Source organism: Pseudomonas sp. R2-7-07 (assembly GCF_003852355.1).
GTDB lineage: Bacteria > Pseudomonadota > Gammaproteobacteria > Pseudomonadales > Pseudomonadaceae > Aquipseudomonas.
Genome location: NZ_CP027759.1, coordinates 3,040,498 through 3,096,063, shown reverse-complemented (window position 1 = coordinate 3,096,063; position 55,566 = coordinate 3,040,498). Strand labels below are relative to the sequence as shown.

54 protein-coding genes, 1 tRNA gene and 4 pseudogenes (1 of these 59 only partly in view) are annotated in these 55,566 nt (G+C 60.7%); 23 read left to right on the top strand and 36 right to left on the bottom strand.

Features of this window, described 5'->3' with window-relative positions:
- Positions 1 to 243: 243 nt before the first annotated feature.
- The 3 genes and pseudogenes from C4J86_RS14090 to C4J86_RS14080 all read left to right on the top strand — a co-directional run.
- A pseudogene (locus C4J86_RS14090) lies at positions 244 to 390 on the top strand (transposase domain-containing protein); the annotation flags it as partial.
- Positions 391 to 444: 54 nt separating this feature from the next.
- Positions 445 to 882: a GNAT family N-acetyltransferase gene (locus C4J86_RS14085; protein WP_124370839.1), complete on the top strand. Its 438-nt coding sequence runs from the start codon at positions 445 to 447 to the stop codon at positions 880 to 882.
- 263 nt (positions 883 to 1,145) lie between these two features.
- Positions 1,146 to 2,267 (top strand): SMP-30/gluconolactonase/LRE family protein, encoded by a 1,122-nt coding sequence (locus tag C4J86_RS14080; protein ID WP_124370838.1) that lies wholly within the window; start codon positions 1,146 to 1,148, stop codon positions 2,265 to 2,267.
- Positions 2,268 to 2,305: 38 nt separating this feature from the next.
- On the opposite strand, the gene C4J86_RS14075 is transcribed toward C4J86_RS14080, so the two are convergent.
- The 5 genes from C4J86_RS14075 to C4J86_RS14055 are packed head-to-tail and all read right to left on the bottom strand — an operon-like array spanning position 2,306 to position 8,367.
- Complete coding sequence (locus C4J86_RS14075; protein ID WP_124370837.1) at positions 2,306 to 3,244, bottom strand: LysR family transcriptional regulator; 939 nt, start codon at positions 3,242 to 3,244, stop codon at positions 2,306 to 2,308.
- 51 nt (positions 3,245 to 3,295) lie between these two features.
- On the bottom strand, positions 3,296 to 4,246 hold the full coding sequence (locus C4J86_RS14070) for an aldo/keto reductase (RefSeq protein ID WP_124367184.1): 951 nt from the start codon (positions 4,244 to 4,246) through the stop codon (positions 3,296 to 3,298).
- 30 nt (positions 4,247 to 4,276) lie between these two features.
- Positions 4,277 to 5,731, bottom strand: coding sequence for an efflux transporter outer membrane subunit (locus C4J86_RS14065; RefSeq protein ID WP_124367183.1), 1,455 nt, complete (start codon positions 5,729 to 5,731; stop codon positions 4,277 to 4,279).
- Between the two features lie 18 nt (positions 5,732 to 5,749).
- Entirely contained in the window at positions 5,750 to 7,249 is a 1,500-nt protein-coding gene (locus C4J86_RS14060) for a DHA2 family efflux MFS transporter permease subunit (RefSeq protein ID WP_124370836.1), read from the bottom strand.
- Positions 7,246 to 8,367 (bottom strand): HlyD family secretion protein, encoded by a 1,122-nt coding sequence (locus C4J86_RS14055; RefSeq protein ID WP_124367181.1) that lies wholly within the window; start codon positions 8,365 to 8,367, stop codon positions 7,246 to 7,248. The genes C4J86_RS14060 and C4J86_RS14055 overlap by 4 nt, the downstream gene beginning before the upstream one ends.
- Before the next feature lie 250 nt (positions 8,368 to 8,617).
- On the opposite strand from C4J86_RS14055, the gene C4J86_RS14050 reads away from it, so the two are divergent.
- From C4J86_RS14050 to C4J86_RS14040, 3 genes are all read left to right on the top strand, one after another.
- Entirely contained in the window at positions 8,618 to 9,244 is a 627-nt protein-coding gene (locus C4J86_RS14050; RefSeq protein ID WP_124370835.1) for a TetR/AcrR family transcriptional regulator, read from the top strand.
- Positions 9,237 to 9,746, top strand: coding sequence for a G/U mismatch-specific DNA glycosylase (gene mug / locus C4J86_RS14045; protein WP_124370834.1), 510 nt, complete (start codon positions 9,237 to 9,239; stop codon positions 9,744 to 9,746). The genes C4J86_RS14050 and mug overlap by 8 nt, the downstream gene beginning before the upstream one ends.
- Before the next feature lie 130 nt (positions 9,747 to 9,876).
- Positions 9,877 to 10,074: a hypothetical protein gene (locus C4J86_RS14040; protein ID WP_124363016.1), complete on the top strand. Its 198-nt coding sequence runs from the start codon at positions 9,877 to 9,879 to the stop codon at positions 10,072 to 10,074.
- 33 nt (positions 10,075 to 10,107) lie between these two features.
- Here C4J86_RS14040 and C4J86_RS14035 read toward each other — a convergent pair whose 3' ends face one another.
- Positions 10,108 to 10,365, bottom strand: coding sequence for a hypothetical protein (locus C4J86_RS14035; RefSeq protein ID WP_124370833.1), 258 nt, complete (start codon positions 10,363 to 10,365; stop codon positions 10,108 to 10,110).
- A gap of 214 nt (positions 10,366 to 10,579) precedes the next feature.
- Here C4J86_RS14035 and C4J86_RS14030 point away from each other — a divergent pair, with 214 nt between their 5' ends.
- Positions 10,580 to 11,188: a LysE family translocator gene (locus C4J86_RS14030; protein WP_124370832.1), complete on the top strand. Its 609-nt coding sequence runs from the start codon at positions 10,580 to 10,582 to the stop codon at positions 11,186 to 11,188.
- A 7-nt stretch (positions 11,189 to 11,195) separates the two neighbouring features.
- Here C4J86_RS14030 and C4J86_RS14025 read toward each other — a convergent pair whose 3' ends face one another.
- Entirely contained in the window at positions 11,196 to 11,450 is a 255-nt protein-coding gene (locus C4J86_RS14025) for a hypothetical protein (RefSeq protein WP_124370831.1), read from the bottom strand.
- A 101-nt stretch (positions 11,451 to 11,551) separates the two neighbouring features.
- Here C4J86_RS14025 and C4J86_RS14020 point away from each other — a divergent pair, with 101 nt between their 5' ends.
- The gene (locus tag C4J86_RS14020) at positions 11,552 to 12,535 is read left to right on the top strand and encodes a GlxA family transcriptional regulator (RefSeq protein WP_124368974.1); all 984 of its coding nucleotides are present in this window, start codon (positions 11,552 to 11,554) and stop codon (positions 12,533 to 12,535) included.
- Here the strand turns inward: C4J86_RS14020 and C4J86_RS14015 are convergent.
- The 12 genes from C4J86_RS14015 to C4J86_RS13955 form a co-directional block, all read right to left on the bottom strand.
- Positions 12,528 to 14,462, bottom strand: a complete 1,935-nt coding sequence (locus C4J86_RS14015; protein WP_124370830.1) for an avidin/streptavidin family protein — start codon at positions 14,460 to 14,462, stop codon at positions 12,528 to 12,530. The two genes, C4J86_RS14020 and C4J86_RS14015, sit on opposite strands and share 8 nt — an antisense overlap.
- A gap of 127 nt (positions 14,463 to 14,589) precedes the next feature.
- Positions 14,590 to 15,912 carry an MFS transporter gene (locus tag C4J86_RS14010; RefSeq protein WP_124370829.1) on the bottom strand — a complete coding sequence of 441 codons (1,323 nt, stop codon included), beginning with the start codon at positions 15,910 to 15,912 and terminating at the stop codon, positions 14,590 to 14,592.
- A 20-nt stretch (positions 15,913 to 15,932) separates the two neighbouring features.
- Positions 15,933 to 16,754 (bottom strand): aspartate/glutamate racemase family protein, encoded by an 822-nt coding sequence (locus C4J86_RS14005; protein ID WP_124370828.1) that lies wholly within the window; start codon positions 16,752 to 16,754, stop codon positions 15,933 to 15,935.
- 31 nt (positions 16,755 to 16,785) lie between these two features.
- Positions 16,786 to 17,532 carry a hypothetical protein gene (locus C4J86_RS14000; protein ID WP_256681351.1) on the bottom strand — a complete coding sequence of 249 codons (747 nt, stop codon included), beginning with the start codon at positions 17,530 to 17,532 and terminating at the stop codon, positions 16,786 to 16,788.
- 208 nt (positions 17,533 to 17,740) lie between these two features.
- Positions 17,741 to 19,399 (bottom strand): hydantoinase B/oxoprolinase family protein, encoded by a 1,659-nt coding sequence (locus C4J86_RS13995; RefSeq protein ID WP_124370826.1) that lies wholly within the window; start codon positions 19,397 to 19,399, stop codon positions 17,741 to 17,743.
- Between the two features lie 12 nt (positions 19,400 to 19,411).
- A complete protein-coding gene (locus C4J86_RS13990; RefSeq protein WP_256679870.1) occupies positions 19,412 to 21,490 on the bottom strand; it encodes a hydantoinase/oxoprolinase family protein in 2,079 nt (692 codons plus the stop codon).
- A gap of 167 nt (positions 21,491 to 21,657) precedes the next feature.
- Entirely contained in the window at positions 21,658 to 24,285 is a 2,628-nt protein-coding gene (locus tag C4J86_RS13985; protein WP_256681350.1) for a LuxR C-terminal-related transcriptional regulator, read from the bottom strand.
- Positions 24,286 to 24,506: 221 nt separating this feature from the next.
- A complete protein-coding gene (locus C4J86_RS13980) occupies positions 24,507 to 25,766 on the bottom strand; it encodes an FAD-binding oxidoreductase (RefSeq protein ID WP_124370825.1) in 1,260 nt (419 codons plus the stop codon).
- 3 nt (positions 25,767 to 25,769) lie between these two features.
- Positions 25,770 to 27,341, bottom strand: coding sequence for an aldehyde dehydrogenase (NADP(+)) (locus C4J86_RS13975; protein WP_124370824.1), 1,572 nt, complete (start codon positions 27,339 to 27,341; stop codon positions 25,770 to 25,772).
- Between the two features lie 146 nt (positions 27,342 to 27,487).
- Positions 27,488 to 28,435, bottom strand: a complete 948-nt coding sequence (locus C4J86_RS13965) for a dihydrodipicolinate synthase family protein (RefSeq protein WP_124370822.1) — start codon at positions 28,433 to 28,435, stop codon at positions 27,488 to 27,490.
- Between the two features lie 37 nt (positions 28,436 to 28,472).
- Complete coding sequence (locus C4J86_RS13960) at positions 28,473 to 29,399, bottom strand: 4-hydroxyproline epimerase (protein WP_124370821.1); 927 nt, start codon at positions 29,397 to 29,399, stop codon at positions 28,473 to 28,475.
- A gap of 11 nt (positions 29,400 to 29,410) precedes the next feature.
- On the bottom strand, positions 29,411 to 31,036 hold the full coding sequence (locus tag C4J86_RS13955) for an APC family permease (protein WP_124370820.1): 1,626 nt from the start codon (positions 31,034 to 31,036) through the stop codon (positions 29,411 to 29,413).
- A 187-nt stretch (positions 31,037 to 31,223) separates the two neighbouring features.
- Here C4J86_RS13955 and C4J86_RS13950 point away from each other — a divergent pair, with 187 nt between their 5' ends.
- Both C4J86_RS13950 and treS read left to right on the top strand, forming a co-directional pair.
- Positions 31,224 to 31,994, top strand: coding sequence for an AraC family transcriptional regulator (locus C4J86_RS13950; protein WP_124372431.1), 771 nt, complete (start codon positions 31,224 to 31,226; stop codon positions 31,992 to 31,994).
- 280 nt (positions 31,995 to 32,274) lie between these two features.
- Positions 32,275 to 34,338: a maltose alpha-D-glucosyltransferase gene (gene treS, locus C4J86_RS13945; protein ID WP_124370819.1), complete on the top strand. Its 2,064-nt coding sequence runs from the start codon at positions 32,275 to 32,277 to the stop codon at positions 34,336 to 34,338.
- Positions 34,339 to 34,397: 59 nt separating this feature from the next.
- Here treS and C4J86_RS13940 read toward each other — a convergent pair whose 3' ends face one another.
- Entirely contained in the window at positions 34,398 to 34,826 is a 429-nt protein-coding gene (locus C4J86_RS13940; RefSeq protein WP_124370818.1) for a hypothetical protein, read from the bottom strand.
- A gap of 229 nt (positions 34,827 to 35,055) precedes the next feature.
- Here C4J86_RS13940 and C4J86_RS13935 point away from each other — a divergent pair, with 229 nt between their 5' ends.
- Together C4J86_RS13935 and C4J86_RS13930 are read left to right on the top strand one after the other, a co-directional pair.
- Entirely contained in the window at positions 35,056 to 35,514 is a 459-nt protein-coding gene (locus C4J86_RS13935; RefSeq protein WP_124363001.1) for an Hsp20 family protein, read from the top strand.
- A gap of 161 nt (positions 35,515 to 35,675) precedes the next feature.
- Positions 35,676 to 36,191, top strand: a pseudogene (locus tag C4J86_RS13930) (POTRA domain-containing protein); the annotation flags it as partial.
- Between the two features lie 77 nt (positions 36,192 to 36,268).
- Here the strand turns inward: C4J86_RS13930 and C4J86_RS13925 are convergent.
- A complete protein-coding gene (locus C4J86_RS13925) occupies positions 36,269 to 37,210 on the bottom strand; it encodes an aromatic alcohol reductase (protein ID WP_124370817.1) in 942 nt (313 codons plus the stop codon).
- 95 nt (positions 37,211 to 37,305) lie between these two features.
- Here C4J86_RS13925 and C4J86_RS13920 point away from each other — a divergent pair, with 95 nt between their 5' ends.
- A complete protein-coding gene (locus C4J86_RS13920) occupies positions 37,306 to 37,764 on the top strand; it encodes a helix-turn-helix domain-containing protein (protein WP_124370816.1) in 459 nt (152 codons plus the stop codon).
- An 80-nt stretch (positions 37,765 to 37,844) separates the two neighbouring features.
- On the top strand, positions 37,845 to 38,897 hold the full coding sequence (locus C4J86_RS13915) for a D-isomer specific 2-hydroxyacid dehydrogenase family protein (RefSeq protein WP_124370815.1): 1,053 nt from the start codon (positions 37,845 to 37,847) through the stop codon (positions 38,895 to 38,897).
- A 98-nt stretch (positions 38,898 to 38,995) separates the two neighbouring features.
- Here C4J86_RS13915 and C4J86_RS13910 read toward each other — a convergent pair whose 3' ends face one another.
- The gene (locus C4J86_RS13910; RefSeq protein WP_124367159.1) at positions 38,996 to 39,172 is read right to left on the bottom strand and encodes a DUF3606 domain-containing protein; all 177 of its coding nucleotides are present in this window, start codon (positions 39,170 to 39,172) and stop codon (positions 38,996 to 38,998) included.
- A 357-nt stretch (positions 39,173 to 39,529) separates the two neighbouring features.
- Positions 39,530 to 39,685, bottom strand: a pseudogene (locus tag C4J86_RS27245) (integrase); the annotation flags it as partial.
- Positions 39,686 to 39,728: 43 nt separating this feature from the next.
- Between C4J86_RS27245 and C4J86_RS13900 the strand changes: the two are divergent.
- Positions 39,729 to 40,004 (top strand): hypothetical protein, encoded by a 276-nt coding sequence (locus tag C4J86_RS13900; RefSeq protein WP_124362997.1) that lies wholly within the window; start codon positions 39,729 to 39,731, stop codon positions 40,002 to 40,004.
- Between the two features lie 13 nt (positions 40,005 to 40,017).
- Positions 40,018 to 40,338 (top strand): hypothetical protein, encoded by a 321-nt coding sequence (locus C4J86_RS13895; RefSeq protein ID WP_256660071.1) that lies wholly within the window; start codon positions 40,018 to 40,020, stop codon positions 40,336 to 40,338.
- Positions 40,339 to 40,347: 9 nt separating this feature from the next.
- Here C4J86_RS13895 and C4J86_RS13890 read toward each other — a convergent pair whose 3' ends face one another.
- Together C4J86_RS13890 and C4J86_RS13885 are read right to left on the bottom strand one after the other, a co-directional pair.
- Positions 40,348 to 40,713 (bottom strand): hypothetical protein, encoded by a 366-nt coding sequence (locus C4J86_RS13890; protein WP_124370814.1) that lies wholly within the window; start codon positions 40,711 to 40,713, stop codon positions 40,348 to 40,350.
- Between the two features lie 106 nt (positions 40,714 to 40,819).
- Positions 40,820 to 41,266: a lipoprotein gene (locus tag C4J86_RS13885; RefSeq protein WP_124367156.1), complete on the bottom strand. Its 447-nt coding sequence runs from the start codon at positions 41,264 to 41,266 to the stop codon at positions 40,820 to 40,822.
- Positions 41,267 to 41,383: 117 nt separating this feature from the next.
- Between C4J86_RS13885 and C4J86_RS13880 the strand changes: the two are divergent.
- Positions 41,384 to 41,637, top strand: a pseudogene (locus C4J86_RS13880) (hypothetical protein).
- A 26-nt stretch (positions 41,638 to 41,663) separates the two neighbouring features.
- On the opposite strand, the gene C4J86_RS13875 reads toward C4J86_RS13880, so the two are convergent.
- Together C4J86_RS13875 and C4J86_RS13865 are read right to left on the bottom strand one after the other, a co-directional pair.
- Complete coding sequence (locus tag C4J86_RS13875) at positions 41,664 to 42,065, bottom strand: hypothetical protein (protein ID WP_124370813.1); 402 nt, start codon at positions 42,063 to 42,065, stop codon at positions 41,664 to 41,666.
- 336 nt (positions 42,066 to 42,401) lie between these two features.
- Positions 42,402 to 42,488 (bottom strand) — tRNA-Leu (locus C4J86_RS13865).
- A gap of 224 nt (positions 42,489 to 42,712) precedes the next feature.
- Between C4J86_RS13865 and C4J86_RS13860 the strand changes: the two genes are divergently transcribed.
- Complete coding sequence (locus C4J86_RS13860; protein ID WP_124370811.1) at positions 42,713 to 43,189, top strand: hypothetical protein; 477 nt, start codon at positions 42,713 to 42,715, stop codon at positions 43,187 to 43,189.
- Between the two features lie 10 nt (positions 43,190 to 43,199).
- Here C4J86_RS13860 and C4J86_RS13855 read toward each other — a convergent pair whose 3' ends face one another.
- A complete protein-coding gene (locus tag C4J86_RS13855) occupies positions 43,200 to 43,727 on the bottom strand; it encodes a DinB family protein (protein WP_124370810.1) in 528 nt (175 codons plus the stop codon).
- 125 nt (positions 43,728 to 43,852) lie between these two features.
- Between C4J86_RS13855 and C4J86_RS13850 the strand changes: the two genes are divergently transcribed.
- Positions 43,853 to 44,551 (top strand): tellurite resistance TerB family protein, encoded by a 699-nt coding sequence (locus C4J86_RS13850; RefSeq protein WP_124370809.1) that lies wholly within the window; start codon positions 43,853 to 43,855, stop codon positions 44,549 to 44,551.
- 25 nt (positions 44,552 to 44,576) lie between these two features.
- On the opposite strand, the gene C4J86_RS13845 is transcribed toward C4J86_RS13850, so the two are convergent.
- From C4J86_RS13845 to ltrA, 4 genes are all read right to left on the bottom strand, one after another.
- Positions 44,577 to 45,188 carry a LysE family transporter gene (locus C4J86_RS13845; RefSeq protein WP_124370808.1) on the bottom strand — a complete coding sequence of 204 codons (612 nt, stop codon included), beginning with the start codon at positions 45,186 to 45,188 and terminating at the stop codon, positions 44,577 to 44,579.
- Between the two features lie 67 nt (positions 45,189 to 45,255).
- Positions 45,256 to 46,539, bottom strand: coding sequence for an arsenic transporter (locus C4J86_RS13840; protein ID WP_124370807.1), 1,284 nt, complete (start codon positions 46,537 to 46,539; stop codon positions 45,256 to 45,258).
- 19 nt (positions 46,540 to 46,558) lie between these two features.
- Entirely contained in the window at positions 46,559 to 46,759 is a 201-nt protein-coding gene (locus tag C4J86_RS13835) for a helix-turn-helix transcriptional regulator (RefSeq protein WP_124370806.1), read from the bottom strand.
- A 415-nt stretch (positions 46,760 to 47,174) separates the two neighbouring features.
- Positions 47,175 to 48,542, bottom strand: coding sequence for a group II intron reverse transcriptase/maturase (gene ltrA / locus C4J86_RS13825; protein ID WP_124370008.1), 1,368 nt, complete (start codon positions 48,540 to 48,542; stop codon positions 47,175 to 47,177).
- A gap of 772 nt (positions 48,543 to 49,314) precedes the next feature.
- Here ltrA and C4J86_RS13815 point away from each other — a divergent pair.
- The 4 genes from C4J86_RS13815 to C4J86_RS13800 all read left to right on the top strand — a co-directional run bounded on the left by C4J86_RS13815 (position 49,315) and on the right by C4J86_RS13800 (position 51,131).
- Positions 49,315 to 49,530 (top strand): hypothetical protein, encoded by a 216-nt coding sequence (locus tag C4J86_RS13815; RefSeq protein ID WP_046068240.1) that lies wholly within the window; start codon positions 49,315 to 49,317, stop codon positions 49,528 to 49,530.
- 71 nt (positions 49,531 to 49,601) lie between these two features.
- Positions 49,602 to 50,297: an AzlC family ABC transporter permease gene (locus C4J86_RS13810; protein WP_124362986.1), complete on the top strand. Its 696-nt coding sequence runs from the start codon at positions 49,602 to 49,604 to the stop codon at positions 50,295 to 50,297.
- Complete coding sequence (locus C4J86_RS13805; RefSeq protein ID WP_124362985.1) at positions 50,294 to 50,605, top strand: AzlD domain-containing protein; 312 nt, start codon at positions 50,294 to 50,296, stop codon at positions 50,603 to 50,605. Before C4J86_RS13810 ends, C4J86_RS13805 begins: the two co-directional genes overlap by 4 nt.
- 172 nt (positions 50,606 to 50,777) lie before the next feature.
- Positions 50,778 to 51,131: a hypothetical protein gene (locus C4J86_RS13800; protein WP_124362984.1), complete on the top strand. Its 354-nt coding sequence runs from the start codon at positions 50,778 to 50,780 to the stop codon at positions 51,129 to 51,131.
- Positions 51,132 to 51,252: 121 nt separating this feature from the next.
- Here the strand turns inward: C4J86_RS13800 and C4J86_RS13795 are convergent, their stop codons facing one another.
- From C4J86_RS13795 to modC, 4 genes are all read right to left on the bottom strand, one after another.
- Complete coding sequence (locus C4J86_RS13795; RefSeq protein WP_124370805.1) at positions 51,253 to 51,957, bottom strand: YoaK family protein; 705 nt, start codon at positions 51,955 to 51,957, stop codon at positions 51,253 to 51,255.
- Between the two features lie 64 nt (positions 51,958 to 52,021).
- Positions 52,022 to 53,656, bottom strand: a complete 1,635-nt coding sequence (locus C4J86_RS13790) for an ATP-binding cassette domain-containing protein (protein ID WP_124370804.1) — start codon at positions 53,654 to 53,656, stop codon at positions 52,022 to 52,024.
- A gap of 125 nt (positions 53,657 to 53,781) precedes the next feature.
- Entirely contained in the window at positions 53,782 to 54,831 is a 1,050-nt protein-coding gene (locus C4J86_RS13785) for a DNA topoisomerase IB (protein ID WP_124370803.1), read from the bottom strand.
- A 75-nt stretch (positions 54,832 to 54,906) separates the two neighbouring features.
- Positions 54,907 to 55,566 carry the 3' portion of a molybdenum ABC transporter ATP-binding protein gene (gene modC / locus C4J86_RS13780; protein WP_124370802.1) on the bottom strand. It continues 420 nt past the right edge of the window, so the window shows 660 of its 1,080 coding nt (coding positions 421-1,080); its start codon lies off the right edge, out of view; its stop codon occupies positions 54,907 to 54,909.

Here is a 55,566-nt window from a genome sequence, read left to right as displayed (position 1 = left end):
GCCGTCTGTGAGGTTACATGCGTAGAACGGGCCTTTCAAAAGCGCGAGGCGCTGGCCATTTTGTAGTTCGTGCAGCGCGGGGCCACGTGGATCATCATTCGACTTGTAGACCCTCGATGACCGCTATCGGCCGATAGCCGCCTGCCGCATCGGCGCTACCTGATCCTGACAACAAGACTCATCGCGATCGTGTGCCCAACGGATCAGCAATAGCCAAATTCTTGGATTACAGTCTTAAACGGGGCAGCGGCGATCATGAGTGTGATCCAATCGGCGCGTATGAATGGGCATGATCCGTATGCATATCTGAAGGATGTGCTGACACGACTGCCGACACAGCGGGCAAGTGAGATTGGGGAGCTGTTGCCACACAATTGGAGCCACCCTTGATAGCCCCGATATGTAAGGATGCTTTCATCACACGGATAGAAAGGGGAAGACGCCATGGACGCAGTAATCCGGCTTGCCAAACTTGCCGATATCGATGCGATTTTTAAGATTCGAACCAGTGTTCGGGAAAATCACTTAACTCAAGATCAGTTAACGGAGATAGGCATAACGCCTGAAGCGATAAGTCAGGCAATTTCAAAGACTCCGTGCGCTTGGGTCGCGGAGGTCAACGGTGTTCCAGTCGGTTTTTCGATGGTCGATATTGAAGATGGTTGCGTATTCGCGGTCTTCGTCTTGCCGGAATTCGAAGGGTACGGGTTGGGGCGCAATCTGATGCACAAAGCAGAGTCTTTTCTATTTCAACGCCATCAGAAGATATGGTTAGAAACCGCTGAAGCAAGCCGTGCCAGCGGATTCTATAGAAACCTTGGCTGGCAGCCAGTGAAGAAGCTACCGGAAGGTGACATTCGTTTTGAGAAGCAACTGAAGTAAAGCGAGAATAAAGGTATCGAGACGGTTAGATGGGCGCCCGGCCAATTGCGCAAGGTGTGTTTGGCGGACGCTTACCCTCGGCCTCCACTCTTAAGAACCCAGTAGATTAACGCCTACGGAGGTTTGTATTGCCTGCGGTTTGGTGTCATCCGGCTTTCAGAACCTCATGCGTTATGGCCCCCCGCAACAACCGCTTGTACGATGTCCTACCACACGGTATTACTACATCTCCCCAACAAAAATAAAATCACGGAGACCGCTACATGGACTCATCCCTGTCCGCCCAACCTCAAAGCCTCGACCCCGCAAAGGGCAATACCCGTCGCAGCTTCCTGAAAAAATCCCTCGCTGTTTCCGCCACGCTCGCCACCGTCGGCAGCACCGCACTGGCCCGGCTCTCCGAAGCCGCCGAACCCTTGAGTCAGCGTTACCCTGATCCATTGGTTCACATCCTCGACGACAGTTTTCTCGAGCTACGCGTATTCAACGCCAGCGTTGAAAAACTCGCCACCGGTATGCGCTGGGCCGAAGGGCCGGTGTGGGTCGGTGATGGCCGCTATTTGTTGGTCAGCGACATTCCCAATAATCGCATCATGCGCTGGGACGAGATCAGCGACACCTTCACCGTGTACCGCGAACACTCGAATTTCTCCAACGGCATGTGCCGGGATCGCCAGGGGCGTCTGATCGTCTGCGAAGGCTCGACCACCACCAGCGAAGGCCGTCGCATCACGCGCACCGAATACAATGGCACGATCACCGTGCTGGCCGACAGCTTCGACGGTAAGCGCTTCAATTCGCCCAACGACATTGTCTGCAAAAGTGACGGATCGATCTGGTTCACCGACCCGCCATTCCAGACCGGCAACAACTACGAAGGGCACAAAATCACCCCGACCCAGCCCCACGCCGTGTACCGCATCGACGGCGAGAGCCAAGCAGTCACGCGGGTAATCGACGACCTCAATGGCCCCAACGGCCTGTGCTTTTCTCCCGATGAGAAAACCCTGTACGTCGTCGAAGGTCGCGCCAAGCCCAATCGCCTGATCTGGGCGATTGCCGTGAAGGACGACGGCACGCTGGGCGAACGCCGCAAGCACATCGAGGGGCTGGACTATGCCGCAATCGACGGCATCAAATGCGACGAAGCCGGCAACCTGTGGTGCGGCTGGGGCGGCAATGGGGATCCCAAGGCTGACCTGGAAAAACTCGATGGCGTGCGCGTGTTCAATCCGCAGGGCAAGCCCATCGGGCACATTTCGCTGCCAGAGCGCTGCCCGAATGTGTGCTTTGGGGGGCGTGAAGGGAATCGGCTGTTCATGGCCAGTAGTCATTCGATCTACGCGCTGTTTGTGAATACGCGTGGGGCTACGTTTGTGTTGTGAAGACGACATCCCGCCGCGCATCCGAGGATGCGCGGCCTTCAGGCCCGTTCTGACGAGCGCGCAATTTTGTCATCGTTCGCCAGCAATCCCGGCATGTAGTCTTGAAGGAACGCCACCCAGGTTTTGATTTTGGCATCGACGAATTTTCGTGAAGGGTAGATCGCAAACAGGTTCAACTCTTCGAAACGATATTTCGGCAGCACCCGCACCAGGGTGCCTGCCTTGAGGCCGGCCACGGCGGACGCGATCGGCTGGATGCCAATGCCCATGCCAAGCGTGATGGCGACGGTCATGGCATCGGCGGTGTTGACGTGGAACGGCGACAGCGGCGTGGTCACGGTTTCCACGCCTTCAGGCCCTTCGAAAATCCAGTGTTCAGCCGGCATGACCGTGTTGACGATTCTCAAGCAATCACGCTCACCCAGCGAACCCGGGGTGTCGGGCATTCCGCGTTTGTTCAGGTAGTCAGGCGAAGCGCACAGGATGCTGTAGGTGGTGCCCAGCCGCTGCGCAACGAAGCCCGAATCCGGCAGGTCCCGCGCCAGCACGATCGACATGTCGTAGCCTTCCTCCAGCAGATCCGGCAGCCGATTGTTCAGCGTCAAATCAAACAGTACCGAGGGATAGGTCTCTCGGTATTTTGCGATGGCGTCGATCACGTAGTGATTGCCGACGGCCGCCATGGCGTGGATTTTCAAGCGGCCCACGGGCGTGACCTGTGCGGTGCCGGCTTCCTCGTCGGCCTCCCGCAGCTCGTCCAGAATCTTCTCGCAGCGTTGCAGGTAACGTGTGCCGGCCTCGGTCAGCGCCAGGCGCCGGGTCGTGCGGTTGATCAGGCGGGTTTGCAGGCGGGCCTCGAGGTGGGTGACCGCTTTGGAAACGTGGTTCGTGGTGGTGTCCAGCAACTGGGCCGCCGCAGTAAAACTGCCGCTTTGGGCGACCGCCAGGAAACAGCGCATGGTCTGGAAAACATCCATCATTATCACCTCAAGGGAAAAAGGAACGGCCAGCGCCGTCCCTGTCGCGTACTAGTGTTTGCGCGGGATGAAACCCGGAACCCCCGTCTCGACCACCGAGTTGAAGCGTATGCGCGTGGTGATCTCTTCGCGAATTTCCTGCATGGCCCTATGGGGCAGGGTGGTGATGTTGAAGTTTTCGCGGATATGGCTCGGTGTCGCCGAGGTGGTCAGGAACGCGGCGCCGCGCTGTACCGCCCAAGCCAGCAATACTTGGGCCGGCGTGCGATGCAAATGCCGGGCGATACTGGTAATCACCTCGTCTTCCAACACGTTCGGCTCCATGCCATGCCCGAGTGGGGCAAAGGCGAGGACGACGATTCCATGCTGTTTGCAGAATTCCAGCAGTTCCCATTCCGGCAGGTAAGGGTGGGATTCGACCTGCACCACGGCAGGCTTGATCCGCGCCTGGGCGACAAGCTCCTTCAGCGCTTGGAGCGTGATATCGGACAGGCCGATAGATCCGCAACGGCCTTCATCCACCAGTTGCTCGAGCGCCCGCCAGGTGTCGATCAGCTTCACGTCGTTGTCGTAGAGGACATGACCGAACGCATCGCGTGGGTCCTGATCGTCACCTGCCTTGAATGCGAAGGGCGTGTGGATCAGATAGCAATCGATGTAGTCCACCTGAAGCCGACGGCAACTGGCCTCGAACGCAGGCAATACGCGCTCGGGACGGTGGTTGGTGTTCCACAGCTTGGTGGTGATGAACAGGTCTTCGCGCCGCGCCTTGCCCGTGTCCATGAAGGCTTTGAAGGCAACGCCTACACGTTCTTCGTTGCGATACCGCTCGGCGCAATCAAAATGGCGGAACCCGGTTTCCAGCGCGTGGGTGACCGCCTCGGTGGTGACGCTGAGGTCTTTGAACAGGGTGCCGAAACCGACGGCGGGCATTTTGCCCGTGCCGTGATTCAGCGCAAATGTTGTAGCGCGCAGTTCATCGTGAAACGCTTCGTAGGACATGTCATTACTCCAATATCGAGGCCGCAGCCTCTACTGATAGGCACGTTGTGGGGCTTGGTGGCGAGCAATCCGTTGCTCACCGACGCCGACGGTGTTGCCGCCGAGGGCGACAAACAGCTGCACGATGTCGAGGTACTGCGCGGTCTTCGCGCGGACATGGCCCAGCAACGACTGTTGATAGGCGCGCTCGGCTTCCAATACCTGGAGGATGCTGGTTTCACCCAGGGCGTAGGCTTGCTGGTTCAGCCCCAGGCTGGTTTGCGCCGCTTGCAGGGCCTCTTCTTGGGCGCGCAACTCTTCGGCGTCATGGTTGATCGCTTGCAGCGTGTCCGCGACCTGGCCGAACGAGCTGATGACGGTCTGCTGATAGCCGGCCAGCGCCGCGTTGTAGCCTTCAATCGCTGCCTGCTGCTCGGCCTTGAGGCTGCCGCCATTGAAGATCGGCCCGGCGACGCCCGCCGCGAAACCCCAGAGCGCAGCAGCGCCATTGCCTGACGCCGCCTGGGCGAACGAGGCGGACAACGTCACCCGTGGATACAAATTGGCGGTGGCCACGCCGACAGCGGCGCTGGCAATGTGCAGCCCGGCCTCGGCCTGGCGTACGTCCGGGCGGTTGTGCGCCATTTCCGAGGGCAGGCTCACCGGCACGTTTGATGGCAAGGTGAATTCATCGAGATGGAAGTCCGGCGCGATCCAGTCAGCCGGTCCCTTGCCGGCCAGGATCGACAGCGCATGGCCGGCCGCCTGCCGTTGCTGGGCCAGCGGTGGCAGCAGGGTGCGGTCCTGGGCCAGACGCGTTTCGGCCAACGACACGTCGATTCGCGTGGCACTGCCGTTGAGACGGGCCGCGCGCACCAGTTCGAGGTTTTTGCTGTCATTGGCCAGCAGTTTTTCCACGGCCAGGATTTGCGCATTGGCCGAGGCCACCCGCAAGGCCTGACTGGCGACTTCGCCGGTCAGGGTCAGGTACGCCGCTTCGAAACGATGCCGTTGCAGCTCGGTAAACGCTTGCCGCTGTTCGACCAGCCGTTGATTGCCGCCGAACACATCCAGATCAAAACCGACCCTAGGCCCGACCGCGTAGATATTGGCGGTCGAAGGTGCCTGGGCGTTGTGCACGCGCTGGCGACCCGCCGTGGCGCCGAAGTCGGCTTGCGGGTACAGCGCACCTTGTGCCGCTGCCACGGCTTGAGACGCCTGGCGAAGGGTTGCGTCGGCAGCAACCAGTTCAAGGTTGCCATCAATGGCACGGCGCATTACCTGGTCCAGCTTGGCTGAGCGCAAGGCAGACCACCATTGCCCGCTGACTTTTTGACCGAGCGCAATGCGTTGCTGAGCGCCCAGACGTTGTTCGGCCTGCGGGTCGTAATGCTGCGAAGGGCTCGGTTCAGGTGCTTTGAAGTCAGGGCCAACGCTGCAGGCCGAGAGAAAAGCCAGTGCCGACAGTGCCGCGAGTTTCGGTTGGAACAGGTGGATGGATTTCATTGGGCACACTCCACGAAGCTAGTTGGCCGCAGCAGGTTTGCGAAGAAAGAGCATCAGCGGGCACACCACCAGCATGGCCACCATCAGGATCTTGAATTGGTTGACCACAGCGATGAACGCCGCCTGGTGGGTGATCAGGTGGTTGAGCCCTTCAAGCGCCTGCAGCGACAGCGGCGCGCTGCCGAAATGGGCAGCAGCGCGATAGGCCGTCACGTTGCTGGCCAGCGCCGAGTGCATCGCCTGGGTGGTGTTGAAGAAGAAAATCTGCACGATCGCCACGCCGAGAGTGCTGCCGTATACCCGCGACAGATTGAACAGGCCGGTGCCTTCGGCACGCAACGCGGGGTCGAGGGTGCTGAACGCAACCTTGGTCAGCGCCGGCATCAGGATGCCGATGCCGATTCCCTGTATCGCACCGGTTACCGCAACGGGCCAGCCGTCCATCAACGGCGAATAGCCGAGCATCAGCCAGTTGGCATAAATCACCGCTCCCGCGCCTGCCGCCACGAACAGTCGACGGTCGAAGCGCTCAGGCACACGCCCCATCAACAGGAACCCGCCGACCAGGGCGATGCCCCGTGGCAGGGTCAGCGCACCGGTGGTGTCAGGCGGGTAGCCGAGAATCTCATTGAGCATCGGCGACGTCAGGGCCATGGTCGACAGCAGCACAAAACCCACGGCGAAAAAAATGATCGTCGACAGCACGAAATTGCGATCACCCAGTAGACGCTTGTTGAGGAAATGAGCCTTTCTGGTCAATACATGCGCCAGGAACCCATACAGGCCCAGCGCACTGGCCAGCGCCTCGGCCCAGATTTCCGGCGAGTCGAACCAGTCCATGCGCTCGCCACGGTCGAGCAGCATTTGCAGGCTGATCAATGCCAGGGTGAAGGTACCAAAACCAAAGAAGTCGAACGCCGGGGCCTTCGTGGCTTTTTTCTCGGCCAGCAGCAATGCCACGACCAGGAAGATGTAGGCCGACAACGGCAGGCTGACGTAGAAAATCGGGCGCCAGTCGTAATGCTCGGCAATCCAGCCACCGATGGCCGGGCCGCTGACGATGCCCACCAGCACGATGGCCGTCCAGGTTGCGCCGAACTTCAGGCGTTTTTCGGGGGCCAACGTCTCCATGGCAATTGCCATCGACAGGGGCGCCAACACGCCACTGGCCAGGCCCTGGATGACTCGTGCGCCGATGAACGCCAGCGCAGTGCTGGAAACCGTAGCCAGCAGCAAGCCGAGCACAAAGAAGGCCAGCGCGGCTTGATACACCCGCTTCAAGCCAAAACGTGCGGTAAGCCATTGCGCGACCGGCAGGGTGATCGCGCTCGCCGCCAGGTACGCGGTGAAGATCCAGCCCGCCTGGTCGTCGGTCATCGACAGGCTGCCTTGAATCAACCGCAGTACCGCGTTCGGCAACGGCAGGTTCGCCGACTGCATGTAGGTCGCGAGCAGAACGGCCAACCTGAGCGAGCGCGCACTGCTTGCATGCGGGGTTGTCTGAGCATGGGCGTTCATTGCAAGTGACCTGCCGACAGTAACGATTTGAGCGGGTGCCACCATGGCGTGCGATGTCCGGTATCCACCGTGACCGTAGCGCTGGTGCCTGAAAACAGCGGCAGGGCAGGGTCTGCGTCATCCAGTTCAAGGCGAACCGGGACGCGCTGGACCACTTTCACCCAGTTGCCGGTGGCATTTTCCGGCGGCAGCAGGGCGAAGTCCGAACCGGCGCCGGGGCTCATGCTGGTGACGTGGGCCTTGAACACGCGGTCCGGGTAGGTGTCGATGCGGATGGTCGCTTCCTGGCCGGGGCGCATGTGCGTCAGCTGGGTTTCGCGGAAGTTGGCCTCAACCCAGGTTTGGCGGTCGTCAATCAACGCAAAGGCCGGCGCGCCGCTGTCGAGGTGGTTGCCCACCTGAACGTCATCGACCTTGGCAACGATACCGTCAGCCGGCGCGTAAACCGTGGCATACGACAGGTAGAGCTGCGCCTCGTCCAGAATGGCCCTGGCCTCTCGGACGCTGGGGTGAGTGTCGGCTTCGATGTTCGGGTTGCCGTTCAACGCTGAAACGGTGGCGGCGATCTGTTGTTCGATGGACGCGATGCGCTGCAGCGCCACCTTGAGGTCGGTTTCCGAGCGTTCATAAAGGGAACGGGACACGAACTCGGTTGCCACCAACGCTTTCTTGCGGGCAAATTCCTTGCGGTCGAAGCCCGCCGACGCTTTCGCCGACTGCAGTTGCGCCTGTTGCTGGCGATAGCTGGCCTTGAGGCCATCGATGCGCAGCCGTGCGACACCCAGTTGCGCTTCGGCACGATCGATCGCGATCTGCAACGGCTTGGGGTCGATGCGAAACAACGCTTGGCCTTGGGCCACCTTTTGATTGTCGTCAACCATGATTTCCACTACCTGCCCGGAAATACGTGCGTTGATCGTGGCCTTGGCTACCCGGGCGTAGGCGTTATTGGTCGTGATGAAAGGCACGCCGGCCACGTAGTACGCGTAGCCAACGACGGCGAAGAGCGCGGGCACGCCGACCATCAGCCAGGGCCGCACCTTTTCCTTCAAGGAGGTGTTGATGGGCGATGGGGTTTCAAAGGCCTGCGAAGCCGGGAGGTCGATTTGCGTAGTCATGATCGAGTGCACCTTTAACCGGGAAGCCGGGCCTGGCGTCGTCGCCTGGCACCGACAGGAATAACTGCTGTTGGAAAGCAAACCCGCAGGTGGTTGGGAGGGTTGCTCCGCCACCTCTGTTTCGTCGTTGCAACACCCGGTTTGAGCTTCGCGTGAACAAACATGGATCAAGGAATTTGTGATTCCTTGTTTTTGTTCGATGGTGTAAAAATATCCCCACATTCACCTTCCTGCAAGGATTTTGTACGATATGGCACAAAATAAACCGACAGAGGGTAAAGGCCGCGGCCGACCCCGTGCATATGACCCGCAGACAGCGCTGCAACAAGCGCTCGATGTGTTCTGGAGTACCGGCTACTCCGGCGCGTCTCTGGACAGCATCGCCACAGCGGCAGGCATGAATCGCCCGAGCCTTTACGCGGCCTTCGGTGGCAAGCATTCGCTGTACATCAGGGCGCTGGAGCAATATTGGGACGTTGCCGGCGCCGAGATGCAGGCGGCGCTGACGGATAGCAGCCTGACATTGCGTGAGGCGTTGCTGCGTTTCTATGAGGGGCAGTTGTCGATCTACTTTTCGGGCGAAGGTCAGCCGCGTGGCTGCTTCGCGATCGGCACGGCGACCACCGAAGCGGTCGAGGACCCGGAAATTCGCGCGGTGCTGTCGGACCGCCTCGGCCGCCTCGATGCCGACCTGGAAGTGCGCCTGCGAGCGGCCATTGAGTCCGGAGAGTTGAGAGGCGATGTTGACGCCGCAGCGCTGGCGGTACTGGCGTCATCGTTGCTGCACAGCATCTCTATCCGTGCACGGGCGGGTAAACCCCGCAATGAGCTGACCGAGTTGGTACGCAAGGCGGTAAGCGTGATCTGCGGTGAATGAAGGCCTAGAAGACATACTGGCCGAGCAGTTGGCGGTGGTGTTTTGCGGAATCAACCCCGGCATGACCGCTGCCGCTCAAGGGCATCACTTTGCGGGCCGAGGCAATCGCTTCTGGCGCACGCTGCATCTGGCCGGGTTTACGCCTGGGCAAGTGCCTGCGCAAAGTGATCGCACCCTGCTTCAGTACCAGTGCGGACTGACCGCCGTGGTCGAACGGCCAACGGCACGGGCCGATCAATTGTCCAGGCAGGAGTTCATCGCAGCGGCCGTGGCTTTCGAACAGAAGATCGCTCGTTATGCACCGCGCTATGTGGCGTTTCTCGGCAAGGCGGCGTACGCGGCGTTATCCGGGCAGCGCCACGTGGAGTGGGGGCTGCAGAGCAGGACTTTCGGCAATGCCGCCGTGTGGGTCTTGCCCAACCCCAGTGGGCGAAACCTGGCGTTCAGCCTGGAGCAACTGGTGGTGGCCTACCAGCAGCTCAGGCAGGTCGCATGCAACTAAGGACGTGTTTGCGCCGACTCCGGAAACGCTGAGCCGACCACCATTCGTCTAACAGCCGGCACTCTGCCTGCCATGCCGTCTCTGAATATCAAGCGCGGATATCCCGAGCGTTTTTGAACGGAGAGCCAGCATGCACATCAATGAAAATGCCCCAGGAAACCTTTCCCAGCAGGCAGTGACCCGCAGCACGGACAACGAAACCGGGCACGATCCCAAGCGCGACGAAGATGGCATTCCGTTGCCGCCGGACGACGAGGCGCCTCTGGAGGAGGATATGTCCGATGTAGATGCGGCCGATTCGGTGGCGAGTGAACATCCGGATAACTAGTGCAAGTTTCTGAACCCGGCCTGGCGGCTGCCCTCAACCAGCCGCCTCGGCTCTGCTGATCCGCTGCGCTTTGACTTCCTGCGCGTAGGCTTCAATACGTTGCTGCTGGACGGCTAACAGCTCGCATACCTTCTTAAGCATTGGCGCCTGATCACAAGCGTTGTCGGCGGCTGCCAGGGCCGTCAGCTCAACCACCGACCAGCCGATGACAGCGCTGGCATCTTCAAGGTCGTAGAACAATTCCTGCTGCGCGGTCCTGGGGCCGTCCAGATTCTCTATCACGGTGTCCACCGCATTATTCGTAGGCAAAGAAAAGCCCGCGATGGGGGAGCGGGCTAAAAGGTGTTCATGTAGGAGCTGGGTTAACCTTAGGCCTGCGTCTGTGAAAGCTTTGTGAAACCCATGTCATCAAAGTGTATTCCTCGATCCAACACCAGCTGTATGGGGCGATAAACTGCGCACCCCTCTACTGTCGCAGGACATCAACCCGCTTGGATGCCGCGCCATGTTCATGTCCACCAGCCTTCTGTCAGCCTTTGTGCTGTTCGCCTTCGTCTCCTCGATCACGCCGGGCCCCAACAACACCATGTTGCTGGCCTCCGGCGTGAATTTCGGTTTTCGGCGTTCGATGCCTCATGCACTGGGTATCAGTATTGGCTTCATGGTGCTGGTGATTTGCGTGGGGTTGGGCCTGGGCGAAGTGTTCAAGCTGTTCCCTTGGGCGTACACGCTGTTGCGCTATGTCGGTGCTGCTTATCTGCTGTACCTGGCCTGGAAGATCGCCAACGCTGGCGGTATGGCGGACAGCACGGACGAACAGGGCAAGCCGATGACTTTTCTCGGCGCAGCGGCCTTCCAGTGGGTCAACCCCAAGGCGTGGATCATGGCGCTGGGCGCGATCACTACCTACACGCCGGCCGAGGGTTATGTGACCAATGTGCTGGTGATCGCGCTGGTGTTTGCCGTGGTCAACTTGCCCAGTGTGTGCGTGTGGGTCGGCTGCGGCAGCGGCTTGCGCAGCGTATTGCGCGAACCGCGCTGGTTGAAGGTGTTCAACTGGACGATGGCGGGTCTGTTGGTGCTGTCGTTGTATCCGATGCTCGTTGCCGGGTGACAGCGCACTAGACCGGCGAGATGGTCGCCAGCAAGCCGATGCCGATGGTCAGCACCAGAAAACCGAACAGGAAAATAGCCATCTTGGTCATAAGGCCTCCGAAGGGAAGGGGGGCGACAGAAATGTCGGGGTGGCGCCATTGTCCGCTTCGGGCGGTTTTCGATACAGACGCAGATGGCGCGCAAAAAACCGTATCAGATTGCGCCGCAGCGGCTGAACCGGGGGGTTTAAAAGCCCCACGGTTTTTAAAGATCAGCGGCATGGAATGAGACAGGTACCCCATTTGCCCCTAAGATAGCGCCCATTGCATCAACAAGAAGAGTGGGCCAACCCTCGATGGAAAGACGCCAGTTCAGCGGTGGCATGAAGGGCAAGAACCTGCGCTACCTCAATGACAACCCCCGGCAGCCGGCTGCGGTCACCCGCATCGGCTTTTTGTTGCTCGAACACTTCTCCCTGCCTGCCTTCACCCAAACCCTCGACACCCTGGTCACCGCCAACCTGCTGCGCCCCGAGCTGTTCGCGACGCGCACGTTCGGTTGGGACGAGCGTGAGGTCATCAGCGACCTTGGGCTGGTCATCCGCCCCGATGCGCGCCTGGAGCTGGCCGTGCTGGCGGAGTTGGACCTGCTGGTGATCTGTGGTGGATTTCGCACCGAACTCAAGGCCAGTGAAGACTTCATTCAGATCCTGCGCGCCGCCGCCGAACACGGCATCGGGCTTGCCGGTTTGTGGAACGGCTCGTGGTTCCTCGGCCGCGCCGGGTTGTTGCAGGGCTACCGCTGCGCCATCCACCCGGAGCATCGCCCGGCACTGGCGGAGGTGTCCAAGGCCGCGCAGGTGACCAGCGAGCCCTATGTAATCGACCGTGATCGCCTGACCGCTTCCAGCCCGTCGGGCGCCTTCCATATGGCCCTGGACTGGATCAAGAGCCTGCACGGCAAGGCGCTGGTCGAAGGCATCGAAGACATCCTCGCCTTCGAAGAGTCGCGCTATCGGCGTATCAAACCGACCGAAAACGTCTGCGTCAGCGCACCGCTACGCGAAGTGGTCAAATTGATGGACGCCAACCTCGAAGAACCTCTGGAACTCGACCAGCTCGCCGTCTACGCCGGCCGCTCGCGCCGCCAGCTGGAGCGCCTGTTCAAGGAACAACTGGGCACCACGCCGCAACGCTATTACATGGAATTGCGCGTCACCGAAGCGCGGCGCCTGTTGCAGCACACCGAGCTGTCGCAAGTCGACGTGCTGGTGGCGTGCGGGTTCGTGTCGCCGAGTCATTTCAGCAAGTGTTACAGCGCGTATTTCGGCTACAGGCCATCGAAAGAAAAAAGGTTGGTCAAGTAGCGCGGGTGAACTGCATGGCTGAGAGTTTGGTGGCGAGGTACGCATGGTCGGGAGCGATTGATGAACTGGCCAAAACCTGCAGATGCAACGCGTCGCTCTTCAAATCCAGAATCCCGCTCAGGCTGGAAACTGCTGAGTCTTGCGTAGTGGCGACGGTGATGCTGACTGACTGCAAGGTGAGTTTGCTGGCCAGCGCATGGATGTCGGTAAAGCCGGAAATTTCAGTGGCTATGCTTGAGTGGATGCTGGTGAAGTGGCCGTGAACGCTTCCAAAGCGCTGCTGGCTATCACTGCGCACACTCAGTACCAACGATGTGCCATCAGCGGCGTTCCATCTGCCTGCCAGGGCGTTTTCAACCGGCAGCCATTCTGAGGGGGCAACCGGCGCATGACGCAGTGACGGTTCAGCGCGATGATAAATCAGCTTGTCGACATAGGTACCACAGCTCGCAAGCTCAGGGAAATCGCCACTGGCAACCAACAGGTGGGAAAGGGTCAGCACATCACCCTCGGGCGAGACGCTCAATTGGCCACTGAGTCCCGAGGTCCAGTTCCAGCTGGGATCGGGCTTTTCATTACCTAGATCGTGCCATTCAATGGCTAATGCGACTGGCTGACTCTTGGTACGGGTTGCGCCTGGCCCCGCTGAATATCCGGTGATCCGGTACTCGCCCGTCGAGCCGGTCGAGGAACGATACGACCCGTGGATGTTGTGTCCCGATACCGCCAGGCTCATGACTGATCCATAGTCGTTTTTCCAGATGCCCGCCACCGAAGTCGTTTTAGCCATAGGGCCTGGGAGGGTGACTTTATGGTTGAGTACCGCTCGCGCTCCAGGTACGAAGCGTTTCGAAGAGGATCGCGTAATGATCTGCGGGCCGTCGGGCCGATTGAACAACCAAACACCTACGGGCGCCAACGAATAGACCTCGCGATCACATTTGACCACCTGATACTCATACACGGTGTAGCAGTGCTCCATCACCAGCGACCCGACCAACACCAGGTCAGTCATGCCCAACGGTGCGAACTGAGGCAGCCTTTGGCCTTTTTGCGGACCTTCCTCGATCAGGCAGTTATAAAGGTCTGCGCCTAAGGTTATTTCTCCATCGGTGAACCCGAGCACGATATCTGGGTGCTCCCCCTGTGCAATAAGCGCCAATGTTTGACGCATAAGTGAATCGTCGCCCTTGAATTGTGAAGAGCCGGAATCGAGTGCGAATTGAATGTCCCTCGCCAATAAGTGCGAGCCGACCGAATAGGATTCCAGCGCTGTTGACCAGATGTATTCCACTCCGGGCAACTTGTTATAGACGGACCAAGGTAAAAACAGATGGGGCCCTTGGGTTTTTGACGGATCGACGGCGCCCATTTGGCAAGTGCCGTTGCGCGACCGGCTGTTCCAATCAAACGTCACGTAGGGACAGGTAGGGGCCAGTTGACCTTCACGCATCAATGATTGAAGTACAAACGAGTTGCGGTTTTCCAGGTAGGCACTGCTGCACGGCAGGCCCAGACCACCGTCCCAGTCCAGCTGTTTGAATTGCTCTCCCTCGTAGGCGGCCGTTAAGAACAACTGGATATCCACGAGGTCGTCGCTGGGAACGGCCAATACGTCGCTGGCGGCCTCGACCTGCATCGTGCCCCAGGGTCCGAAGCTGTAGGGGCGTCGCAGGCAATCGGTAAAGGCGAAGGTGCTGGACGCCGCGAAATCGAAACGGCCACCGGAAAAGTGCACGCACTGGTCGGCAGGGCACAGTGTCGAGGTAATCCAATTCATATTCGTACCCGTGTCAATCGCGAACCTGAGCGGTTGAGCAGGGGTGCCAAGTTTCAGGGTGCAGAACCAGGGTGAAGCGCCGTTGTTTTGATAAGCCCCGCGCTGCATGGGCACTACCAGGCGGGTTGGGGGGTGTTGATTATCCATGGGAACTCCGTTTCCAAGGGGGGAAGGATTGTTGGGTGTGGCGGCTGTCATTCAGCCTGGTTTTGAAGTGGGGCACAGTCAGCGCAGAGTCCTGCGACGCGTCGGATTCTGCGCTGACCAGGTGACTTCAACGTAATGCCTTGCCCTCGGTTTCGGGCATGAACGCGGTGAGAACCACCGTGACCACCAGGAACGCGTTGATGATCGTGGTCGTCTGGTTGAACGACGAACCGTATGCGATCAGCGCACCAATCAGCGAGGGCGCCAGTACGTTCGCCATGCGTTGCGCGAAAATCGCCCAGCCGTAGCTCACTGTACGCAATGATGTCGGGTACAGCTCACCGATCCACGCGCCCCATACGCCCCATGCCCCCAGGCTGAAGAATGCCAAGGCGAAGTTGCTCAGGTAGAGCATTTCCAGGCTGGTGGAATTGGCAAAACCGTAGCCGGCCAGGACGGAGGCGCTGATAAAACCCACGATGATTTTCTTGCGCCCGAAACGTCCTGTCAGGTACGACGCGGTCATGTAGCCGGGGATCATGCAGAGCGCCGACAGCGCAATGAAACCGTAGCTTTGCGGCAGGTTGAGGCCACGTTGTTGCAGCAACGTGGGGAGCCACGTCTGTAAGCCCCAGTAGCCCCAGGAGAAGGTGAAGTTGACGGTGATCTGCAGCAGGCTGATGCCGAGCAAGCCGCCCTTGAACAATTCCCGGTGCAGGCCCGAGGTACTGCGGTCAACCTGCAATACACATTCATCATCGAGCTTCACTGTGCCCCGGCTCAAGGCATTGATCGACGCCCGGGCTTCCTGTTGTCGACCCACCGAGGCCAGCCAGTAAGGCGACTCCGGAACCCAGCGCGCGACCGTAATGGCCCAGAGCCCACCGAGCGAGCTCAAGATGATGATCGCTCGCCATCCTTGGGGCAGCAACCAGACCGTCGCGCCGAGGGCCAGCAGCATGCCGATGGGCCAGCCGGACGCGAGATACACGGTCAGTGCACCTCGATGGCGTATCGGCAACAGCTCCTGGAAATGCGCAAAGGTCACCACCATCATGCCCACCGCCGCAATGCCCGACAGCAAGCGCAAGGCGTACAGCGTCGAGTAGTCAGGCGAAAATGCGCTGGCCAGCGAAACCACCCCATACGAGGCCAGGCTCCAGATAATTGCGCGTTTACGGCCAATGCGTTCAGCGAGCCTGCCCCACGCCAGCGCGCCGAGCAGCATGCCGATGAACATCGCGCCGATCAGGTTGCCTACGGCAAGCGCATCCAGGGAAAACTCTTCTGCAATCAGCGGCGCGGTGTAGACGATGATCATCATCTCCCAGGCTTCGATCGCAAATACCAGGAACAGGACAAGGCAGCATCGCAGATGCGTGCGTGTCAGGGGGACGTCTTTGAACACATCGCCCACGTTGGGGGCGAGCGTCGACGGTATCTCACTCATGGTGACGATCCTCTTTAGTGTCAGGCTTCAACGCGGTTGCCGATCGGGGCGGGGCCCTGAAAGAGTCCGAACCGTGCGATTTCGGCTTCAGGCGGCGGTTCACAACTGCCGACCCGACTGGGCCGCCATCCAAACCGGCGCTTCATTCCTGCCATGGATTCCGCGACCTTGAAGGCAGCGACGACGGGGTCTATCACCGGTACGCCCACTTCTCGTTGTACCTGCTCGAAAAAACCGAACTCGATGGTGCAACCGAGGATGACGGCCTCGGCGCCGTCTTCCTGTACCGCGCGATGGGCTTGCTCGATAATCTTGCGTCGCGTCAGGGCAGGGTCACGCTGGAATTCATCCACACCCATGTCCAACGATCGCATTGACGCCAGTCGATTGCCTGCGCCGTAGCCGCTCACTCGCGTACGCATCTGTTCGATCCATTTGGTCCGGCCGACAATCACCGAAAACCGATTGGCCAGGTGCTCCATGACTTGCAGGCTCGCCTGGCACGGCCCGACTACCAGGGTTTCACCTGATATTTCACGGGCATCTTCCAGTGCCGGATCGTAGAAGCAGCCCAGTACCAGCGCATCCACGCCCGACGGCTCGCAGTCACGGGCAATGCGCACGATGCGCTCATAGGTGAGTGCCTCATAGGCACGATATTCCAGGTGTGTCGGGCTGGGATTCATGTCAAACGACACCACCTCGATCCGCGTGGAGGGTTGTTTGATGCTATGTAGCAATTGCGCAATGGGTGTGTCGAACGTCGAGCAGCCAATCGGGTTGAGCCAGCGTACGGTCACGGGTACGTCTTGCGCGGGGTTGTTCGAACTTGAACTGTCCATAGGGTCTTCCTCTCTCGGTGGGCTGATGGCACTAGAAAAACTTCACCAGAGCCATGGTCAAACTATTGGAATAGGGCAGGTTATCGCTGTGGTAGTAGTCAAAATTCAGGTTGGCGGACAGGTAGAACTTCTGTTTGCTGAAACCTGTGTAGGTCATCGCCGGACCGATCTTGCCTTGCCGGGACTCCTTGAAGTCCGATGCCGAGCGGTTGTTGATGTGGTAGGCGTGATGCACCCCGAGCCAGAGGTCGTCCGTCACCGCATACCCGGCGGCGATATTGGCCAGCCAGTAACTGACGCCACCGCGCAGTTGGCTCGGGTTGCCGTCGCCGAGGTCGGTGGCGTGTCGATTGCGTGCCGCGTAGTGGATGCCGGCGGGGGTGACCGTGGCGGCAAAGCGGCCCATGCGAACGTAGAAGGGAAGGCTGAAGCTGGCGCCATAACGGTTGGCAAAAGCGCCATAACCCGTTCCTTGATCATTGCCGTTGGGAAACTCAAGGGAGAGCGTCGGATTGACCCAGAAGGTGGTGTAGTCATCCGAACCATAAGCGCTGGTGGGCTCAAGCACGTTGTAGTAATAAGCCAGGCCCAGGTTCGGTGATGCGACGCTCCATGAATCATCGTTGCGGGTGCCATTGGTGCTGGTATACCCCGTATCGGCGCCCACCCAGAATTGCAATTGGTCACGCTGCGTTCCCGTAACGCCGGTTTCCGAAAAGTACGCCAGAACGGTATTGCTGCCGGCGCGAACGTCGCCTTTTGCGGTGCGGTTGAACACTGGAAACGATTCCAGGGCCCACGTCCCGGGTAGGCCTGGTTGAGCAAATCCAATGAACTGATCGCCCCGAGCTGCTGGGCTGATTGCTAAAACCAAGGCAAGGATGGGCCCTACCCATAAACGCGATGAGTATTGCGGTTTCATAGTGCTGCTCTCTTTTTTGTTGTTGTTCTTGAGGTCTGCGCGGGAGGTCAGTCTCTCCCAGGGATCACGTCACCAGGCCGTACACCTGCCGCGCCGTGGCGGCGTCGACATAGCCGTTTTTAAGGTCGTCGCGTACTGCGTCCGGATCACGTTGGCTGGCAGGGCCGTATCCACCACCGGCTCCAGTGCGCACTCTGACCAGGTCCCCGGCGCTCAGGGCGATGCCACTGGCCATGCAATAGCGTTCGCTGTCACCGTTCGTGCGGACGACTTCGACGTAATTGGGCGTGCCTTCGGCCCCCTGTTCCAGGCCCCAGGGCGGAATGACCGAGCGCGTATAGCCGCAAGTCAGGAAGCTGCCGTCGGCACGAATGCGGTAGTCAATGCACACACCGCGCCCGCCGCGAAACTGCCCATGCCCGCCGGGTTCATCATTGAGTGTCATACGTTCGACATACAGCCCATAGCGGGCCTCACAGACCTCAACCGGACAGTTGTAAGTTTCGCCATGTAATCCGGAGTAAACAGCGTTATTGCCGTCGCGCCCTGGTTCGGCGCCCCAACCGCCGATTTCCGGTTCGACAAGGGTGAACGTGCGGCCGGAGTCCGGGTGCACGCCGCCAATGATCGTGGCGCACACCGAGGCAAAGTTTCCGGCGGGCAGCCGGTCGGGGAAGTGTTGCGCCAGGCAACACAGGATCAAGTCATGCACGCGAATCAGGTTTTCGAAATAGAAGCCTTCAGCGGCAGGCGGCAATGCGTCGAACAGCGACCCGGGGCGGGTCAATACCCGGAGCGGGCGAAACGTGCCGCCATTGGTGATGCCTTGCGGGGCGGTCAACGCCTTGAAGGCCATCTGTGCCGCGACCACAGTACCGTCACGGCTGAGGTTGGTCGGGCCCAGGCATTGGTCGGGATTATCCCGAAGGTCAATCACCAATTCGGTGTTGCGTATATCGATACGCACCTTGAACAGACTGCCGTCGTCTTGCAGTTCTTCCAGGTTCAATTGCCCGGCGGGCAACGCGGCAAGGGCTCTGAGCGAAACTTTTTCGCCAAGGTCCATGAAGTCTTGCATGGCCAGTAGAAACAGCGTGCTGCCGTACTTGCTCACCAACTCTCGCAATCGCGTGGCCCCGCCGCGCACCGCAGCCACCCCCGCCCACAAGTCGCCTTCCATGAAGTCCGGCATTCGCGTGTTGGCGTGCAGGATCTGCAACACCGAGCGAATCGGTTGCCCTCGGCTGATCAACTTGACCGATGCCAGGCGCAAGCCCTCCTGGAAAATATCCGTGGCATCCGTGGACAGTGATCCGGGGACTCGGCCGCCGACATCATTCCAGTGCGCGATGTTGGCGGTCCAGGCGACCAGTTGACCGTCTGCGAACACAGGCATCGCCAGCACCACATCATTGAGGTGGGTGACCGCGCCGTCATGTGGGTCGTTGCTGATGAAAACGTCACCATCTTCGATGTCTTGAGGCAAAGGGTGATGCAGCAGGATTTTCTTGACTGCTTTGTCCAGCACACCGACAAACGCCGGGATACCCGCGCCGGAACTGGCGATTTCGCCTTGGGCGTCGGTAATCCCGGTGCCCATGTCCAACACTTCGTAGATCACCGGGCTCATTGCGGCTTTGCGCATGACGGTGAACATTTCGTCCGCGATCGCCTGGAGTGAGTTTTGAATGATGTCGCGAGTGAAAATATCGAGACTACTCATGGCAGTGCTCCCTTAGCCGTTGATCATGATGTGCAGGTTGCCGAGGCGGTCTACGTGCACGCGGTTGCCGGGGTGAACCACTACGGTGGTGCCCGCGTCCTCGACGATGGCCGGCCCGAAAAATGTCATCAGGGGTTCGAGCAGGCTGTAGTCGTAAAGGCTGGCCTCATGAATGCCTTCCTGGGCGTAATCCACCAGGCGCTGGCCTTTGCAGGCTTCGCTGACCCGGCGGCCGGTAATCGGCAGTGCATGGGGCGTCAACTTGTCAATCTGGCCAACGGCGACGATGTGAAAACCGATGATTTCCAAAGGTGCCTGCAGACGATAGGTGTAGTGCTGTTCGTAAAGGTCATGGAAGCGTTGCTCGATCGCCGCCCAATCGATGTGCAGGGACTCAAGCGAGTTGAGGGGGACCTCGACGGAATGTTCCTGGTTCTGATAGCGCAGCTTGCACAGAACCTGGAGTTCGACCTGTTGCGGATGGATCGCTTCAGTGACGAACTGCTCGCGGGCGCGGCCTGTCAGCTCATCGAGGAACTGCTGTGTCTGCGCAAGACTGCCGTCTTGTGTGGTATCCACGAAGCGGTTGATAAACAGGTCCCGCCGCAGGTCCGAGAGCGTCATGCCCCAGGCGGAGAAGACCGACGCGCTGCGTGGAACGATCACTTTCTCCACGCCCAGTTCTTGCGCAAGCGCGACAGCGTGCATGGCACCGCCGCCGCCGAACGCCATCAGCGTCAATTCTCGTGGGTCATGGCCACGGCTCAAGGACACGAGCTTCAAGGCGTTGACCATATTATCGTTGGCCAGGCGCACGATGCCCCGGGCCACTTCAGCGGTCGGCAGTTGCAAGCGTTGCCCAAGGTCATTCAGGCCGCGGGTTACAGCCGGCAGGTCGGCAACTATGCTGCCGCCACAAAAGTAATCCGGGTTGATGCGCCCGAGCACCAGGTTGGCGTCGGTGGTGGTGATCATGGTGCCACCGTTGCCATAAGCGGCCGGGCCCGGTACGGCGCCGGCAGAGAGGGGGCCGACGTGCAGCTTGTCGAAATCGTCGACCCAGGCAATTGACCCGCCACCGTTGCCGATCTCGACCAGGTCGACCACTGGCACCATGATGGGATAGCCCGCATTGATTCGATTGCGCTCGATCCAGTAGTCGGTTTTTATCGATACCTGGCCGTTGCGAATCAACGCACATTTAGCGGTAGTGCCGCCAATATCTAGGCCCAATATATTGGGCTCGTCGATTAATTTTCCCAGTTCGGCCGCAGCCCAAAAACCACTTGCAGGGCCCGACTCGACCATGGTGATCGGCGTTTCCCGTGCATGCTCCACGCTATCGACGCCGCAGTTGGACTGCATGATGTACAAGGGTGCTTTATATCCGCCCTCGCGCAATCCGTCGGCGAGGTCATCGAGATAACGCGCAGCGATAGGTTGTATGTACGCACAGAGTGCGGTGGTACTTGAGCGCTCATACTCACGCCATTCGCGGGTGATCTGATGGGACGCTACGACCGATACGGTCGGCCAAAGCCTGCGGACTTCGCGCAACAGTGCCTGCTCATGCGCCGGGTTGGCATAAGCGTGCAGCAGGCAGATCGCAATGGCTTGCACCTTGTCGGCACGAAACGCTTCAAGGATTTCAGGCAGTTGCGAGAGGTCGAGCGGCTCGCGTTCCTGGCCCGAGGTGCCTAGGCGGCCGGCAACCTCGCGGCGCAAATAGCGCGGCACGAAAGGCGCCGGCTTGACCCATTTAAGGTTGAAATAGTCGGGGCGATTGGCCCGGGCGATCTCCAGTACGTCACGGAAACCCTGGGTCGTGATCAGGGCTGTCTTGACACCCCGGCGCTCGGTGAGGGCATTGATGACAACCGTGGTGCCGTGTGCCAGGAAATCCACGGTGTCGAGGTCGACGTTGGCTTTGCGAATCACGTTGAGCACCCCGTCGGCGAAGTTCGGCGCGGTGGTATCGACTTTGGCGGTACGAATTGTCTGTTCGCCAGTGATCGAATCGCTCTCGAAATACACAAGGTCAGTGAAGGTTCCACCGACATCGGTGGCCACACGCACTGTTTTGCCGTTCATACCCATAGGGAGTCTCCTGTTGTCTTTATTGTTTTCGCAGCCAGGAGAACGCCTCTCGCTGGTGTTGATAAAAGACTAGGGGCGCGGCTGGGGAGACGGCTACACGGGTGGCGGGTAGGGCGTGATGCACAGGGCAGGTCGACTACCCGTCCGGGTAGGTTGGTGGGTCAATCAAGTGCGGCAACGAGGCCCAGGCGCAACGCTGCAGCCACAGCCGCTGTGCGGCTTTCTACATTGAGCTTGGTGAATACGTGTTTGAGATGGAACTTCACGGTGTTCTCGGAAATAGCCATGGCCTGGGCGATCGCCTTGTTCGATTGCCCTTCGGCAAGCAGGATCAGAATCCGGGTTTCCTTGGCGCTGAATGAGGAGCGTGGGCGAATAGGGTGCGCGCGCCATCCCCTTATGCGTGTGATAACTGCCTGCTGGTTGGCGCGGGTGGTGGGGCTCGCTTCCAGTGCAGTGAGTAAGCATGGGCCGGCCTCCAGCAGCAGCCCTGGCAACACATACGCTGGAATGGACGCCAGGACTGCATCCTGGCTGACGGCGTGGCCCTTTGCGTAGCCTGCGAGTGTCAGTAGTTGCAGGCGCCAGGCGGGCAATTGCAAGCCTTTGTCCTGCAGAGCCTTGGCCCCGGCTCGTAAACCATTGAGCGCGACGCCGGATGCGCCTGTCGCGAAGTTAAGCCTGGCCAACGCCAGCGTGGCGGCCTCCTGGTTGCGCCAGTCGTCCGGGCTCGCTGCCGCCTTTTCCAATTGGGCCGCCAGCGCCTCTTGGCGCGCCTGGGTCAATGAACCACTCTGTACCAGCGCATCGACTCGCCAGGTACGCACCAACCGGGCCAGGCGTTGCCAGTTGCGCGAGGCCGCCAATTGACTGGCGTGCTCAAGCTCCAGCAAGGCCGGTTGCAAGCCCAGGTTTCTCAACGCTATACGCCATGCGACTTCCGCAGTGACGGCTGCGATATCCAGCCAGCCATCCGTGTGCTCCAGCGACACCCAGCCATCGCGAAACCAGGGCGTTGCCTCGGTCCATAAGCCCTGCCAGTACAGATGCTGTGCCTTGAGGCAGCCCACTAGCGCTCGTACAGAACTTTCGCTGCCGAACTCCCTGTCGGCCATTGCCAACGTTTCATCGACCGTCCTGGCTGACACACGCACATCGCCCGCGATGGCCAGCACCTGTGCTTCATGCACCCTGCAATAGTGTTCGCCGCGCAAGCTGGCGACCAGGCGCATCTTCAGGTGCGCCGCGCGGATGGTCTCCAAAGCCTGCGGCAACTGCCCCTCCACTAACGCTTGCAGTGCATGCACACACGCGAGCGTAGCCTGTGCCAGCGAGCCGTCGCTTACGATGTCTGTGCAGGGATGGCGCTCAAATTGATCCACGTAGGCGTTGGCCAGTGTCTGGATTACGTGAAAGTCGCGTGCCAGGCGCGGAGCGTCCTTGATCCGACGTCGGGCTTCATCAAGCCATTGAGCAGCGAGGGCGTAGTCGCCGAGTTTGGCGTGCAAGTAGGCCTGGAGCAGGAGCAGATCGGGTTCTGTCCTGCGGGTATGTTCTTCGAACAAGTGCAGCAGGCTTTGGGCGTAGCGAATGCCGTGGTACAGCACCACCTCCCAGCCCCCTGCACGCACCAGCAAGTCGACCGCCAGCCGTGTGTCGCATGCGCCCAATGCGTGGGCGATTGCCGCTGCCCAGTGTCGTTCTTCAGCGAACCATTGCGCCGCCGCGTAATGGATAGTGCGCGCCGCCTCGGCATCGATGCTTTGCTTGAGAAAGTCCCGCAGCAGGCGATGGTGACGAAACCACTGGCGCTTGGCGTCCAGTGGCACGAGGAGGGCGTCCAGATGGGCCATCTGCATCAATAACCGTGCGCTGTCACTGCGCCCGCGCACAGCGTTGGCCAGTTCGGCATTGAAGCGTTCCAGCAGTGCCATGTCACGCAGGAGGTCCTGACATTCAGGCGACAGTCGTTGGACTACTTGCCCTGTCAGGTAGTCGGTCATGTCGGTAATGCGCCCGCTAAAATCCGCCAGGCCATACATGGATGTATCACCCTCGGCGCGCCACAGACGGGCCAGTTGCACAGCCACCGGCCACCCTTCGGTTATTTCATGAACATGTTGAAGTTCGCGAGGCGCAACCTCGGCCCCCAGGATTTCGCCGGTCTCGGCCATTGTCAGTTTCAGTGCCTGGGCGGACACCTCATGCACCCAGCCATGGGCCTTCCACTGTGCCAAGGGCCAATCCGGACGTATCCGCGCGGACACTACCCATTCCAGCCAAGGCGCGGCCTGTTCGAGCAGGGCCTGCACAAGGGGGTCAAGATCACGATTTGCAGCGGCGTGATAGTCATCGACAAACAATGTGATCTGGCGGTTCGCCCTGGCCAGTGCGTGAAGCAGGGCGGTCAGCGTGCGCTTGGGCTGTGCATCCAGTGATTGGTTGTGCGCCAGGCGTGGCAAGTGACCCAGATCGAACCCGGCGCGGTCCAGGGTAAGGATCAAATAAGACAGGAAACGATTAGGGTCCGCGTCAGCTTCGTCCAATGACAACCAGGCTACGGATGCCGGTGGAGTGCTCGCCAGCAACGCTTGTCGCCATTGCATCAAGAGTGTCGTCTTGCCGTATCCGGCCGGTGCGACCACCAACACCAACGTGCCTTTGGTGCGCATACGCAAAGTGTCGAGTAAGGCTGTGCGTGGCAAGGTTGTCAGTAACGTCAGGGGCGGCGTCAGTTTGCCCACCCAGCACCAGGCGCTGATCGAGTCGTTAGAGGACGGGGTTTTCACGGCGTTGTTCTCGTGGAGAGGGGCCCGCCTATGGTTTTATCAGCAACGTTTCCAGCGCACGGGTTGAATTATTGCTTGATGTTTAAACGTGCCGTTTAGGGGGCCAACGCCAGAGCGCGTGTGACCTTCATCCGCCCGCTAAGCCTTGTTTTTAAGCTGCGGCGGAGGCTTCAACGGCTCTTTGTAGGGATTCTCCTGGTTTTTCGTAAGTTGCTGCCGTATCAAAATCGCCCGAGGCGATAGGGCGCAATAAAGGATGTGTCGCGCTGTTCCACATCAGCTGCTGCCAACCGCCCAACCAGCTCTGCCGTCACCGCCGCCTGAGTCAACCCCAAATGCTGATGACCGAACGCAAGCAACACCTTGCCATCGCACACCCGATCAATGATCGGCAATGAGTCGGGCAGCGACGGCCGGAAACCCATCCATGGCGTGGCTTCGTCAGCATTCAACGGCTGGCGGAACAGCCCGTTGGCCAAGCGATGCAACTGCCACGCCCGCTGCATGTTCGCCGGGCGTTGCAGGCCGGCGAATTCGACGGTGCCGGCCAGGCGCAGGCCGCCGGGCATGGGGGTCATGATGAATTTGCGCTCCAGCGAGGTGACGGCGAAGGGCAGGCGCGCGTGTTCGTGGGGCAGCATCAGGTGATAGCCGCGCTCGGTGTCCAGCGGCACGCGTTTGCCGGTGAGTGCGGCGGTCAGCGCCGCCGAGTGGGCGCCGCAGGCGATCAGGACCTGGCGCGCCGTGACTGCGCCTTGGTCGGTCAGCAGTGACACGCCGCTGCCGTCCACGCGGGCGTCCAGCACGCGCTGCTGCAGGAAGTCCACGCCCAGGGCCTTGGCCGCGTCTACCAGGGCGCCAACCACCGTGTACGGGTCGAGAAAATGCCCCGTAGCGGGGAAAAACAAGCCGCCCTGTATGGCCTCGCTCAACTGCGGCGCCGCCGCGTGCACCGCTTCAGCCGACCAGAACGCCACCGGCACGCCTTGCGCCATCATGCGTTGCTGCAAGGCATCCAGCGCTGCGCGGGATTCGGCGCGCTCATACACCAGCAGCGAACCGTCTTCGCGTAATAACTGAGGTTGCCCGATGGACTGCAACAAGCGCTGCCACGCGCCGAGGCTGGCTTCGTTCAATGCACGAATGCCGGCAACGCTGCGCTGGTAGGGGGCCGGTCGCAGGTTCAGCAGCAAGCGGATAAACCAGGGCAGGCCGCGGGGCAGGTAGGTCCAGTCCAGGCGCAGCGGGCCCGTGGGGTCCAGCAGCATGGCCGGCAAGCGCTTGAGGATCGACAGGTCGGCGATGGGAAACACCTGCTCGGTCGCCAGGTGCCCGGCATTGCCATAGGAGGCGCCCAGGCCGGGCGCCTGCGCGTCGATCACCCGCACCTGGCGCCCTTGTCGCGCCAGTTGCACGGCACAGGCGAGGCCGATGATGCCGGCGCCGACCACGACGATATCCGCTGAGTTGGGCTTGGCCATCGTCTACGCCTCTCTCTGGCCGTCGAGCAAGCGGCGCAACCGCAACGGGTTGCCCTGCTGCAGCGCGGTGGGTAGCAAGGCGTCCGGGAAGTCCTGGTAGCACACTGGGCGCAGGAACCGCAGGATCGCCGCCGTACCCACCGAGGTGCTGCGCGCATCCGAGGTGGCCGGAAACGGCCCGCCATGCACCATGGCGTCGCACACTTCCACGCCTGTCGGCCAGCCGTTGACCAGCAGGCGACCGGCCTTGCGCTCCAGCACCGGCAGCAACGCCTGTGCCTGTGGCAGGTCAGGTTCATCCAGATGCAGGGTGGCGGTGAGTTGGCCTTCCAGGCGTTCAGATACCTGGCGCACCTGCTCGGCATTGCGGCATTCCACCACAAGTGAGGCCGCGCCGAAGACTTCGGCTTGCAAGTGTGGATTGCTCAGGAAGGCCTCGGCCTGGGTCACGAACAACTGGGCCTGGCCCTGGTTCGGTCCGCTCGCCGCTAAGCCCTGTGCGGCGCTTCGCGCATGCTGGGTCAGACTGGCTACGCCACGTTCGTAGGCGTGGAAGATACCGGGGGTGAGCATGGTCTGCGCCGGGCAGCGCTGGAGCGCATCGCTGGCGCTGTGGATGAAGCGCTCCAGGGCGGCGCCCTGCACGGCGATCACCAGGCCTGGGTTGGTGCAGAACTGGCCGGCGCCCTGGGTCAGTGAGGCGACAAACGCTTCGGCCAGCACCGTGCCCCGGGCTTGCAGCGCGGCTGGAAACAGGTACACCGGGTTGATCGAACTCATTTCCGCATACACCGGGATCGGCTCGGGGCGTGCCTGGGCCGCCCGGCACAACGCGATGCCGCCGCTGCGCGAACCGGTAAAGCCCACCGCCTTGATACGCGGGTCGGTCACCAGCGCGGTACCCACCTCATGCCCGGCGTCGTAGAGCAACGAAAACACCCCGTGTGGCAAGCCGCAGTGTTGCACCGCCTGGGCGATGGCGCGGCCCACCAGCTCACTGGTGCCGGGGTGGGCCGGGTGAGCCTTGACGATCACCGGGCAACCGGCAGCGAGTGCCGATGCGGTATCGCCGCCAGCCACCGAGAAAGCCAGGGGAAAGTTGCTGGCGCCAAACACCGCCACCGGGCCCAGGGGAATGTGGCGTTGGCGCAGGTCTGCGCGGGGCAAGGGCTGGCGCTCGGGTTGCGCGGGGTCCACCCGCACGTCCAGCCATTCACCCAGGCGCACGGTGCGGGCAAAGGTGCGCAACTGCCCGCAGGTGCGGCCGCGTTCGCCCAGGATTCGGGCACGGGGCAGGCCGGTTTCGGCGATGGTGCGGTCGATCAGCGCATCGCCAAGGGCTTCGATGTTGTCGGCGATGGTCTCGAGAAATGTGGCACGGGCGGCCACGGAAGTTTCGCGGTAAGCGTCAGCAGCGGACCACGCCAGCGCGCAAGCCTGTTCGACATGCTGGCTGTCGCCACCGGCATAGGCGGGCTCCAGGGGCGTGTCGGTGGCGGGGTTAACGGCCCGGATCGCTTCGCGCGTGCCGCAAAGGGATTGCTGACCGATCAGCATATTGCCCGTCAGAGTCATGGGATCATCCTGGAAAACACAAAGAGTAAGTAGGCGCGAGACATTTGTGGCGAGCAAGCTTGCTTGCGCTGGGGTGCGCAGCGCCCCCCAATAAAGGCCGGAGGCTGCTATGCAGCCAGCGGGAGCAAGCTCCCTCGCCACAAGGATCAATCGACGTTCTGCTCAGCCGACCAGTTGGCGTACCACTGGCGGAACAGCGCGTACTGCTGCTCGGCATAGCGGCGCTGCGCGTCGCTGAGCACGTCGGTTTCGTTGAAGTGCAGGGCATAACCCTGGTCACCGTTGAGGACCATCAAGTGCTTGTAATACAGCACCAGGTCGCAGCCTTCATCGAAAGACGACAGCACCGCCAGCGCCGCTTCCAGCTCCCGCGCCTGGCGACGCGCCTTGGCATCGCCCTTGGCGGCCTTTTTGCTCAATGCCACCAGTTGCAGCACTTCCCGTGGCAATGCGTTGCCGATGCCGGTGATCGCGCCGGTGGCGTTGCAATTGACGAAGCCGTGCACTACCTGGGTATCGACGCCCACCATCAGGGTCACGTCATCGTCCTGGGAGGTGATGTTTTCCGCTGCATAGCGCAGGTCGGCAGCGCCGCCGAATTCCTTGAAACCGATCAAGTTCGGGTGCTCGCGGCGCAGTTCGAAGAACAGCTCGGCGCGGGTGGCGAAACCGTAATACGGGCTGTTGTAGATCACCGCTGGCAGCTTCGGCGCCGCGTTGAGGATCGCCGCGAAGTGAGCCTTTTGTGCGGTGGCGGAGGCGCCACGGGACAGCACGCGCGGAATCACCATCAAGCCCTGCGCGCCGACCTTGGCGGCATGCGCGGCGTGGGCCACGGCCTCACGGCTGTTGACCGCGCCGGTGCCCACGATCGTTGGTACGCCGGCGGCCACCAGGCGCGCCACGCCTTCCTGGCGCTCGGCTTCGGTGAGCAGCGGCCAGTCGCCCATGGAGCCGCAATACACCACGGCGCTCATGCCGATATCGACCAGCTCGCGACCCTTGGCCACCAGGGCATCGAAGTCGGGTGTGCGCGCCGGGGTGCATGGCGTCATCAGGGCGGGCATGCAGCCGGTGAAGATGTTGTCGCTCATGGTGCTGACTCCTTGGTACTCGAGTAGGAAGAGGGGCTCAGATGCCCCAGGCAAAAGGGTCTTGCTCGTCGATCAGCAAGGTGCTGTCGGCGGTCATGTGGGCGCGGCCGGTGATGAACGGGCGTATGCGTTCGCCGTCCCATTCATAGCGGGCCTGGAACTGGCTGCCGGTGATGCTGGCCTGAACCCACGGCTCGCCGGGGCCGAGTGTGCCGTCGGCGGCCAGGCAGGCGAGCTTGGCGCTGGTGCCGGTGCCGCAAGGGGAACGGTCATAGGCCTTGCCGGGGCACATCACAAAGTTGCGGCTGTCGGCATGGGCGTCATCGGCGAACAGTTCGATGTGGTCGATCAGCGCGCCGTCTGCGCCATGGATACCCTGGGCCTCAAGGGCCTTGAGCATGGCCCAGGTGTAGTCGGTGAGGGCGTCGACGTTGCTCATCTGCAACGCCTGGCCGTGGTCGGACACCAGGAAGAACCAGTTGCCGCCCCAGGCAATATCCCCTACCACCGCGCCATGGCCGGGCACGTCCACCGCGACGTGCCGGCGATAGCGATAGGCGGGCACGTTGCGCAGGGTCACTGTGCCGTCGTCGTGCAGCGTGGCCGCCACCGGGCCAACCGGGGTGTCGAGGGTGTGTACGCCCGGCTCGATCAGCCCCAGGTAGTGCAGCGAGGCAACCAGGCCGATGGTGCCGTGGCCGCACATGCCGAGGTAGCCGGCGTTGTTGAAAAAGATCACGCCGCAGGTGGCGCCTGGGGTGACCGGCGCGCAATACAGTGCGCCCACCAACACATCGTTGCCGCGCGGTTCCAGCAGACAGGCGCGGCGCCATTGGTCGTGGTGGCTGCGCAGGTCGTCGAGTTGCTCGGCGACGGTGGCACCCGCCAGCGCCGGGAAGCCGTTCATGATCAGGCGCGTAGGTTCGCCGCCGGTGTGGGAGTCGATGACGTGCAGGCGTTTCATGCAAGGCTCCATCAGTGAGTGGCTGCAGAGAGGGGTGGGCTGTAGCGATCGTCATTGACGGCTTCGCTTTCATCGTCTTCGCTTTCCAGGCGCACCAGGTGGGCCGGTACGCCGGTGGCAGCGCCCCAGTAGTAAATGCCCAGGGCGCAGACCGCCACGACGACGGTGTCGAACGGATGGCTGATAAGGCCGATGCCGCCGAAACTGCCGAGCTTGGAGAGCAGGATAGTCACCGCATAGAAACCGATCAGCCAGGCCGACGAGCGCACCTGTTGCTTGAGGTTCAGGTGCGCGGTGGGCACCCAGCGTGCGCACAGCAGGTACACCACGAACATCAGGATCTGCAGGCCGAGCAACCACGACACCGTGCTCCAGCCCGACCAGTACACAATCAGCGCGGCGATGATGAACGACAGCGGGCCCAGTAGCGCCATGCCCTTGACCCGGAACGGCCGCGCCAACTGCGGTGCATTGCGGCGCAGCGCGGCAACGGTGACCGGGGCTACGGCGTAACTCAGGATCAGCGCGGCGGAGACCACGTTGATCAGCGCCTCCCAGGACGGGAAGGGCAGGGTCCAGAACACCGACAGGCCGAAGGTCAGCCACAGGGCCGGGCGCGGGATGCCGGATTTTTCATCGATGCGAGTGAAAATCTTGAAAAACGTGCCGGTCTGCGCCCAGCCATACACCACACGCGGGGTGGCGTTCATGTAGATATTGCCGCAGCCGCTGGGGGAGATCACCGCATCGGCCACCACCAGGTAGGCCAGCCAGCCTACGCCGAGTGCCAGGGCGATATCGCGGTAGGGCAGCGCCAATTCCTTGCTGATCCCGGCCCAGCCGTTGGCAAGCATCTCGGTGGGCACGCCACCCAGGAACGCGGTTTGCAGCAGCACGTAGATCGCCGTCGACAGCAGTACCGAAAGGATCAATGCAATCGGAATCGTACGTTGCGGGTTCTTCACTTCACTGGCCACCGAAATGATCGGCGTCAGCCCCAGGTAGGCGAAGATCACCCCGCCGGCCGACACCGCCATCTCGATGCCCGACAGCCCGAACGGCGCAAAGCCCTGCACCTGGAAATTCGCCGGCTTGAAAAACGTGAACAACACGCCGATCACCAGCAGCGGCACGATGAACTTGAACACGCTCACCAGGTTATTGGCGATGGCGAAGGTCTTCACGCTGCGGTAGTTGAGGAGGAAGAACAGGCACAGTAAGGCGAATTGCACCAGCCAGCCCAGGGTGGTGGGGTCGCTGGAGCCGGCCTTGGTCAGCTCGGGAAACCACGCCCCAGCGTATTGGCGCGAGGCGACCACCTCGATCGCCACCAGGCTGGAAAACGCGATCAGCGTGATAAACCCCATCAGGTAACCCAACAGCGGGCCATGGGAATACACCGGGTAACGCACCACGCCACCGGCACGGGGCAGGGCGGCGCCGAGTTCGCAGTACACAATGCCCAGCAGCAGCACGGCGAAGCCACCGATAAGCCAGGAGATAATCCCGGCGGGACCGGCGATTGCAGACACATGACTGGCGGCGAATAACCAACCCGAACCGAAGATGGCACCCAACCCGATAAAGGTGAGGTCCATCAATGACAGCTGTTTCTTGAACTTGCCTTGGCCTGACATAGCGGCGCCTTCTTGTGAGTTATTGGATAGGCATGCAGGGGCCCTATCGTGAGCCCGATAAACCCACGGCGATTGATGTTTTTTGTGGGGATGGATGACGAATTCAGCACAATCGCCGGCGCTCGACAGCGTCCCGGGCATGGGGCACTCTGCTCGGCGTCGGGGTCAGAAACGGGCGATGAATGTCATGGTGCAGAACATGCTTGCGAGTCTCTTGCAGGGCAGCCGCCCCCACAGCATCGAGCAACTGCTGACGGGCGCCGCGCAGCTGTTGCCGTTACTGGACGTGATCCCCAACGCGGCGATTTTCATCAAGGACATCGACGCCCGCTACGTACTCGCCAACCGCACCCTGGTGCAGCGCTGCGGCCTGCGGCACCTGCAACCGCTGCTGGGCAAGACCAGCGCCGAAGTGTTCCCCGCGCAACTGGGGCCGGGCTATACCGAGCAGGACCGACGGGTGCTGCAACAGGGTTTCGTCCTGCAAGATCAGCTTGAGCTGCACCTGTACGGCAGCCGCGAACCCGGCTGGTGCCTCACGCACAAATGGCCGCTGTACAGCGATAGCGGCACGATCATCGGCCTGGCCGGCATCTCGGTCGACCTGCAATCGGCCAGCGAAACCCACCCGGCCTACCAGCGCCTGGCGGCAGTGGACGCGCATATCCGCGCGCACTTCAACCGCCGTGTCACCCTCGGCGAGCTGACGCGCATTGCGGGCATCTCCGTGGCGCAGCTGGAGCGCTACTGCAAGCGCGTGTTCCACCTCACGCCCCGGCAGATGATCCAGAAGGTGCGGCTCGAACATGCCCACCGATTGCTGCATACCGCGCTGCCGATCACCGACGTGGCGTTGCAGTGCGGGTACACCGACCACAGCGCGTTTACCCGGCAGTTCAAGGCCTCGACGGGGTTCACGCCGAGGCAGTACCGACAGGCGACGCAAGACTTGATTTAGCTGCTATCCACTGTGGGAGGGGGCAAGCCCTAATGACGATCGTTCCCACGCTCCCGCGTGGGAATGCAGCCCGTGACGCTCTGCGTCACCTATGCGCAGTCGCTCCCAGGTGCAGCGGTCGGCGGGACGCGGAGCGTCCCAGGAGGCATTCCCACGCAGAGCGTGGGGACGATCAGCAAGCCTCCTCCCACAGTTGAATCTGCATCTCAATGCAACGAATCGACCCGCGCGTCGCTCCTATGCGTACGAGTAACCTTTCACGACCACAGGTATCAAGCTTATGACGGCGGCGGACAACGATCATGTGAATTGGCTGGTGCAAGGCTCCATGCTGCACGCGGCGCGCCAGCGGGCCAAACTCTATTCGGGGCAGGGGCGGATGTGGCAGCAGCCCTTTGCGCAAACCCGGCCGCGTGACGCGTCGGCCCTGTCATCGGTGTGGTTCACGGCGTATCCGGCATCGATCGTGACCCGCGAAGACGGCACGGTGCTGGAAGCGCTGGGCGACGAAACCCTGTGGCATGTGCTGTCGAAGATCGGCATCCAGGGCATTCACAACGGGCCGTTGAAGAAATCCGGCGGCTTGTCCGGTACCGAACATACGCCGACCATCGACGGCAATTTCGACCGCATCAGCTTCGAAATCGACCCGCAGCTGGGCACCGAGGCGCAGTTGCAGGCGCTGACACGCATGGCCGCCGCGCACAACGCGGTGATCATCGACGACGTGATCCCTTCGCATACCGGCAAAGGCGCGGATTTTCGCCTGGCGGAAATGGCTTATGAAGACTACCCCGGCCTGTATCACATGGTCGAAATCCGCGAAGAAGACTGGCCGTTGCTGCCGGATGTCGTCGAGGGCCGCGACGCGCAGAACCTGAGCCCACCGCAGGTGGATGCGCTGCGCGACAAGCACTACATCGTCGGCCAATTGCAGCGGGTGATTTTCTTCGAGCCCGGCGTCAAGGAAACCGACTGGAGCGCCACGCCGGTGGTGGTGGGCGTCGACGGCAAGCCGCGCCGCTGGGTGTACCTGCATTACTTCAAGGAAGGGCAGCCGTCGCTGAACTGGCTCGATCCCTCCTTCGCCGCCCAGCAGATGATCATCGGCGACGCGCTGCACGCTATCGACGTGATGGGCGCGAAAATCCTGCGCCTGGACGCCAACGGCTTCCTCGGCGTGGAGCGCAAGCTCGACGGCAGCGCCTGGTCGGAAAGCCATCCGCTGTCGATCACCGGCAACCAGTTACTCGGCGGGGCGATCCGCAAGGCCGGCGGTTTCAGTTTCCAGGAGCTCAACCTCACCGTGGACGACATCGCGTCCATGTCCCATGGCGGCGCCGACCTGTCCTATGACTTCATCACCCGGCCGGCCTACCAGCACGCGTTGCTGATGGGCGACACTGAATTCCTGCGCCTGATGCTGCGCCAGATGCACAGCCTCGGCATCGACCCTGGCTCGCTGATCCACGCGCTGCAAAACCACGATGAACTGACCCTGGAGCTGGTGCACTTCTGGACGTTGCATGCCCATGACAGCTTTATGTTCCAGGGCCAGACCTTCCCCGGCAACATCCTGCGCGAGCATATCCGCGAGCAGATGTACGAACGCCTGACCGGTGAACACGCGCCGTATAACCTCAAATTCGTCACCAACGGCGTGTCCTGCACCACCGCCAGCATCATTACCGCCGCTCTCGGCATTCGTGACCTGGAGGCCATCACCGCAGCCGATATTCAGCAGATTCGCCAGATCCATTTGCTGCTGGTGATGTACAACGCCATGCAGCCTGGGGTGTTTGCGCTATCGGGTTGGGACCTGGTGGGCGCGCTGCCGTTGGCCGCCGAAGAAGTCGCGCACCTGATGGCCGATGGTGACACGCGCTGGATTCATCGTGGCGCCTACGACCTGGTCGACCTCAACCCCGACGCCGAGCTGTCGGCCGGGCAGATGCCGCGTTCCAGAAGCCTGTATGGCAGCTTGAACAGCCAGTTGCAGGACCCGGACTCATTCGCCTCGCAACTGCAGAAAATCCTCGGCGTGCGCCGCGCCTACGACATCGCCGCCAGCCGCCAGATCCTGATCCCGGATGTGGAGCACCCAGGCCTGCTGATCATGGTTCACGAATTGCCGGCGGGTAAGGGCACGCAGATCACTGCGCTGAACTTCGGCGCCACGCCGATCACCGAATCCCTGCACCTGCCCAACATCGCACCGGGGCCGGTGGTGGACATCATCAATGAGCGGGTGGAAGGGGACCTGACGGAAGAGGGGACGTTCACGATTACGCTGGATGCGTATGAAGGGCTGGCGTTGCGCGTGGTGAGCAGTACGCCGATGTAAGGCTGACAGGCCGGGCTGAACGGCGCTTAACGTCGTTCAGCCCGGGCAGCGTCAGATGATCAACGGTGCTTGTTCTTGTGTTTATGCTTGTTGCCGTTGTGCTTGCGGCCGTCGGAGCGATGGCTGCTCTCGTCATCCGCCAGGTTGTTGCCCACCGCGCCACCGGCGGCGCCACCCAGGCCTGCGCCGATGGTCGAACCGGTACTGCCGCCCAGGTGGTTACCGATAACCGAACCCCCTGCAGCCCCGACCCCGCCGCCAAGCGCTGCTTCCGTGCGATTGCCTTTCTGCGCGCCTACCGCACCGCCGGCTGCGCCACCTACACCGGCGCCGATGGCCGCGCCGGTCGAACCACCGAGCTGCTGGCCCACCACATTGCCCAGCACTCCGCCGACACCACCGCCCAGGGCGGCAGTGCCATCCCCGGCGGCCATGGCGCCTTGGGAAATCAGGATGCCCAATGCGAGGGCAGGGAGAGTCATTTTCATTTTTTTATACCTCAAGGGCTGTCTCAGGCGCTCACGGGTTAAAGCACGCCTGGGCTTAAGATTAGAGCACAAGCGGTGACGTCGCAGTTCTCGCGATAGAGGTATCCACCAGATAAAAATTTTTTTCAGCCCCCTTGAATTCTTTCTGCGCGTCCATAAATTTTTGATCACGCGATGCCGAAGACGGGTCGCGTACTAAATCACTTGGAGAAACTCAGGAGATTTTAAAATGGCTACTACCCTTTCGTTGGCCCCACTGTTCCGTCAATCGGTGGGCTTTGACCGCTTCAATGACCTGTTCGAGTCGGCGCTGCGCAGCGAGGCTCCGAATTCCTATCCACCTCATAACGTGGAAAAGCACGGTGATGACGCCTACCGGATTGTCATCGCAGTGGCTGGCCTGACCGAGGAGGATCTGGATATCCAGGTCGAACGAGGCGTTCTGACGGTTTCCGGCGGAAAACGCGAAACCGACGAGAAGGTCGCTTACCTGCACCAGGGCATCGCCCAACGTGCGTTCCGGCTGTCGTTCCGCCTGGCGGACCACATCGAAGTGCGTGGCGCATCCCTGAACAACGGCTTGCTGAGCATCGACCTGCTGCGCGAGGTGCCTGAAGAGGCCAAACCCAAACGCATCACGATTGGTAGCGAGGCAAAGCCTGAGTTGCGTCAGGTGAGTTTGCAGTAACGCAATCGGCGGTAAGAAGGCGCTCTACGGAGCGCCTTTTTTGTTTGAATCGCGCAGGGCTGCCCAGCGAAACAAATTTCTACATTTAATTGACGCCATCAAAATGCCACTTTAAGATCCGCGCCCGTTGGTGGCATTGAGCCACATAGAAGGATCTAGACATGTGGCGTTTGATACGTCTGGGCGGCCTGTCCGTTATCGTTTGCTTGAGCACCACCGGGTGGGTGCAAGCCGCCACGGCGCAGAACACGCCGGGCATCACCGACCTGATTCGCGACCGCCAAGACCGTTTGCTCGAACAGCAGCAACGGCGCATCGACGAACTCAAAGACCTGCCGGGCAAGTCCGTTGCGACAGCAGCACCGGCCACCCCCGTCGACACCCGCTGCTTCCCGATCAGAACCCTCGAACTGGGCGGCGCCGATGCGCTGACCGAGGCTGAGCGCACGCGTCTGATCAAACCCTACATCGGCCAATGCCTCGGTGTGCCGCAGCTCAACGAAGTGTTGAAGGTCATCACCGACCGGTACCTCGCCAAAGGCCTGGTCACCAGTCGCGCCTACCTGCTGCAGCAGGACCTTTCCCAGGGCACTCTCAGGATTCAGGTTGTCGAAGGCGAGCTTGAGAGCCTGAAGGGCGCCGAGGGCAGCGGCATCACCGAGCGTCAACCTGCGGTAGGCCACAGGTAGCACCCAGTTTGTACAGAAACGGGTGGACCATTGGTGATTGTGGGAGTGTTTTTAGCTTCTCACACTCACTTTCCAGCGAGGCTTTTCCGAGCCCACTGTTCCGCAGTGGTAACCTGAATCGACTGCTGCTCATTGAACGTGCCAGCTTTAGGCCACGCCACCCCTCTGCCTTGTGCGAACACTGCGCGGTATTTTTTGATGTGGTGAGTGGGGTCTTTCTCCAGTTCCTGGATTAGATACGGAACAGTCCACACGTTGCGTGTGAAAGGACGTCCCAGCACACGCTCAAGGATGCTTGCAACCTGCCCATAGGTCACGGTGTCGCCAGCTAGGTAGACGATTTGATTGCGCAAGCGTGGTTGGAAGAAAACAATCTCTGCGGTCAGTATGCCGATGTCATCGGGCGTAGTGAGCGTCACGCTGTTTTCGAGGCTGCCCAGGGCGTTTACGGTGTCGTTTTCGAAGTCGACTACCTCAAAGACAGGCTCGAAGAGGAAGCTGGTGAACATACCCGTCGAGATGATGCCCCATTCAGTTTTGTCTTGGGCGCGAAGCAGCTCGCGTACGTCCAGCTGAGCGTCGAACAGGTCTTGAGGGCTGCCTCGGCCAATCACCTCGAAATCGACGCCAAACTGCCAGGGGAAGTAGCGCTTCACGCCGGACTTGAGTGCTGCGCTAGCCAATTTCATCGGCGTTTCTCGGCCCGCGACCATGCCTGCGCAGCCTATCAGCGTGTCGAAGCGTGCGAACACTTCAGCAAGCTGCTCGATTGAATCCTTCACCAGGTCCGCAGCGACCATTTGGACGCCCAGGCGACGAAGCTCATCAATTTCCCGCTTTTTCTCCGGCGCCTGAGTGTGGATGGTCGACTCCCTCAGCAGGACGCTGACGGTGGAACCAGGCGCGCGCGATGCCATCCGCGCGAGGTTGCGCAACACTGGAAGGCCAAGTTCACCGGCGCCTAGAACGAGAATAGATTGGGGGGCTAGCGGGGTCACTTCGGTCATGATGTCTCCTGAGACTGTTGCCTGTACGATGAGCAAATGCTTGCACGATTCGGCAGCGCTTATAAGAAGGCACACGTGTGATACCAGGGAAAGAAATGACCGATCAGGAGGCGCTGAGGCAGGCCGAGGCTATCTGCCGGACGCTTCGAGAAGAGGATGATGGCGTCAGGCGGGAAGTCCTCGCTCACGCGGGCAGCCGCTGGTCATTGGGCATCCTGCATGCCTTGGGTGTATACGGTAAGTTGCGCCACGCTGAGATAAAAAGGCAGATGGTCGGCGTGACTCAGCGGATGTTGACGAAGACGCTACGTTCCCTTGAGCGCGATGGTCTGTTGCTTCGACGGGAATACGCTGAAATTCCGCCCCGCGTCGAGTACGAGTTGACGCCGTTGGGCATGGGGCTGTTGGTCCGGATGTCGCCTATTTGGACCTGGGTAGTCGAAAACGTCGACGACTTCCGCGAGGCGCGGCGCACTTACGACAGTCAGGACGGTAAAAAACCTTCATGGCAAATCCCCACGCCGATTCCGGCCGATTCAAACATGCCTGAGTAATTGAATGAGTAGTTTGGAGATGTTCAGGTTGACATTCGATTTGACCGAAGAGGGCACGCTCCTCCGAGAGGATCAACTGTATGGCATTTACCACCCTGATACTGGATGCCCCCGGCCCGCCGCTACTGTTTGAGGAAGTCGATCGCTTTCTTGAGCTGGGCCTGGCCGTCACCCTCAACCTGCACTATTTCGCGGACAAAGACCGCATCCGGCAGCACTACAACACGCGCATTCAATACGCCGAGATCAACTGCCATGACGAGCCTGCGTTTATTGCTGCCGTGAGTCGGGCCGGGGGTTACGACGTGTTCAAGACGCGCCTGAACATCCCTTTCGGCGCCAGTCTGATCCGCGCCGCCACCTCGCCTGAGCTGGCCACACCACTGCGCGCCATCGCCCAGGCCGGTACGGGAGTCAATCACATTGATCGGCTTGAGTGCGAGCAGTGCGGCGTGGCGATACTCAACACGCCGGGCTCCAACGCGGCCGCCGTTGCCGAATACGTCGTGGCCCAGACGCTGTTTCTGTCTCGCGAGCTGGATTACTACAACGGCGAAACGCACAACGCTCACTGGGCAAAAGGCACCTTGGCACCCACCCCCGAATACGCCGAACTTACGCTTGGGCTGGTGGGCACCGGCAGCATTGCCCGGCAGGTGGCGCGCAAGGCTGCGGCGCTGGGGATCAAGGTGATCGCCACCGGGTCCGAGCGTTTTACCGAAGCGGTGGCGCGCAGTCTTGAGCTTGATCGACGGGCAGGCCTTGCGCAGTTACTGGCCGAGGCGGACATCGTCTCGATCCACGTACCGCTCACCACGTTGACCCGAGGCTTGTTCGGCACTGCCGAGTTCCGGCAGATGCGCCAAGGTTCAATCCTCATCAATACCGCTCGCGGCGGAATCGTCGACGAACATCAGTTGGCGGCCTTCATGAGTCAGTTTCCCAGGCATATCAAGGCGGTCGCCATCGATACCTTTGCCCTGGAAAAAGACCGGTTCGACTCGCCCTTGATCGGTATTCCCAACGCGCAACTGACGCCGCATATCGCCGGCAATACCACCACGGCAATCAGAATGGCATCACGCCAGATCGTCGAGGAGATCCACGCATTCAGTGCTGCAAACACGGGTTAACCGACAGGCCACAAGGAAGGCCACATCATGCAAAGGCCAACGACTGGAGCCGCAACAGGTGCGGCTTCAGTTGATGCTGCAGATGGGCGTCACCACTCTCACTTGCCGAGCTTTTTACGCACGTCCTCAACCATTGGACCAACAGCTTTCACTGCCTCCTTGAGCTGTTGCTCGGTCACACCAAATTCTTTCGTCCAATGTTTCAACTCCCAAGCTTCGGAGGTGTTCACTCGAGCACGGTCTTGCGGGCCACGGTTTTTCAGATCGTCAGACATGTTCAGCTCCATGCGGTTGGCCTGGAAATGTCCAGGCGTCGCCTGATAGAGCCTTGGGATGCGTGCGTAGTTCGGTTGATTTTTGGTAGGAGTCAATTGATCGGCAGAACGCCGGAGAAGGGTAATTGCGCAGCAGAAAAGATAAGGGCCTGCCCAGGTTTCCCCGGCAAGCCCTTGATATCTATGGTGCCCGAACCCGGAATTGAACCGGGACGCCCTTACGAGCGGGGTTTTTAAGTCCGCAATGTAATCGTTTAAAACAATGACATAGCGTCAATTCTGCACCGCTATGCGTTCTCTTAATACCCCTTGCAGTTCTTTGTTTTCAAGGGGGAGAAAATGATTGCGGTGCAGAACTCACCTCGTCGGCGTGACCTTTTTGCCGATCCTTTTGCGAATGTAGTTCTCGGCCATGACCACGGTGGTGTGCCCGAGCTGATCACGAGCTTGCAAAATGTCACCGCTCGACTCTGCCTTGTCGGTACCTGCCTTAGCGCGCGAGTCGCGCATCTGATTTACTATTGGTCCGCCAACAATCAATGGAAGGAACCAGCCTATGAATTTCAACGAGTCGCTAAGAAGTGCCGCCCACAGTGGTGCTTTGTTAACTCAACGCTCCATCGCTTTCGCGCGATCTGAAATGAAGGCGTTTTTAGGGTGTGCTCTAGGCTGTTATCTTGGCTTCATCGTATTATTTCTCCTGAAAGCTGATCCGGAGACGGCGACCTTCGGTGATTTTCTCAATGTGATTCATTCCTCTTCGAAAATTGCTGCCTCCTTCTTAGCGGCGGCTCTTGCGGTTGCTCTAAGATGTCTATTTCCAAGGAAATGACGAAGGCTTCAGGATGGCTGTCGTCTACAGCCATAAATTCCGCCCCTCAGATGCAGACGTAGGCGAACCAGAGGGTGGCGATCTTGGGAAGCTGATCTACACCACGATCGCCATCACCGGTTTCGTTGTGTCGGTGAGTAGCCAGAATATCTTCTTCGGCCCGACCACCGCCGGTCCGACGCTACACGTATCCCTGGCTTTGGCCGGTGCCCGGCACATCTTCATGGTCACGTACTGGCAGCGGGTGAAGGTCTGGCTATGTCGGACGCTGAGCTGCGAGCACTGCCTGCATTGTGACAAGGCGCATGATGGTGTCGAGCGGCGGACCAAATAATACAAGCGCCTACCATGCCCCTGGAAACCACTGGCGGGCGAGGCTTACCGTCACGCGCAGTGCATGCTGACTTTGATCGCACTCCAACTGCTGATCTTCGGGCGTCGCTGGTTTGCGCCACCTAAGATCTGCCGCTAAGCCTTTGACGAAAGTTCGCTCAAATTCGGGGTTAGCTTCTTTGGTAAGGCGCATCGCTTTCGCATAGTCCGCTTCAAGGCCATCAGGCAGCGATTCACAAGCCAGCTTGGCCTGTTTATACCTAACGGCGTACATGTAGCCGTCAGTAGGGGCTTCGTCGTAGCTGTAGCGGGATGGCTCCGATGCCAGTGCGGGGCCAGCGAGAAGTAACGCGATGAGATACAAGCGTCCGTGCATGGTGTTGAAGTCTCATAAAATCAAATTCAGCGGAGTAGACCCGGCTCATCCGCGCCACGTTTTCGAATGCGCTAAATCGTGGCGCGAGATTGGGTGTCATGCTCGGCTATGGAAATGTGATATCAGCCCTGATCAAAGGAAGATTGCTTGCATCGTAGGAGCAATGATAAGAGCGCCCTTCATCGGTGTCTTTTTTCGGGATTTCTTCGCACTTGAATGAAGCAGTGACGCCGTATTTTGTAGCTCTGAACCCTTTGACCGCTTCCTCAGGGGTAAGCACCGTAACGAGCTCACGATTGAAGCTCAGGGTGATATCTGGGCCGCCGAAGACTTCATATTTCTGCGATCGGATACATAGGCTGGCTCCAATCAATTTGCCATTCAGAGTATTTGTGCCACTCGTACACGCTTTCGGTGAAATGAAGTTGCCAACGCTCATTTTGGTAGTCGGTACTTCAGTTTTAGGCTCCGGCGGGGTGTATGGCCCACTCTGACAGGCTGCAATAAGAGTCGTCGCAGATATTAGCGCTGCAGCGGTGAGCATTGACTTCATTAGGTCAGTATCCTTTGACTGGTGTAGTGCCAGGCAGTCTGGTCACGTTTTTACGGATCGGAATGTTAGATCATGCTGGCGCGCAGCTTGTAGATCAACAAATTCATGGTGGCCTGAATGACCGTCAAATTGCTGGAGTTCAAGCGGGAAGACTGTCGCGACGCTGCCAAGACCCGGCGCAAGATCGCCGACGACCTCGATGCGGGTGAGCATCCCGAATGCACCGTGGGTGCGCTGACCATGATCGGCGCCAAGGGAGAGGTGACGGTGTTCGGCCCCGGCCCAAGTCCGACGATCTGCAGTGTCTCAGCGTGATGCGCCTGGGCGAGCAGAAGCTGAATGATGTGCTGCTGGAAAATTCAGAAGGGTAAAATGCTGACCCAACTCGTCGCCCGCCTCAAGCCTTCGCTCTTTTCAATGTAAGGGCGAGCATGGAGCTCGAGACTATTCCCGGCATAAGAAATATGTATGTGAGTTCGGGCAGATCGCGCGTCCAGTACGCGAGGACCATACCCCAAATCATCGCAATCACCGCTCCCGATGCCCGCAAGTGTGAGTTGCTTACAACGGGTGCCGCTGCCATTGAAAGTGCATAGATCTTCCATGCCGACCATATCGCGAATGCCGAGACGATTGCTGCGCCTATAAGTGCTAGCGCCCCAAGCGGAGGACTTTTGGCGACAAAAATGAGCGGAATAAAGAACGCCACTACGCCGACCGCGAAGAGGATGGTGATTGGTACAAGCCCGACAACCGCCGCAATTGTCAGTCCGATACGCAGCTTTATCAGGTTATCCATTTCCTACACCTTGAACTCTGTAGCGTTATCGGGCGACTTATAACCGGCAAGTCGCGACTATTACAAGCTCAAGGTGCCCCATGGATAGGCCATTCCCTCCGCCCTCAATACTTGAGCTGTCTGACCAAGCCGACTTCTGCATCCGCCTGACACCAGCCTCTGAGGTGCTCGGCATCAGTGTTCCTCCGTGGAGTGAACAAAGTAGCAGGCAAATTATGAATAGGGAGATAGGTCGGCGGGACGCCGAAGGAAGGGAATTGCGGAGCGGACTCTAAAGTTGCGCAGCAGAAAAGATAAGGGCCTGCCCAGGTTTCCCCGGCAAGCCCTTGATATCTATGGTGCCCGAACCCGGAATCGAACCGGGACGCCCTTACGAGCGGGGGATTTTAAGTCCCATGCGTCTACCAGTTTCGCCATTCGGGCGGTAGCGCGGTGCAGCAGGGTTGCGAATATATAGATCCAGCGGCTTCGGCGCAACCTCGATGCACGCTTTCCTGCACAAACAGTTATCCGAAAAAACCTGCCAGATCAGTGATCTACGCAGCCTTCCAGATTATTCCCATGGCATGGGCCCAACCCAGGAACAAGCTCTACAAATGACAGTCATAGCGATATGCCACCCCGGCAGTTCGTTAGGGAGTCAGTTGATGCGCAAGGTCCGTATGCATTCTTGGATGATGGCTGCAGGCATGGTTGGTTTTTTGAGCGCTGCGATAATCGCCCCGGCGCAGGCTGCGACTGCGGTGCAGTGGGGTGACCGCAGAGCGCGGTCGGAAGACCCGCTGACCGCTGCTACATTGGGGCCGGGTACCGCGTTAGTGTTGAATCCGTCGAGTATCAAAGTCGGGGATATTGAGGAGCTTAAAGAGGCGCGAAAACTTACCGCCAGCGAACTGAAAAGCCTCAAAAGTAAAGTAGAGGATCAGGACCGCGCCTTCGACGAATTCAAGCGCAAGGATGGCTCCAGCACCGGTAGCAATGAGAGTCAGCTTGCCAGCCTCAAGCGTGCATTGGACGAGCAGAAGAGCACTATCGATCGGCAGAAAAGCGAGATCGAGGGCTTAAAGCGCAGCCTGGATGATTTGAAGCGCAGTGTGGAGACGCTGAGCAGCAAGGTGAAATGATCAGTCGCGCTCAGTCAAACAACGCCAGTAGATCAGTATCGCCCACATCCACCCCGGCCTGGCTCAACAGCGTGGTCACTTGGCCACGATGATGTGTCTGGTGATTGAAAAAATGCGCTACCAAGCCGAAGAACACCTTCTCCGCCGCTGCCCCGTGCATGGTGTGGTAGCGCAAACGCAGGTCCAGGTCGGTTTCCCGCAGGCTGTCGGCCCAATTGAGGATCAATTGATCCAGCCAGGCACGCTGGGCCGAGAGTTCGCGTATGTCTGCGAACGCCAACTGCCTCAGGTCGACGGGTGTGGCGACGGTGCTCAGGGGTAGCAACGCGGAAAAGCCTGCAGGGTGCTCGGCAAAGCGCTTGAGCCAGACCGTGTCGCCCAGCACCAGGTGATTCAGGGTGCCGAGGATCGAGCCGAAAAACGCTTGTCGGTTCGCAACCAACGCCGCGTCTGTCAGCTTGCCGGCGGCTTCGTAGACCTTGCGATTCATCCATTGGTTGTGGCTGGCCATCAACCTGATGTGCTCAATGCGGTTCACCGATGCGTCCTCTCGAATGGCGGAGTGGCGCCATCATAAAGCTTGCCCGCCCGGCGGTCATGGTGTTCCATCAGCGGCGGACTAAGGTTGATTTAACGCCACTATGCGCCCTGGAGGGCGACACCATGAATACCAGCGATCTACTGGAACAACTGTTGCGCGGCGCAGGGCAGGGCGGTGCTTCTTCGAGCGGCGGGTTGGGCGGTCTGCTTGGCGGTCTGCTCAAAGGCACCAGCGCCGGCAATGCTTCGGCCGGCGGCGGCCTGGGTGGACTATTGGGTGGGCTGGGGGGCATGTTGGGCGGTGGCGCCGCAACGCGCCCGGCGCAAGGGCGCGCCGGTGGTATGAACTATGCCGCGTTGGCTTCTCTGGGGATGATGGCCTACAAGGCGTATCAGGCCTGGCAGAGCCAACAGGCGAGCCAGCCGCAGCAGGCCTTCCGGACGGCCGATCAGCTGTCGGGCGCGCAAATCGAAGCGCACAGCCACGCCGTGTTGCGCGCACTGATCGCTGCCGCCAAGGCCGATGGCCGGATCGATGCGGAAGAGCAGCAGTTGATCTCCGATGAGCTGGGCAAGCATACCGACGACCCGCAATTGCAGCAGTGGCTCGACGCTGAAGTCGCCAAGCCTCTGGATGCGGCAGATTTCGCCGAGTTCGCCAGCGACCCGGCGCTTGCGGCCGAGGTGTATCTGGCCAGCGTCATGTTGGTGGATGACCAGCAGGACGCAGAGCGCAATTACCTGGACGATTTAGCCGCTCAGTTGCAAATCGATGCGCAGTTGCAAGTGCAGTTGGAGCACCAAGCCAAGGCCAAGGCCTGAAACCTCACCGTCGCGCCCCGGCCTGTTAAATACCCTGCGCCGCGAGAATGGCCAGATAAATCAATACCAGGCCACAGGCGCCATAGCTGATGCGTTGCCAAGTTGGCGAAGCATTCTTGCGCAGCACGTTGACCAGCGCGGCAGTCAGAAAGCATGACAGCACCGACGCCAGCATGAAGCCGGCAAAAAACATCAGGGTTTGCCCATGGCTCGGGGTGGTGCCGACGATGCCCGACAACGCGCTGCCCAGGGCGCCCCAGTAGACGATGTTCTTCGGATTGGCCAGGGAGATCGCTGCGCCCACCGCAAGGGCGTTTTTCCCGGAGCTGGCGGGTGCACCCTCGACGTGCGGTAACTGCCACGCATCCATCAGGCTGCGAATGCCCAGCCAGGCCAGGTACAGCGCGCAGACCACCGTCAGCGGCACGCGCACCGCGTCATGCTGGATCAGCAGCGCGATGCCAGTCAGCCCGATCACCGCCCAGACCGCATCGCCCACCAACGAGCCGATCTGCACCAACAGAGCCGGAGTGAAACCGTAGAGCAAGCCACGGCGCAGGGTTTCAGCGAGCACCGCGCCGGGAGACAGGCAAAACACAAAACCGAAAACCAGCGCATAGAAAAAGATCGTCAGCATGCCCGCGTCCTTTCGAGAAAGTGCGAGAGCATACGTCAGTGTCGAGATGAATGAACACCGCGTCTCTTTACACGCTCAGGCGCAAGGCCAGGGCGGCGAGGGTGATCAACAGCACCGGCACGGTCAGCACAATCCCGACCTTGAAGTAGTAACCCCAGGTGATGGTGATGCCTTTGCGCGCCAGAATATGTAGCCACAGCAAGGTCGCCAGGCTGCCGATAGGGGTGATTTTCGGGCCCAGGTCGCTGCCGATCACGTTGGCGTAGATCATCGCATCCTTGACCACGCCCACGGCATGGCTCGACTCGATGGACAGCGCGCCGATCAACACCGTTGGCAGGTTGTTCATCGCCGAGGACAACAGCGCGGTGAGCACGCCGGTGCCCATGGCCGCGCCCCACACCCCGTAGTTGGCGAAGGTGTCGAGCCAGGTGGCCAGGTAGTCGGTCAGGCCGGCGTTACGCAAGCCATAGACCACCAGGTACATCCCCAGGGAAAAGACCACGATCTGCCACGGTGCGTCTTTCAGCACCTTGCGTGTGGAGATCGTGTGGCCCTTGGCCGCGATCACCAGCAACAGCACCGCGCATACTGCGGAAATCGCACTGATGGGAATGCCCAGCGGTTCCAGCGCGAAGCAGCCCACCAGCAAAATACCCAGCACCCACCAGCCGGCGCGAAAGGTCGCACGGTCGTGAATGGCACTGGCGGGTTGTTCCAGGTCGGCGGGGTCGTAAGACTGCGGAATATCGCGACGGAAAAACCATAGCAGCACGGCCAGGGTCGCGGCGACGCTGACCAGGTTCACCGGCACCATCACGGCGGCGTATTCATTGAAGCCGATCTTGAAATAGTCCGCCGAGACGATATTCACCAGGTTCGACACCACCAGCGGCAGGCTTGCCGTGTCGGCGATAAAGCCCGCGCCCATGACGAATGCCAGCGTCGCCGCCGGCGAAAAGCGCAGGGCCAACAGCATCGACATCACAATCGGGGTGAGGATCAACGCCGCGCCGTCGTTGGCGAACAACGCCGACACCAGTGCGCCCAGCAGCACCATATAGGCAAACAATCGCCGGCCCCGGCCACGCCCCCAGCGCGCCACATGCAGCGCGGTCCAGGCAAAGAACCCGGCTTCATCCAGCAACAGGCTGATGATGATCAACGCGACAAAGGTGCCGGTGGCATTCCAGATGATGTGCCACACCACCGGAATATCCGCCAGGCTGATCACCCCGCAGGCCAGGGCCAGGATCGCGCCCAGGGAGGCGCTCCAGCCGACGCCCAGGCCCCTGGGCTGCCAGATGACCAGCACGATGGTGATGATGAAAATAGCAATTGCGACAAGCATGAATAAACGCTCCGATGGCTCAGCAACTGCTGGCCTGTTGTGATCTGTCGCCCATTGCATCCAGACGCCGCGCGTCGTTTTGCAACCCTGGCGGGCTGTCATCCAAGGCATGGATCAGTTCGCCCACGTAAAGTTCGCCTTTGCGCAGGATCAATCGCATCAACTGTGCTCGGGTGGCGTTGGCCAGGCATTTAAACAGGGTCGGGGCCGATCTATCCATGGCGTTTGCATATCTGCGGCTTCGCACAGGCGGCGTAGGTATCTACACAACGTTGTAGCAGCCAACCGTTACCACGATGCGAAGCGAGCCGTTCTTGATCTTGCTCTTGATCCTGCTCTTGATCTGAGGCGCCCCGTTAAACCACGCTGGCCGGAATTCGACAGTGATTTGGGGGGTAAACCGGCAGGGATGCCGGTTTAGCCGCCCCGCGCCATGGATGGCGCGTGGCGGCGGCCCCCCAAATCACTGTCGGATTACGGGCACACCGAGCCTAGGCGAGGTGCCGAGTGGTGGGGCAAGAGCGTTTTGCTTACTTTTGCGCTTTTCAAATCGGCATAGGGGGCGGCCATCTGGCCGCTCCCCTGCCACACCACCCGGCATGCGGGTCCGCACCGGGCGGTTCGAGAAGTTCAGGTTAACTGAGGCGGGGAAGCCCCAGCCGATCAAACCACGCGACCGTCAGAACGCTATGAATCAGCCCGGCGCTGTTGTGCCAGATCCTGTGGCTATCCACCGCTATTTGCGCAGCTAGATCCGGGGTCGCCCCCATCCTGCACAGCTCACGATAGGTCGTCCTGCCGGTCTTCCACTGCTTGAGCTGGATTGCCCTGAGTCTTCGACGTATCCATCCATCCAGCCGTTTCCACATCGCTATGGTTTGCGACAGGCAGAAATACGCCTTCCAGCCCAGTAGGTACGGCCTCAATCTTCCAATGACCTGCTCCAGGCTTCGACCGCCGTTACGCGAAGTCAATTCCCGGATGCGTTGTTTGAAAGCCTGGAGTGCCTTGTTTGTTGCCCAGCGCCTGATCTTTCCGTCGGGTGTCAGCCAGAAGCCGTACCCAAGGAATTTTCGACCGAACACACTGGCAACTGCGCTCTTGCCTTCGTTCATGCGCAACCCAAGGCGACCGTAGAGGCGTTGGAGCACTGCCATCACCCGCAGGCCGGCTTTGGGGCTGCGTACATAAACATTGGCATCGTCCGCATACCTGACGAAGCAATGACCTCTTCGTTCCAGTTCCTTGTCCACTTCATCCAGCACCACATTCGCCAACAGCGGTGAAAGCGGGCCGCCTTGCGGCGTCCCCTGCCTGTTGATCACTACGTCTTTTCCGATCAACGTCCCGCAGTTCAGGTAGGCCCGGATCAGGCACAGTACGCCCCGATCAGTCACCCTCCTGCTCAGTCGGGCGATCAGCAGGTCATGGTTGACGCAATCGAAAAACTGCTCGATATCGACATCCACCACAACCTGACGCCCCGAATGGATATATTGCTGCGCCGCCAGAACGGCCTGGTGAGCGCTGCGCCCCGGACGAAAGCCGTAGCTGTGTTCACTGAAACCAGGATCCAGCAACGGCTGGAGAACCTGCAATAGTGCCTGCTGAATGAGTCTGTCCGTGACCGTCGGGATGCCAAGCTTGCGCTCGCCACCATCCGGTTTCGGGATCAGGACCCTGCGCACGGGAGCAGGCCGGTATTCACCTGCCAGTAACTGGCTGCGTATTCCCGGCCATGCCGTTTTCAGGTGTTGCACGGTTTCGTCGATCGTCAGACCGTCCACACCCGCAACACCTTTGTTAGAACGCACCCGTTTGAGGGCAAGCAGTAAGTTTTCTTTGCTAAGGGCTGCTTGTAGCAGCCCCTCTCCTGTGGGGTTTGGATCATGTCGCGGACAGCCAGCTTCAACGCTGGACGCGCAGCTTGGAGATTCACCCTTCGCCGTCGCTTCCCGCCCCGGTTGCCCGGGCATCTGTTGCATGGCCTGCTGTATCGTCATGTCAAACCGCTTTTCTTCTCGTTTGGTCCTTCACTGCCAAGCAGCTACTACGACCTCTGCTGACTTCTCGCTCCGGCTCACACCGTCGCCCTTTCAGGCATGAGGCGAGATCTCCCCGGGTAAGAACGCCATCCTTCACCTCACAACCGCCGCATTTACGTATCCGGCCTTTAGGCCACAAGAGCTTCGCAGGCACTTGGCTGCTCGCCCTGACCGAATCCGCCTCAGATGCGATTCGTGTACCTCGGCTCGAGGTTTATGCTCCACGCTTCCTCCCCACAGTCGGTCACCCTTCTGCAGTTGCGCTTCGCTTCGTTCGCTGTGGCCAGCTTACGAGAGGACTTTCACCTCCAAGATGGCGCCCATGCCGGGCGCACAAGTGACCCGCCGTCAGGGCGGAACCCTAAGCCGCCGTTACCGCAGCAACGGATATGTACTCGCTCTGATCCAGCATCTCGGTCGGCTGTCAGGCCGCCATCGGGGGCAAGTCGAATCGTCGCACCGCCCCTCCCACATTTTGGTCGCGGGGCATCAGTTTAGGCATTCGTCGCCTGCCGAGACGTCACGGGAGCAAGCTCCCTGGCCACGCGTTCTGGGTCACGCCAAAGTTATGTAGATACCCGTGCTCAAACGGATAAGCCTCAATGTAAGCCAAATCCTGATTTCGTTTGACGTGGATCAACTGCCTTCTAATCAGCCACAAGTGATTGAAATTAAACTGAAACACGAATGTCCTAAAGTGCCGCCCATTGCTGATGAAGGAAGAGACCGCGTGACCCGAGCCACTCGTAACCTGCGCAAGACCCTGGATTCCGTTGCGGAAAATAACGAAACCGCCGCGTTCGACCTGATGCGTGCCGTCGAAAAACTCGGCGATGAGGTGCTGCGCCAGCGCCTGCTCAACACGATTCACCGGTTGAACCAGGACGCCTACGAACTGCGCGAAGCGCGCGACTCGGTGGAGCTGGTGTCGGTAAAGCTCGCCTGAGCAAGATCGTTCAAGACAAGTGCCTGGGCGCGCTGGCATGCTTGTCGACTGTCTGTCGATGAGCCTCATCCATGCCTACTGCCCTCCCTCATGACGCGTTCACGCGTGGCGCAATCGCCGTTATTCCGTTATCCCTGGCCTGTGCCCCCTGGGGCTTGCTCGCCGGCTCAATGGCAATCGATGCGCAGTTCACCCCGCTGCAAGCCCAAGGGTTGTCCGCCATCGTGTTCGCCGGTGCCGCTCAGTTGGTGGCGATCGGCATGGTCAAAAGCGGCGCGAGCCTGATCTCCATCGTGCTGACCACCTTGCTGCTGACCTCCCAGCACTTGCTCTACGGCATGCACATGCGTCCGACGCTGTCCTCGCTCAACACCCGCTGGCGCATGAGCCTGGGCTTTCTGTTGACCGACGAGTTCTTTGCCCTGGTCAACCACTATGACCGCCAGACCTTCAATCGCTGGTATGCCCTGGGTGTCGGCCTGACGTTCTATATCATCTGGAACCTGTTTACCCTGGCCGGCATCGTCCTGGGCAAAAGCATTCCCGGCCTGGACCAGTTGGGGCTGGAGTTTTCGATTGCCGCAACCTTTATCGCCCTGATCACACCGGTAGTGCGCGACGTGCCGACAGTGGTCTGCGTTGCCGTCTCGCTGTTATGCTCGGTGTGGCTGAGTTACCTGCACTGGGAATCGGCGGTGGTGGTCTCGGGGGTGTTGGGAATGAGTGCCGGGTTCGCCTGCAAGCGCCTGGGAGTCGGCCAGCGATGATCTATCTGATGATTGTGGCGATGGGGTTGGTGGTGTTTTTCAATCGCTACCTGTTTATCGAACCGCGCCTGCCGGTGCGGCTCAATCGGGGGGCGCGTGAGTTCCTCGGGTTCGCCGTGCCGGGCATGCTCACTGCGATTTGCGGGCCGATTATTTTCATCAAAGACCATCAGCTCAACCTGAGCCCGAGCAACCCCTATTTGCTGGCTGGCATCTGCGCCGTGGCGCTGATGATTTGGACGCGCAGCGTGCTGATCACGGTGTTGTCGAGCATGGTGTTGTTCTATCTGTTGCGCTGGTGGTTGTGAGCCGCAGGCGAAAAAAAGCCCGCCGGAGGGCGGGCAGAAGGAGGACTTCTTGAAAATGAGCCTGGCCACTATAAGCGCCCGGTTTTGCCTGCACAGTGAAACAAAATTCATGGGCGCGTCAGTTGGCGGCGGCGCAATGGTAGAGTCACGGTTTTTCCAGGGAAGCACGAGCATGCATAAAGCGGTGATAGGCGCATTGGTACTGGCAGCACTGGCCGGTTGCGCGGGTTCGAAGATGAAAGAGGCGCGCGCGGGCAGCCCTTACAAGACCATGGCCTCGGACAAGGCGACCCTGGTGGTCGCCCAATGCATCCAGTACGGCTGGCAGGACGAAAGCGTGTTTGGCGTCGACGCCGGCGGCTTCAAGGAAGCCACCGAGGCCGGGGGTTTCACGGTGTACACCACCGGCGGTGACTACTTTGTGGATGTGCTGAGCACGGGCGCAGGTTCTACCGTCAAGTATTACGCCGCAGAAGACACGATGCCCGCCAAACGCCGTTTGGCCGCACTCGCCACTTGTCTTTAATACCTTGCCTTGGTCATATTTGGCCTATTATTCACCCGCTCGCCCGACGTAATGGCTCTTTACCGGTACACGGATGTCGAGGCTTAAACGTCGGGCGGGCACCTCCTTCCGGGGCCACTGTTCAGCGTGGCATGAAGCCCAACTGCCAGCGTCGCGGAATCGCCAGGGTCGCCAGGCCCAATAGCCCCGCCAACGCACCGCTGACCCACAGGGCGCGCAGGCCGATCTGCTGCTCCAGCAGCGCGCCGATCACGGCGCCGATAAACATCCCCGCCCAAGGTATCAGCTGCATGCGCCAGCCATTGCGGCGCTCGCCCAACAACCAGCGGCCCAGCCCGCGACCGAAACGCGACAGCGCCCCCGTGACATAGGTGAGCCCTACCGGCACCCCGTTCACTTGCTCGACGGCCGCGTTGAGCATGCCCATGGCGATAATCGCCGCTAACAGGGCGGGCAGGGTCTCGGCCCATGGCAGCAGCGCCGCGCCGCAGAGCAGCGCGCCGATGCTCAGCAACAAGGGCAGCGCGCGACGCTTGCTTACGCGGCTGACAATCACGCCCAAGGCATTGCCGACGATGAAGGTGGCAACCAGCAACAGCAACCGCCCGGTAAGGCCAAGGTCGCCCGCACTGATCGCAACCGCCAGGCGCGTGGTGTTGCCGCTCATGAACGAGACAAAATCGCCGCTGGCCATGAAACCAATGGCATCGGTCATGCCTGCCAGTACCGACAGACCGGCCACCAGCATCAAGCCCACACGCCCACGCCAGCGCTGTCGATGGGCGAGCGCGGCGTTGGTATAAGGCTTGGCGGGCGAAGGCAGCATAGGGCTTTCCAGTGAAGTTATTCGGCCACTACCCTAGGGCGCTTTGCGTGTGCGCGCAATCACCTCACACCGGCTCCAGGCGCCAGCCCGTGCTGTGCCAGCTCAAGTAATGGCTGGGCTCGGTCGCCTGCAGGAAGGCTTCATCGTGGGACACCACCAGCAATGCCCCGGTGAAACCTTTCAAGGCCTGTTCAAAGGCACTCACCGTCTCCAGGTCGAGGTGGTTGGTCGGCTCGTCCAACAGCAACAGTTGCGCCGGCACGCCGCGCCACAAAGCGATCGCCATCGCCGCTTTCAACCGCTCGCCACCGCTGAGTTGGCCTGCCGGCTGGGTCACCCGTAAGGCATCCAGTTGCAGCAAGGCCAGGCGCGTGCGCAATTCGGCTTCGACCAGCGGCGTGTCGAGCAGGTTGAGCTGTTCGACGACAGTGCGCCGGTCATCCAGCAGCGTCAGGTGCTGGTCGATATACGCGCAGGGCAGCGCCACCGTGCACGTCCCACTGAGCGCTTGCCATTGCCCGGCAAGCAGCTTGAGCAGGGTGGATTTGCCGCAACCGTTCGGCCCGCGCACAGCCACCCGCATGGGGCCGGTCAGGTCAAGCGTCAGAAAGGTGGAAGGTGCCTGCGGATCCAGCCAGGGCAACTGTGCCTGTTGCAGGCTCAGAACCTGGCGGCCGTTGGGCACCGCCGCACCCGGCAAGGCCAACAAGGTCGGCGTCTCGTCCACCACGCGCTCGTAAGCTTGGCGCACCTGCGCATTGAGGGTGTCTTTTTGATCATGATGGGCGCTGCCCAGGGTGCTGACGATTTGCGTGGCCGCGCTTTTCCATCGTGCCTTGGTAAACCGGTCGACGTTGGCGGTCGCTGCATATTGGCGTGCACGCGCCGCGTTGCGCTGCAGGTTGTCATGGTCCTTTTGCAAGCGCCGGCGTTCGCGGCTGCGCTGTTCGCGGGCGTGTTCCCACGCCGCGATAGCCGCCTGCCGTTGTGTGTCGCGTTGCTGAAGATAGGCATTGTAGTTGCCGCCATACACCTGCGCACCCAGGGGCGACAGTTCGATGATCCGGCCCATGGCGTTGAGCAATTGGCGATCATGGCTGACCACCACCAGGCCACCACGCCATTGCGACAATTGCTGCAGCAGCCAAACGCGCCCGAGGCTGTCGAGGTGGTTGCTGGGTTCGTCGAGGATCAGTAACGGCGGCGCCGCCAACAATGCGCCGATCAGCGCCACCTTGGCCAATTGGCCACCACTGAGCCGGTCGGCCCGGGAAGTCGCGCTGAGCGAGGGCAGCCCCGCCGTATCCAGGGCCACGCGCAGGCGTTCGGCGAGGTCCCAGCGATCATCGATCAGTTCCAGGTCACCGGCCACGCCTGTGCCCTGGGCCATGCGTGCAAGGGCTGCCAGGCATTGGGTGGTGCCGGTGATATCGGCGACAGTCGCACCCGGCCGCACCGCCACGGTCTGGGGCACGTAAGCCACCTGGGCCGGTGCGTTCAGCGTACCTGAGGAGGGTTGCAGGATGCCGGCGATCAGTTGCGCGAGGATACTTTTGCCACGCCCGTTGCGGCCGACAATGCCGGTCGGCGTGTGGTCGATGGACAAGGTGAGGTCTTCCAGCAAGGTTTCGCCATTGGCGAACTGGAAAGACAGGTGTTGCAGGGAGACCAGTACGGGCAGCCGGTTGACGTGAGTCATCAGCACCTCCAGGAAAATGTCGAACAGGCCAACAAGCGCGCCAGGCGGGCTTGTTGCAGATACATTTTGGAAGGCTTAGTTGTTCACGTCGGCGATCGTCCCGCGATTCAGAAGGGAGGCAGAGGCTAACCCACCTTGGCTTGGCCGGGCAAGTCGGCGGCCAGTTGCTCAAGGAACATGGCCAGGGCGACTTCTTCGGCTTTCAGCCCCTTGCGCACCCGTGGCTTGGGCAGTTTCGACAACTCACCCAGGCTGAAATGCTCCAGCACCGCCGGGTGGATATAGCACTTGCGACACACCGCCGGCGTATTCCCCAACTGCCGGGCGACGTCCTTGACCATGGTCACCACGTGCCGTTTGGCATCGGACTCCGGTTGCCACGCCAACTCGCGCAACACCGCCAGCGCCATGGCCGTGCCGGCCCAGGTGCGATAGTCCTTGGCGGTGAAATCTTCGCCGGTCAGGCTATGCAGGTAAGCATTGACGTCCTGGGAGCTGACGGTATGGCGTTGACCGTCCTCGTCCAGATACTGGAACAGGTTCTGCCCCGGCAGCTCCATGCACCGCTTGACCACGCTGGCCAGGCGCCGGTCCTTGACGCTGATCTGATGCTCCACGCCGCTTTTGCCGCGAAACTGGAATTTTATCTCGCTGCCCTTGATGTCCACATGGCGGTTGCGCAGGGTGGTCAGGCCGTAGGATTTATTGTCGCGGGCGTACTGAGTATTGCCGACACGGATCAGCGTGGCATCGAGCAACATCACCACCGTGGCCAGCACCTTTTCGCGGGTGAAGCCGGGTTCGGCGATCTGGGCTTCCAGCTGTTTGCGCAACTTGGGCAGGGCGTTGCCGAATGCCTGCAGCCGCGCGTACTTGTCGCTGTCGCGCACTTCGCGCCAACGCGTGTGGTAACGGTACTGCTTGCGGCCACGGGCGTCGCGGCCGGTGGCTTGCAGGTGCCCCTGCGGGTCGGCGCAGATCCACACATCGGTGTAGGCGGGCGGTACCGCCAGGGCATTCAGGCGCTTGATCTCATCGGCATCGGTGATGCGCTCGCCGTCGGGGCCGAAATACTGAAACTTGCCACGCAGTTTTTTGCGGCGGATGCCGGGTTGGGTGTCGTCAACGTAATGCAGGTCGCGAGGCAGAGCGACGGGCGGCGAAGAGTCGGACATGGTGCAGGTTCCTTGGCAATGGATCAGGCCGGTATGTCTGATTGACCGCGTCGCCCTGCGGTCGTGCCAAATGGTTTAGGCCAGCACCGCCACCGCCTTGATTTGCGCCCACAGCACCTGGCCCGGCTGCACTTGTAGCTGATCCCGCGAGAACCGCGTGATGCGCGCCAGCAACGGCGTGCCACCGGCATCCAGGCGTACCAGTACATGGGCGCTGTTATCTGCGGCGACGTCCTGGATGACCGTCACCGGCAGGCGATTGAGGATGCTGCTGTGTTCCTGCGCCTGATGGCTGAGGCTGACGTCCCGCGCCTGAATTTTTACCCGCAGCTGTTTGCCCACGGCCATCGGCGTGTGGGCCACGCGTATCTGCAGCGGGCATTCGGGCAATTGCAGGGTGAGCAACTGATAGTGATCGTCGTAGGCAATCACGCTGCCCGTGACCACCACACTGGCATCGTCGCCCCGTGCCAGGGGCAGATCGAGCCGCGCCAGGGTTTCGCCGATGGGCCCGCTGGCCACCACCTTGCCGTCGCCGAGCAGGACAAGGTGGTCGGCCAGCCGCGCCACTTCGTCCTGGGCATGGCTGACGTAGAGCACCGGGATATCCAGTTCGTCGTGCAGGCGTTCGAGATAGGGCAGGATTTCATTTTTGCGCTGGCTGTCGAGGGCCGCCAGGGGTTCATCCATCAGCAGCAATCGGGGGCTGGTGAGCAACGCGCGTGCGATGCCGAC

Coding starts and splice junctions, on each gene's coding strand:
- C4J86_RS13960 (WP_124370821.1), bottom strand. CDS start 29,399: ATGAAACGCCTGCACGTCATCGACTCCCACACCGGCGGCGAACCTACG.
- C4J86_RS13950 (WP_124372431.1), top strand. CDS start 31,224: ATGGTGCAGAACATGCTTGCGAGTCTCTTGCAGGGCAGCCGCCCCCAC.
- C4J86_RS13895 (WP_256660071.1), top strand. CDS start 40,018: ATGGCTGTCGTCTACAGCCATAAATTCCGCCCCTCAGATGCAGACGTA.
- C4J86_RS13840 (WP_124370807.1), bottom strand. CDS start 46,539: ATGCTTGTCGCAATTGCTATTTTCATCATCACCATCGTGCTGGTCATC.
- C4J86_RS13990 (WP_256679870.1), bottom strand. CDS start 21,490: ATGAACGGCAAAACAGTGCGTGTGGCCACCGATGTCGGTGGAACCTTC.
- C4J86_RS14020 (WP_124368974.1), top strand. CDS start 11,552: ATGAAGGGCAAGAACCTGCGCTACCTCAATGACAACCCCCGGCAGCCG.
- C4J86_RS13795 (WP_124370805.1), bottom strand. CDS start 51,957: ATGCTGCCTTCGCCCGCCAAGCCTTATACCAACGCCGCGCTCGCCCAT.
- C4J86_RS14050 (WP_124370835.1), top strand. CDS start 8,618: ATGGCACAAAATAAACCGACAGAGGGTAAAGGCCGCGGCCGACCCCGT.
- C4J86_RS14085 (WP_124370839.1), top strand. CDS start 445: ATGGACGCAGTAATCCGGCTTGCCAAACTTGCCGATATCGATGCGATT.
- C4J86_RS13925 (WP_124370817.1), bottom strand. CDS start 37,210: ATGACCGAAGTGACCCCGCTAGCCCCCCAATCTATTCTCGTTCTAGGC.
- C4J86_RS13805 (WP_124362985.1), top strand. CDS start 50,294: ATGATCTATCTGATGATTGTGGCGATGGGGTTGGTGGTGTTTTTCAAT.
- C4J86_RS13955 (WP_124370820.1), bottom strand. CDS start 31,036: ATGTCAGGCCAAGGCAAGTTCAAGAAACAGCTGTCATTGATGGACCTC.
- C4J86_RS14040 (WP_124363016.1), top strand. CDS start 9,877: ATGCACATCAATGAAAATGCCCCAGGAAACCTTTCCCAGCAGGCAGTG.
- C4J86_RS13890 (WP_124370814.1), bottom strand. CDS start 40,713: ATGCACGGACGCTTGTATCTCATCGCGTTACTTCTCGCTGGCCCCGCA.
- C4J86_RS14005 (WP_124370828.1), bottom strand. CDS start 16,754: ATGGACAGTTCAAGTTCGAACAACCCCGCGCAAGACGTACCCGTGACC.
- C4J86_RS14055 (WP_124367181.1), bottom strand. CDS start 8,367: ATGACTACGCAAATCGACCTCCCGGCTTCGCAGGCCTTTGAAACCCCA.
- C4J86_RS13790 (WP_124370804.1), bottom strand. CDS start 53,656: ATGACTCACGTCAACCGGCTGCCCGTACTGGTCTCCCTGCAACACCTG.
- C4J86_RS14080 (WP_124370838.1), top strand. CDS start 1,146: ATGGACTCATCCCTGTCCGCCCAACCTCAAAGCCTCGACCCCGCAAAG.
- C4J86_RS14060 (WP_124370836.1), bottom strand. CDS start 7,249: ATGAACGCCCATGCTCAGACAACCCCGCATGCAAGCAGTGCGCGCTCG.
- ltrA (WP_124370008.1), bottom strand. CDS start 48,542: ATGACGATACAGCAGGCCATGCAACAGATGCCCGGGCAACCGGGGCGG.
- C4J86_RS13910 (WP_124367159.1), bottom strand. CDS start 39,172: ATGTCTGACGATCTGAAAAACCGTGGCCCGCAAGACCGTGCTCGAGTG.
- C4J86_RS13915 (WP_124370815.1), top strand. CDS start 37,845: ATGGCATTTACCACCCTGATACTGGATGCCCCCGGCCCGCCGCTACTG.
- C4J86_RS13860 (WP_124370811.1), top strand. CDS start 42,713: ATGCGCAAGGTCCGTATGCATTCTTGGATGATGGCTGCAGGCATGGTT.
- C4J86_RS14070 (WP_124367184.1), bottom strand. CDS start 4,246: ATGTCCTACGAAGCGTTTCACGATGAACTGCGCGCTACAACATTTGCG.
- C4J86_RS13900 (WP_124362997.1), top strand. CDS start 39,729: ATGAATTTCAACGAGTCGCTAAGAAGTGCCGCCCACAGTGGTGCTTTG.
- C4J86_RS13920 (WP_124370816.1), top strand. CDS start 37,306: ATGACCGATCAGGAGGCGCTGAGGCAGGCCGAGGCTATCTGCCGGACG.
- C4J86_RS14010 (WP_124370829.1), bottom strand. CDS start 15,912: ATGAGTGAGATACCGTCGACGCTCGCCCCCAACGTGGGCGATGTGTTC.
- C4J86_RS13875 (WP_124370813.1), bottom strand. CDS start 42,065: ATGGATAACCTGATAAAGCTGCGTATCGGACTGACAATTGCGGCGGTT.
- C4J86_RS14075 (WP_124370837.1), bottom strand. CDS start 3,244: ATGGATGTTTTCCAGACCATGCGCTGTTTCCTGGCGGTCGCCCAAAGC.
- C4J86_RS13845 (WP_124370808.1), bottom strand. CDS start 45,188: ATGCTGACGATCTTTTTCTATGCGCTGGTTTTCGGTTTTGTGTTTTGC.
- treS (WP_124370819.1), top strand. CDS start 32,275: ATGACGGCGGCGGACAACGATCATGTGAATTGGCTGGTGCAAGGCTCC.
- C4J86_RS13995 (WP_124370826.1), bottom strand. CDS start 19,399: ATGAGTAGTCTCGATATTTTCACTCGCGACATCATTCAAAACTCACTC.
- C4J86_RS13885 (WP_124367156.1), bottom strand. CDS start 41,266: ATGAAGTCAATGCTCACCGCTGCAGCGCTAATATCTGCGACGACTCTT.
- C4J86_RS13935 (WP_124363001.1), top strand. CDS start 35,056: ATGGCTACTACCCTTTCGTTGGCCCCACTGTTCCGTCAATCGGTGGGC.
- C4J86_RS14065 (WP_124367183.1), bottom strand. CDS start 5,731: ATGAAATCCATCCACCTGTTCCAACCGAAACTCGCGGCACTGTCGGCA.
- C4J86_RS13965 (WP_124370822.1), bottom strand. CDS start 28,435: ATGAGCGACAACATCTTCACCGGCTGCATGCCCGCCCTGATGACGCCA.
- C4J86_RS13785 (WP_124370803.1), bottom strand. CDS start 54,831: ATGTCCGACTCTTCGCCGCCCGTCGCTCTGCCTCGCGACCTGCATTAC.
- C4J86_RS13980 (WP_124370825.1), bottom strand. CDS start 25,766: ATGGCCAAGCCCAACTCAGCGGATATCGTCGTGGTCGGCGCCGGCATC.
- C4J86_RS13810 (WP_124362986.1), top strand. CDS start 49,602: ATGCCTACTGCCCTCCCTCATGACGCGTTCACGCGTGGCGCAATCGCC.
- C4J86_RS14030 (WP_124370832.1), top strand. CDS start 10,580: ATGTTCATGTCCACCAGCCTTCTGTCAGCCTTTGTGCTGTTCGCCTTC.
- C4J86_RS13800 (WP_124362984.1), top strand. CDS start 50,778: ATGCATAAAGCGGTGATAGGCGCATTGGTACTGGCAGCACTGGCCGGT.
- C4J86_RS14025 (WP_124370831.1), bottom strand. CDS start 11,450: ATGCCGCTGATCTTTAAAAACCGTGGGGCTTTTAAACCCCCCGGTTCA.
- C4J86_RS13975 (WP_124370824.1), bottom strand. CDS start 27,341: ATGACTCTGACGGGCAATATGCTGATCGGTCAGCAATCCCTTTGCGGC.
- C4J86_RS13940 (WP_124370818.1), bottom strand. CDS start 34,826: ATGAAAATGACTCTCCCTGCCCTCGCATTGGGCATCCTGATTTCCCAA.
- C4J86_RS13835 (WP_124370806.1), bottom strand. CDS start 46,759: ATGGATAGATCGGCCCCGACCCTGTTTAAATGCCTGGCCAACGCCACC.
- C4J86_RS13850 (WP_124370809.1), top strand. CDS start 43,853: ATGAATACCAGCGATCTACTGGAACAACTGTTGCGCGGCGCAGGGCAG.
- C4J86_RS14015 (WP_124370830.1), bottom strand. CDS start 14,462: ATGGATAATCAACACCCCCCAACCCGCCTGGTAGTGCCCATGCAGCGC.